This is a genomic window from Clostridium sulfidigenes (assembly GCF_000732635.1).
Lineage (GTDB): Bacteria > Bacillota > Clostridia > Clostridiales > Clostridiaceae > Clostridium_J > Clostridium_J sulfidigenes.
On record NZ_JPMD01000018.1, the window covers coordinates 1 to 42,408 of the forward strand.

Annotated in this window: 39 protein-coding genes and 1 riboswitch; of the genes, 29 read left to right on the forward strand and 10 right to left on the reverse strand. The window is 29.5% G+C overall.

Annotated elements, in window-relative coordinates; translation table 11 throughout:
* Positions 1 to 161 precede the first annotated feature (161 nt).
* Positions 162 to 620 (forward strand): hypothetical protein, encoded by a 459-nt coding sequence (locus tag IO99_RS08035; RefSeq protein ID WP_035132239.1) that lies wholly within the window; start codon positions 162 to 164, stop codon positions 618 to 620.
* Positions 621 to 720: 100 nt separating this feature from the next.
* Here IO99_RS08035 and IO99_RS08040 read toward each other — a convergent pair whose 3' ends face one another.
* The 4 genes from IO99_RS08040 to hemA form a co-directional block, all read right to left on the reverse strand.
* Positions 721 to 1,164, reverse strand: a complete 444-nt coding sequence (locus IO99_RS08040; RefSeq protein WP_035132240.1) for a ferritin family protein — start codon at positions 1,162 to 1,164, stop codon at positions 721 to 723.
* A gap of 124 nt (positions 1,165 to 1,288) precedes the next feature.
* Positions 1,289 to 2,734 (reverse strand): Na+/H+ antiporter NhaC, encoded by a 1,446-nt coding sequence (nhaC, locus tag IO99_RS08045; protein ID WP_051824004.1) that lies wholly within the window; start codon positions 2,732 to 2,734, stop codon positions 1,289 to 1,291.
* A gap of 269 nt (positions 2,735 to 3,003) precedes the next feature.
* Positions 3,004 to 4,278: a glutamate-1-semialdehyde 2,1-aminomutase gene (gene hemL / locus IO99_RS08050; protein ID WP_035132241.1), complete on the reverse strand. Its 1,275-nt coding sequence runs from the start codon at positions 4,276 to 4,278 to the stop codon at positions 3,004 to 3,006.
* A gap of 13 nt (positions 4,279 to 4,291) precedes the next feature.
* A complete protein-coding gene (hemA, locus tag IO99_RS08055) occupies positions 4,292 to 5,533 on the reverse strand; it encodes a glutamyl-tRNA reductase (protein WP_035132242.1) in 1,242 nt (413 codons plus the stop codon).
* A gap of 199 nt (positions 5,534 to 5,732) precedes the next feature.
* On the opposite strand from hemA, the gene IO99_RS08060 reads away from it, so the two are divergent.
* Positions 5,733 to 6,380, forward strand: coding sequence for a TIGR01906 family membrane protein (locus IO99_RS08060; protein ID WP_051824005.1), 648 nt, complete (start codon positions 5,733 to 5,735; stop codon positions 6,378 to 6,380).
* Positions 6,381 to 6,403: 23 nt separating this feature from the next.
* Here IO99_RS08060 and IO99_RS08065 read toward each other — a convergent pair whose 3' ends face one another.
* Genes IO99_RS08065 through IO99_RS08075 form a run of 3 tightly spaced genes read right to left on the reverse strand, consistent with a single transcriptional unit; the run spans position 6,404 to position 9,529 of the window.
* Complete coding sequence (locus IO99_RS08065; RefSeq protein WP_035132243.1) at positions 6,404 to 7,579, reverse strand: SpoIIE family protein phosphatase; 1,176 nt, start codon at positions 7,577 to 7,579, stop codon at positions 6,404 to 6,406.
* 1 nt (position 7,580) lies between these two features.
* Positions 7,581 to 9,287 carry a [Fe-Fe] hydrogenase large subunit C-terminal domain-containing protein gene (locus IO99_RS08070; RefSeq protein WP_035132245.1) on the reverse strand — a complete coding sequence of 569 codons (1,707 nt, stop codon included), beginning with the start codon at positions 9,285 to 9,287 and terminating at the stop codon, positions 7,581 to 7,583.
* Entirely contained in the window at positions 9,278 to 9,529 is a 252-nt protein-coding gene (locus tag IO99_RS08075) for an NAD(P)H-dependent oxidoreductase subunit E (protein WP_242844112.1), read from the reverse strand. The genes IO99_RS08070 and IO99_RS08075 overlap by 10 nt, the downstream gene beginning before the upstream one ends.
* A gap of 150 nt (positions 9,530 to 9,679) precedes the next feature.
* Between IO99_RS08075 and yfcE the strand changes: the two genes are divergently transcribed.
* Positions 9,680 to 10,225 carry a phosphodiesterase gene (gene yfcE / locus IO99_RS08080; protein WP_035132249.1) on the forward strand — a complete coding sequence of 182 codons (546 nt, stop codon included), beginning with the start codon at positions 9,680 to 9,682 and terminating at the stop codon, positions 10,223 to 10,225.
* Positions 10,226 to 10,261: 36 nt separating this feature from the next.
* Here yfcE and IO99_RS08085 read toward each other — a convergent pair whose 3' ends face one another.
* Positions 10,262 to 10,444 carry a hypothetical protein gene (locus IO99_RS08085; protein WP_035132251.1) on the reverse strand — a complete coding sequence of 61 codons (183 nt, stop codon included), beginning with the start codon at positions 10,442 to 10,444 and terminating at the stop codon, positions 10,262 to 10,264.
* Between the two features lie 378 nt (positions 10,445 to 10,822).
* On the opposite strand from IO99_RS08085, the gene glyA reads away from it, so the two are divergent.
* From glyA to IO99_RS08145, 12 genes are all read left to right on the forward strand, one after another.
* A complete protein-coding gene (gene glyA / locus IO99_RS08090; protein ID WP_035132296.1) occupies positions 10,823 to 12,055 on the forward strand; it encodes a serine hydroxymethyltransferase in 1,233 nt (410 codons plus the stop codon).
* A 135-nt stretch (positions 12,056 to 12,190) separates the two neighbouring features.
* Positions 12,191 to 12,363, forward strand: a riboswitch (cobalamin riboswitch).
* A 188-nt stretch (positions 12,364 to 12,551) separates the two neighbouring features.
* Positions 12,552 to 14,048, forward strand: a complete 1,497-nt coding sequence (locus IO99_RS08095; RefSeq protein ID WP_035132253.1) for a cobyric acid synthase — start codon at positions 12,552 to 12,554, stop codon at positions 14,046 to 14,048.
* Positions 14,049 to 14,065: 17 nt separating this feature from the next.
* Positions 14,066 to 15,028, forward strand: a complete 963-nt coding sequence (cbiB, locus tag IO99_RS08100) for an adenosylcobinamide-phosphate synthase CbiB (protein ID WP_198028575.1) — start codon at positions 14,066 to 14,068, stop codon at positions 15,026 to 15,028.
* A gap of 38 nt (positions 15,029 to 15,066) precedes the next feature.
* Positions 15,067 to 16,191 carry a pyridoxal phosphate-dependent aminotransferase gene (locus IO99_RS08105; protein WP_035132257.1) on the forward strand — a complete coding sequence of 375 codons (1,125 nt, stop codon included), beginning with the start codon at positions 15,067 to 15,069 and terminating at the stop codon, positions 16,189 to 16,191.
* Positions 16,192 to 16,221: 30 nt separating this feature from the next.
* A complete protein-coding gene (locus tag IO99_RS08110) occupies positions 16,222 to 16,860 on the forward strand; it encodes an NAD(P)-dependent oxidoreductase (protein ID WP_035132258.1) in 639 nt (212 codons plus the stop codon).
* A 32-nt stretch (positions 16,861 to 16,892) separates the two neighbouring features.
* A complete protein-coding gene (gene hemC / locus IO99_RS08115; RefSeq protein ID WP_035132259.1) occupies positions 16,893 to 17,765 on the forward strand; it encodes a hydroxymethylbilane synthase in 873 nt (290 codons plus the stop codon).
* 19 nt (positions 17,766 to 17,784) lie between these two features.
* Positions 17,785 to 19,239: a uroporphyrinogen-III C-methyltransferase gene (gene cobA / locus IO99_RS08120; RefSeq protein WP_035132260.1), complete on the forward strand. Its 1,455-nt coding sequence runs from the start codon at positions 17,785 to 17,787 to the stop codon at positions 19,237 to 19,239.
* Between the two features lie 59 nt (positions 19,240 to 19,298).
* Entirely contained in the window at positions 19,299 to 20,264 is a 966-nt protein-coding gene (gene hemB / locus IO99_RS08125; RefSeq protein ID WP_035132261.1) for a porphobilinogen synthase, read from the forward strand.
* Between the two features lie 202 nt (positions 20,265 to 20,466).
* A complete protein-coding gene (locus IO99_RS08130; protein ID WP_035132263.1) occupies positions 20,467 to 22,245 on the forward strand; it encodes an aminopeptidase P family protein in 1,779 nt (592 codons plus the stop codon).
* Positions 22,246 to 22,611: 366 nt separating this feature from the next.
* Positions 22,612 to 23,043 carry an NfeD family protein gene (locus IO99_RS08135; RefSeq protein ID WP_035132265.1) on the forward strand — a complete coding sequence of 144 codons (432 nt, stop codon included), beginning with the start codon at positions 22,612 to 22,614 and terminating at the stop codon, positions 23,041 to 23,043.
* Entirely contained in the window at positions 23,044 to 23,985 is a 942-nt protein-coding gene (locus IO99_RS08140; protein WP_035132267.1) for an SPFH domain-containing protein, read from the forward strand.
* 188 nt (positions 23,986 to 24,173) lie between these two features.
* Positions 24,174 to 24,647 carry a hypothetical protein gene (locus IO99_RS08145; RefSeq protein ID WP_035132269.1) on the forward strand — a complete coding sequence of 158 codons (474 nt, stop codon included), beginning with the start codon at positions 24,174 to 24,176 and terminating at the stop codon, positions 24,645 to 24,647.
* A 57-nt stretch (positions 24,648 to 24,704) separates the two neighbouring features.
* On the opposite strand, the gene asnB is transcribed toward IO99_RS08145, so the two are convergent.
* A complete protein-coding gene (gene asnB / locus IO99_RS08150) occupies positions 24,705 to 26,570 on the reverse strand; it encodes an asparagine synthase (glutamine-hydrolyzing) (RefSeq protein WP_035132270.1) in 1,866 nt (621 codons plus the stop codon).
* 307 nt (positions 26,571 to 26,877) lie between these two features.
* Between asnB and IO99_RS08155 the strand changes: the two genes are divergently transcribed.
* From IO99_RS08155 to IO99_RS08185, 10 genes are all read left to right on the forward strand, one after another.
* Positions 26,878 to 27,444 carry a DEAD/DEAH box helicase family protein gene (locus tag IO99_RS08155; protein ID WP_035132272.1) on the forward strand — a complete coding sequence of 189 codons (567 nt, stop codon included), beginning with the start codon at positions 26,878 to 26,880 and terminating at the stop codon, positions 27,442 to 27,444.
* Between the two features lie 195 nt (positions 27,445 to 27,639).
* Positions 27,640 to 27,969 (forward strand): HesB-like protein, encoded by a 330-nt coding sequence (locus IO99_RS08160; RefSeq protein WP_035132274.1) that lies wholly within the window; start codon positions 27,640 to 27,642, stop codon positions 27,967 to 27,969.
* Positions 27,970 to 28,191: 222 nt separating this feature from the next.
* Complete coding sequence (locus tag IO99_RS19875) at positions 28,192 to 28,302, forward strand: iron-sulfur cluster assembly accessory protein (RefSeq protein ID WP_479723507.1); 111 nt, start codon at positions 28,192 to 28,194, stop codon at positions 28,300 to 28,302.
* A 60-nt stretch (positions 28,303 to 28,362) separates the two neighbouring features.
* Positions 28,363 to 28,521 (forward strand): iron-sulfur cluster assembly accessory protein, encoded by a 159-nt coding sequence (locus tag IO99_RS19480; protein ID WP_242844114.1) that lies wholly within the window; start codon positions 28,363 to 28,365, stop codon positions 28,519 to 28,521.
* A 168-nt stretch (positions 28,522 to 28,689) separates the two neighbouring features.
* A complete protein-coding gene (locus IO99_RS19315) occupies positions 28,690 to 28,860 on the forward strand; it encodes a hypothetical protein (protein WP_167403110.1) in 171 nt (56 codons plus the stop codon).
* A gap of 216 nt (positions 28,861 to 29,076) precedes the next feature.
* Positions 29,077 to 30,435, forward strand: coding sequence for a tRNA (N6-isopentenyl adenosine(37)-C2)-methylthiotransferase MiaB (gene miaB / locus IO99_RS08165; RefSeq protein WP_035132276.1), 1,359 nt, complete (start codon positions 29,077 to 29,079; stop codon positions 30,433 to 30,435).
* Positions 30,436 to 30,482: 47 nt separating this feature from the next.
* Positions 30,483 to 33,107, forward strand: a complete 2,625-nt coding sequence (gene mutS, locus IO99_RS08170; protein ID WP_035132278.1) for a DNA mismatch repair protein MutS — start codon at positions 30,483 to 30,485, stop codon at positions 33,105 to 33,107.
* 29 nt (positions 33,108 to 33,136) lie between these two features.
* Positions 33,137 to 34,990 (forward strand): DNA mismatch repair endonuclease MutL, encoded by a 1,854-nt coding sequence (mutL, locus tag IO99_RS08175; protein ID WP_035132280.1) that lies wholly within the window; start codon positions 33,137 to 33,139, stop codon positions 34,988 to 34,990.
* 18 nt (positions 34,991 to 35,008) lie between these two features.
* Entirely contained in the window at positions 35,009 to 35,950 is a 942-nt protein-coding gene (gene miaA / locus IO99_RS08180) for a tRNA (adenosine(37)-N6)-dimethylallyltransferase MiaA (RefSeq protein WP_035132281.1), read from the forward strand.
* A gap of 120 nt (positions 35,951 to 36,070) precedes the next feature.
* Positions 36,071 to 37,354, forward strand: coding sequence for a methionine gamma-lyase family protein (locus tag IO99_RS08185; RefSeq protein WP_035132283.1), 1,284 nt, complete (start codon positions 36,071 to 36,073; stop codon positions 37,352 to 37,354).
* A 74-nt stretch (positions 37,355 to 37,428) separates the two neighbouring features.
* Here IO99_RS08185 and lexA read toward each other — a convergent pair whose 3' ends face one another.
* Positions 37,429 to 38,037 (reverse strand): transcriptional repressor LexA, encoded by a 609-nt coding sequence (lexA, locus tag IO99_RS08190; RefSeq protein ID WP_035132284.1) that lies wholly within the window; start codon positions 38,035 to 38,037, stop codon positions 37,429 to 37,431.
* A 114-nt stretch (positions 38,038 to 38,151) separates the two neighbouring features.
* Between lexA and IO99_RS08195 the strand changes: the two genes are divergently transcribed.
* From IO99_RS08195 to IO99_RS08215, 4 genes are all read left to right on the forward strand, one after another.
* Positions 38,152 to 39,408 carry a DEAD/DEAH box helicase gene (locus IO99_RS08195; protein WP_035132285.1) on the forward strand — a complete coding sequence of 419 codons (1,257 nt, stop codon included), beginning with the start codon at positions 38,152 to 38,154 and terminating at the stop codon, positions 39,406 to 39,408.
* Between the two features lie 66 nt (positions 39,409 to 39,474).
* The gene (locus IO99_RS08200; protein WP_035132286.1) at positions 39,475 to 40,077 is read left to right on the forward strand and encodes a protein kinase; all 603 of its coding nucleotides are present in this window, start codon (positions 39,475 to 39,477) and stop codon (positions 40,075 to 40,077) included.
* Positions 40,078 to 40,214: 137 nt separating this feature from the next.
* Entirely contained in the window at positions 40,215 to 40,901 is a 687-nt protein-coding gene (locus IO99_RS08205; protein ID WP_084178126.1) for a peptidylprolyl isomerase, read from the forward strand.
* Between the two features lie 455 nt (positions 40,902 to 41,356).
* Entirely contained in the window at positions 41,357 to 42,220 is an 864-nt protein-coding gene (locus IO99_RS08215; RefSeq protein ID WP_035132288.1) for a hypothetical protein, read from the forward strand.
* Positions 42,221 to 42,408: the final 188 nt, after the last annotated feature.

Below are 42,408 nucleotides of genomic sequence, written 5' to 3' on the forward strand. Positions count from 1 at the left end.
TATACTAATAATTACTATTTATACGTTGAACTTTTATGTAAAAAACTATATAATTAGTATATACTAACAATAGAATTATAGTATAGTAAACTATTTTAAATGATATAATTTAAAAATGTCGGAAGATTTCAATAATAACCAAGATGAGAAGGAGATTAGTTATGGAAATAAGTTTAAATTTAATAGAAGAAGCAGTTAAATCCAATAGTATTGAGGAAGTAAGAAAAGCATTAATTGAATACATAAGAGTTGAACCGGAAAATTCAGAAAAAATTATAAATGCATTAAATTATGCTAAAGAAAACATTAAGGGATTATTTGAAATTCATGATGGAGCAAAACTAGAAGAGGATAATAAGTGGACTAAAGAATATTTTTTGAAAACCCTTCAAGATTTATCAAACAACTTTTCAGAAGAAAGATTTAACCATTTGTGCTTAGTAGGAGCTTTTATATATCCAAATGAAGATATTATAGAACAGGATACAGTTATAATTAACAATGTGAAACCTATTTCAGATGCTGAAATTAAATTTGAAAAAGTAAAGTCTGCTCTTGCATTAGGAACTGGACTTTTAATAGGATACATCATTGGTAAAAAGATTAATAAAAAAAGATAATATATATTAAAATGCCCTATTAGTATTTTATTGAATTAATACTAATAGGGCATTTTAATGTTTTTAGGAATTATAATGTATTGAAATTATTTTACAACTTTTATTTAAAACTACTACTATATAATTCATATCTTTCAATATGATTAATATGTTTTTGATAATCTTTATTCATTAAATTTATAGTAGTATAGCTTTCACGATTAATAAAATTAGGATCTGATATTAATTTACAACCTAAATTTAATACATTATTTGCAGCTTCACAAGTTTTTTTTAAAAGCTCTTTTTCAATAACTGTAGCATCAATATTAATATATGAATTTATATCAACACAATTATCAATTTCTATAGGATTACCACCTAAATCAGTTATTATATTACATATTCTATATGCATGTTTTTGGTAGTCATTTCGAACTTTAGATATTTGAGAAATAACATCTTCGTTTTTAGAGTGCTTTATATAATCTTCAAAAATGTTTATATCAATATATATGCCCTGTAATAATTCATTTAAACTATTAACTATATATTTTTTATCCAAGAAAATCAACTCCTTGCAATAATATTCATTATATTATTGCCTAAGTAGTATTGACATTATTTATATTAGAAAATATTATAAAAGGATAAAAAGGCCATTTAATATATGACCTTTTCAAAGCATACTAGGATTTGATAACTGGTTTGTCTAGTTTTTCTGGGTCTTCTAGTTTTTCCATTGAGAATCCTGTGTATCCATAAACTATTGATATTATAGGATTTATATAGTTCAAGAAGCAGAATGGTGCATATAAGAAACAAGAAACACCAAGAGTAGTAGACATAAATGCTCCACAGGTGTTCCATGGAATAAATGGTGATGTTAATGTTCCAGAATCTTCTAGAGCTCTAGATAAATTCTTAGGTGCTAAGCCACGTTTAGCATATTCATCTTTATACATTCTACCTGGAATAACTATAGATAAATATTGATCTCCAGCAAGTATATTAACAACAATGCAAGAAATTATAGTGATTAGTACAAGAGAACCTGTATTAACGGCAAGTCTAAGTAATTTTTCAGCAAGTACATTTAAGAATCCAGCTTTCTCCATTATACCACCAAAGGTCATCGCACATATAATTAAAGAAACGGTATACATCATACCTTGAAGGCCGCCTCGAGTTAATAGTTCATCTACAATTTCAACTCCAGTTTCACTTACATATCCATCATTTAAAATATTAACTATATCACCATAATTAGAACCTTGTACTAAAACAGCTAAAAGAACTCCTGCAGCAACACCAATTAGTAGCCCTGGAATTGCAGGCATTTTTTTTATGACAAGTATTATTACTATTATTGGAGGTAGCAATAGAATAGGGTTAATAACACCAGAGGCTTTTAGACCATCAAATATTACATTCAATTTTGATACATCCAATTCTTGGCCTGCATATTTCATCCCAAGTATAGCGAATAGTATAAGAGATATTATTAAACTTGGTGTTGTAGTATAAAACATATGCTTAATGTGATCAAATAAAGTAGAACCAGCCATAGCAGGAGCTAAGTTAGTTGTATCAGAAAGCGGTGACATTTTATCTCCAAAATATGCACCAGATATTATAGCACCAGCTATCATTGGAGTTGGAATTCCTAAACCAATACCTACGCCTATAAGTGCTATACCTACAGTACCAGCAGTTGTCCACGAACTTCCAGTGGCTAATGAAACTATAGAACATATTATACATGTAGCAACTAAGAATATACCAGGAGATAAAATTTTAAGTCCGTAATAAATCATTGTTGGTACAGTACCACTTAATATCCAAGCACCAATTAAAACTCCAATTATCATAAGTATTATAATTGCTTGCATTGACATTTGAATAGTGTCGATAAATCCTTTTTCGAGATCTTCCCATTTAAATCCAATACATAAAGCTGTAATAGTTGCAGCTGCAGCTGCAATTATTAAAGGAATATGTGGACTTGATTCATAGAATATAATTGCAATAGATAAAGAAACAATGAGAACTAAAATAGGTATAAGAGCTTGCCAAACTTTTGGCTTTCTAGGTGGGGGAGCTATCTTACTAGATTTTTGTTTTTTTTCTTTCATTAACAACACACTCCTATATTAAATTCCAATTTAAGTAATTAAATAAATTATATATCAGTATAATTATAATTGCAATACTATTCAGAAAATTTACGAATTAAAAAGTCGTATTTAATATTATGCATTTTTATGAAAAATAACTGATATAAACAGCTATTATAATTGGTTTATGAAACTTGATAAATTATTATATTCATTTTATTATGATAAAAAAAAGAGTACAAAAAAACTTTGTACCCTAAGTGATTATAAATGTTATAATTATACATTTATATATTAAATGATTTATAGGCTGTAAGAAATTTATTTATATCATCTTCGCTATGAGAAATTGATAGGAACATTGCTTCAAATTGTGATGGTGGTAAATTAATTCCTTTGTCTAACATATGCATAAAATATTTTCTAAATATGTTTGTATTACAACTTTTAGCATCTTCGTAATTATTAATTTCATTTAAATCTGTAAAAAATACAGTCATCATCCCACCAACTCTATTAATTACTACATTTATATTTTTTTCTTTTGAAATTTCTTTAATACCATTTTCTAATCTTGTTCCTATGGTTTCTATATGGGTATATATATCTTGTTTTTCATGTAATTCTTTAACTGTTGCTATTCCAGCAGCCATAACAAGAGGATTACCTGACATGGTTCCTGCCTGATACACAGGGCCTAATGGAGCAAGTAGTTCCATAATTTCACGTCTTCCGCCATAAGCCCCACAAGGTAAGCCGCCTCCAATAATTTTACCATAGGTAATAAGATCAGGTTTAACATTTGGGAATAGCTCTCTTGCACCTTTATATGCAATTCTGAAACCACACATTACTTCATCAAATATTAATAAAGTACCATTATTTTTACAAAGTTTATCTAAGTTCTCCATGAACTCCATAGAAGGTTTAACAACCCCCATATTTCCAGCAATAGGTTCAATAATAACACAAGCTATATCATTACTATACGCAGTAAATATTTCTTTTAAATTATCTATATCGTTATAATTAGCAACAATTGTATGCTCTATGTGTTCTTTAGGTATACCAGCACTTCCAGGTATGCCACAAGTCATAACACCAGAACCTGCACTTACTAAAAATCCATCATAATGACCGTGATAACAACCAGCAAATTTAACAATTTTATTTCTCTTAGTATAGCCTCTTGCTAATTTAATTGCACTCATAGTAGCTTCAGTACCAGAGTTAACCATCCTAATCATATCAATTGAGGCAGTTTCACATAAAAGTTTTGCTAAGTCTAATTCTAATTTTGTTGGTGCACCAAAGGCTATAGCTGTTTCTGAAGTATTTTTTATAGCATCAACAACTCTGGAGTTACAATGCCCTAAAATCATAGGTCCCCAAGCTCCAACAAAATCTATGTATTCTTTATTTTCTTCGTCATATATTTTAGAACCCATACCAGATTTTATAATAGGAGGGGTAATACCCATATCCTTAAGTGCTCTTACTGGACTATTAACTCCTCCGGGAATATACTTTTTGCTTTCTTCAAATATAGTTTTATTGTTCATTAAGCTCTTCCTCCTAATTAATTTTATTTAGAAAAATACGTTCAATTAACTCATAGGCGTCCTTATTATTTCCTTTTAAAGTTTCTTCTTTTAAAACTTCAATGGCACGATTTATATATGTGTTAGCACTACTTTTTAAAAGGGTAGCTACAAGCTTGTCATTATCTTTAGTGTACTTTTTATTTTTAAAGGTTTTAAGATTATTTTCCACAAGTAATTTACCTTCTTCTTTTACATCTTTAATTATACCACTTAAGGACATTAACTTTAAAAAATTATTATATTCATCATAGTATTTCTTTATTATATATTTATTTGAATTCATAATATTTCTTCGCTGAATCTTATTTTCTTTATCTACATTTTGAAGATTATCTAAATTAAATAAACATATATTTTTTAATTCATTACAAGAATCTTCAACATTAATTGGTAAGGAAAGATCAAAAATTAAAATTGGTTGTGAAGGGAGATCTTTCTTTAGTACAATTGGAGTAGGGGAAGAAGTACAGCATATTAAAGCATCTATATATTTATAAGTATCTACCATATTATCAATGGGTATAATTTCAATCTTTTTATTTTCCATTAGTTCTATATTTTTTATTATAATACTATGATTAATAACCTTATCTGTATTTCTTACTACAATATATATTTTATCTAAGATATCTTGTTTTCCTATAAGATAATTTAAAGTTAATTGAGCCATTTTACCAAAACCTAATATTAATATATTTTTACAACCTTGGTCTATAGCTTTTTTAGCAGCAATAGATGAATAGGACACAGGTGTCTTATATAGTTTACTTTCGGTTTTAAACTCTTTACCACAACTAATAGCCATTGTAAATAGCTTATCAAAAGAAGCTTTTATCACTTTTAACTCTTTACTTTTTAAGTAGGCATCTTTTACTTGACCTAAGATTTGATCTTCACCTAAAATTTTTGAATGAAACCCACAACTAACTTCCAGTAAGTGAGTTATAGCCTTGCTATCATTAGAGTAAAATATATATTTAATAAATTCTTCATCCCAATTAAGTGTATTGAATACTTCTTGTATTATGATATTTTGAGATAGGGAAGATTTTAAGTATATTTCTGTTCTATTACAGGTATTAATTATAACAACTTCTTCGCATAGAGTTTCTTTCATTTTTAGTAATATTCCATCTATATTATCTTGGGATATTGCTAGTTTAGCTCTTAAAATTAAATCAAGTTCTTTCTTTATTCCAATTAAATGAATCATTTTTACCCCCAAATCTATGAAATTACTAAATTTTATTTAATCAAATTTAAAACCCACTACAAGTGGGCACATTATAACTCATATATTGTAACATGAAAATTATACTATATGAAAATTTTTTTGACAATGATAAAATAAGATAATAAAATTGTATTGTATAGATTACTAATTTCTAACAAATAAAAGGTGAGGTAATACTATGAAAAAGTTTATTCTAAATGTCCTTATTTCTATTACAGGTTGTGTTTTAATTATTCTTATTTCTACTTTAATAGTAACAAGCATAAAACCTATTTATACATACAGTATTAATAAATTTAATATGGAGGAGAGAACAAGCTTATCTATTGCGGAGATGAAAAAAAATTATTCGTATGTAATAGACTATTTGTTATATAATAACAACGACAAATTTGAACTACCATCTTTAGAATCATCAGAGGCTGGTGCTTTTCATTTTAAAGAAGTAAAGGAATTATTTAAACTAGCTAAGATTACTATATTAAGTTTAATAATTACGTTAGCCATATTGTCTGTACTGTATACTAGCAGTTATAAGAGCTATATTTATATAAAATATATTTCCATTATATCAATTATAACTCCGGTTACAATCTCAATAGTTGTAAGTATTAACTTTAATTTTTTCTTTACAATATTCCATAAAATTTTTTTTAATAATGATAAATGGATTTTTGATCCAAACACAGATCCTATTATAAACATACTACCTGAAGAGTTTTTTGCATTATGTGCTGGTACTATTGGAATTCTTTGCATAGTCATTGGAATAGTATTATATGTGTCGTATTACAATTATAATAAAAAGAATTTAAAAAGATATTAGAAAAAATCTAATATCTTTTTAAATTAAAGATAATTTACATTAACTTTTTTACCTAATGCAGTTAGTAATCTGGCTATGTCTTTAACAATTTTAATTTTTAAATTAAATTCATCTGGAAAAGATGGATTTTGATGAGCTGGATTAACTGCTTGCCCTATATATATATCTATGGATGTACCTTCATTAATTAACATATTAGTAATTCTAGAGGCACCATCAGAACCATTTATAGCACAGGGTATAGCATTCTTTTTAATGGAATTTAGATAATTTTTTAATAATTCCTTTACTTTATTTAAAGTCAGTATACCTTCTGTAACCAAGTCTATCCCTTTCATAAATCCCATAGGCGGTACTTCCGAAGTATAATGCTTTAAGTCTATCTCTATCGGGGTGTGTAATGCATTAGATATTATATTAGCAGTAGTGCCACCACATACAATTTTTTTACCTGTAGCATTTTTCACAAGATTTATAAGAATATCATCATCATCCTTATTTTTAGGCGGCCCTGTAAAGAGAGAGATGTTTTGTTCCTTTCTTATCTTAATAGTTACTACTGTTGTATCATCCCCAGGTTTATTATCATATAAGTCTTTACAAACTTCTAATAGTTGTCTACATATGTTTTGAGCAATCACCTCTTTATGGAGTACATTAGTTAGATATCTATTTATATGAGGCCATTCCCAACCTAAATTTAAGAGTCCACCTACACCAGCATGTACAACTCCGTCACTTATAATAACTAGAGCATCAGATTCATTCATATAAAATCTACTTTCAAAAATAACTTTACCATTCACTATACGTCGATTCTTCTTGATGTCACAACTACGATTATTTCTAAAAAGAAAAACAGGTGGATTATCGTACTCTACCATATATACCTCGCCACTGTTTTTAATTTTCACAATTGTAAAAGTGGAGTAGGCTAACTTTCTAACTTGACATTCAGGTAATGTATTAATTATAGTATCTATAGTCTCATCTATAGTAGCTCCTTCTTTTAACATAGTAACTGCAATTTTAGATGTTAAAGTTCCTAGTATATTAGCTTTAACACCACTGCCAAGACCATCTGACATCACTACAATAATTCCATCTTCTGTATTAGCAATTTCAACGTTGTCACCACAAAGTTCTTCACCGTGTTTATTCATACTCATATTAGCTACATCTAAGTAATATTTTCTCATATTAGTCTTCCTCTTCTAATACTTTTTTTAACTCTAGGATAGCAACTTTAGTTTCTGCAGTAGTTTCACCAAGTAAGCTAGCAATTTCTTGAGCAACCATCATTTGCTTGTTTATAATTGTTTGGGTAACATCAATAGATTTACGCTTCAATTCAGTCAATTCTAATTTCCTATTTTCTTCCTCAGTTATGTCTGTAAATGTTATCAATAAAGATGAGTGATTTTTAATATAAATTACACTTTTATACCCATGAAAATCTAACTTACTGTAGAAAACTTTTTTACCTAAAATATTCTTTTTTGTGTTGGCTACTTTTTTAAAGTCTAAGTCGTGTATAATTTCTGTTATAGGAACTCCTATTATACTTTCTTTTTCACAATTTAAAAACATTCTTCTTCCAGAGGGATTAATGTCCTTAATCAATAAGTTATCATCAATTATAATTAAAGCATTAGGTGAATTTTTAAATATTTCACTATTCATATTTTCTGCTAATGATCTCATATAAGGTACACACATCTCAACCTCAGACATTCCATTGTAAACAGCAATGGCCTTTTCAACACAAGTGTTGTATCCACAAGCGCCACAGTTTAATTCATCTTCTTTAGTGTATTTTCCCATTTGTTTAAGAAGAACTTTAATTTCATCGTCTTTAGGTGTTAGCATATGGATTTTTTTATTTTCAAAGTTTCTTGTAAGATTAAGATTATCCTTATTTATATTAATAACTTTTGAATTATTATTTTTGGTTTTTAAGTAATCTTGAATTCTTTGGAGTCTAGTGTATACAGATTCATTATCAGATAATGTGCCTGGACCGCCAAGACAACTTTCATTACAGGCACTTAATTCTATACACACATTCTTTAAAGTGCTATTTTTAAGTTCCTCTAAAATAACTTTACAATTTTCCAGACCGTGAACCCTAATTACATTTAAATCTTTTTTATCAATAGTAGGTCTTATGGCATTTAATATTCCACCAACTACAGGATAGCGATCACCTCTTGTAGTACCGCTAAAATCTACTTCTCCATCTTCTAGTTCAGAATATTCAATACCATTTTCTTTTATATAGTCGATGATTTCGTCAAAGGTTAACACAGAATCAACAAATCCTAAATTAGATTCAGATAAAGCTTCATATTTTTTAGATACACATGGACCTATAAAAACAGTATAAGGTTCCTCATATCTATTTTTTATGCTTTTTCCATGGGCGACCATAGGAGAGGATACTGGTAAAACTAATGGAATTAATTCAGGATAATATTTTTCTATTAACATTACTATGGAAGGACAGCAACTTGTGATAAATTCACTACTTGAACTACAATCAATCCTACATTCATATTCTTGAGTTACTAGTTCTGCACCTATGGAAACCTCTTCAATATAAGAAAAACCTAATTTTCTTAGAGCAGTTATCAATTTAGAAGGATGAGAGAATACTCCTCTAAAAGCAGGTGCTAATTGAGCAACAACTGTTTTATTGCTATTTAATGCTGCTTTGACATCATCAATATCTGAAAGCACATGGCGGGCGTTTTGAGGACATACGACTAAACAATGACCACAAAAAATACATCTATCTTCTTGGATTTTAGCTTGATCATTTAAGACTTCTATAGCTTTAACTGTACAAGTACGTACACATTTGTAGCAATTTTTACAGTTAGCGGAGGAAAAATTCATTACTTGCATAGATTCACCTTCTTAATTATATATTCTTCAAAGAATTTATCTACTTCATCTTCATTTACAGTATAAATGTTATCATCGACAGTAACACATACCGAATCAGTGCAATGACCAAGACAAAATGAAGCTTTTAATTCTATTTTATCTGTTAAATTATTTAATTCTATTAAGCTCTTAATTCGGTTTATAACATTGTGAGAACCTCTTACATAACAAGCACTTCCAACACAAACTTTAACAATCAAAATAAAACCCCTCCTTAATCTGTATATATGTTATATAATAAATTATAGAACTTTGGTAAAACACCGTCAATCACATGTTGTTATACATTTGACAATGTTACAAAAGTAATGTAAATAATAAGTATAAAATTTATTATGGGAGGATATAAAATGAGATTAGTAGTTATTTCTGATATTCATGGTTCTTCAAAATACACAAAAAAAGCTATAGAAGTATTTAATAGAGAACAGGGTGATTATTTATTAATTCTTGGAGATATACTTTATCACGGGCCAAGAAATCCATTGCCGGAAGAGTATGATCCTAAAGAGGTAGCAAAGATACTAAATGAATATAGGTATAAGATAATTGCAGTACGTGGAAATTGTGATTCTGAAGTTGATCAAATGTTATTGGATTTTCCATGCATGGGAGATTATTCTGTAGTTTTATATGATAACAAAAGATTTTTTTTAACTCATGGACACATATATAATGAGAATAATATGCCTAATATATCTACAGAAGATATAATGCTACATGGTCATACACATGTATTAGGTATTAATAAAAAAGATGGTATTTCTATAATTAATCCAGGTTCTATTTCTTATCCAAAGGAAAATAATCCTCATAGCTATGGAGTTGTAGATGGAGATGTATTCTATATAAAAACATTAGAGGGAACTATAATTCAAGAAATAGTATTGAACTAAATAATGTTATATATTAAAAAGTAGAGGGTATTTCCTCTACTTTTTAATTATTTTATCAATTATATTAGATTCAATTAATTCACTTTTACTAAATCCGTTTCTAAAGTATCTCACTTGTTTATACTTAACTCCACCCATTTCAAAATCAAGGATATCAATTCTATCTCCCTTAAAAACTTCAGCTTCTTTCTTGCCTTTTAGAAATATATGAATTTCCATATCATTCCTCCTTATAGTTATTAATTAAATAGATTATATAACAACATAGATGATTTATTCAATAATATAGCTAAAGGAATTATTAAATTAAGTTAAATAGTATTTTAAAAAGTTAAATATATAGAAACTATTTAAGGGTGTTTTTGTACACATAAAGTCACATAATTAAAAAATTTCAAGAATAATTAAAAAATTGAGTAGGTTAACATGAAAATAAATGTTATAATAATATGTAAAGGTTCTGGTGGTTATATTGTTGCTATCTGTGCTGCAAAACTAAGTACTAAAGCTTTACTAACGCAAAAGAAAAAACTTGTTAAAAAGCTATTCACATGGTTCCACCAAAAACAACTAATTTTAATTGCAGGAGGAGTATGTATGAACTTAGAACATGTTAAAAACATTGATACGGAAATTTATGAAGCAATTTGTCTTGAGACTGCTAGACAGGAAAGTAAAATCGAACTTATCGCTTCAGAAAACTTTACAAGTGAGGCCGTGAGAGAGGCTATGGGGTCCACTCTTACAAATAAATATGCAGAAGGATATCCAGGAAAAAGATATTATGGTGGTTGCGAATGTGTAGACGTTGCTGAAAACATTGCTAGAGATAGAATGTGTAAACTATTTGGCGCAGACCATGCCAATGTTCAACCTCACTCAGGTTCTCAAGCTAATATGGCAGTTTATATGAGTGTATTAGAACCAGGAGATAAAGTATTAGGAATGAATTTATCTGATGGTGGACACTTAACCCATGGAAGTCCAGTTAACTTTTCAGGAAAGTTATATAAATTTATATCTTATGGAGTAGGTGAAAATGGATTTATAGATTATGATGCATTAAGAACTGTAGCTTTAGAGGAAAAACCTAAAATGATAGTTGCGGGGGCTAGTGCTTACCCAAGAATAATAGAATTTGATAAAATAAGATCAATATGTGATGAGATAGGTGCATATATGATGGTAGATATGGCTCATATAGCTGGACTTATTGCCGCAGGTGTACATCCTAGCCCAGCTCCATATGCAGACTTTATTACAACAACAACTCATAAAACTTTAAGAGGACCAAGGGGTGGGGCAATACTTTGTAAAGAAAAGTATGCAAAACTAGTAGATAAAACTATATTCCCTGGAATACAGGGTGGTCCATTAATGCATACTATTGCAGCTAAAGCTATCTGCTTTAAAGAAGCTCTAGACCCATCTTTCAAAGAGTATCAGCAAAAAGTTTTAGAAAATGCTAAAGCTCTTGCAAGTGCATTAAAAGAAAGAGGATTTAAATTAGTGTCTGATGGTACCGATAATCATTTAATTCTTGTGGATTTAAGAAATAAAGATATTACAGGAAAAGCAGCGGAGCATCTATTAGACGAAGTTGGAATCACTGTAAATAAAAATACAATACCTTTTGAATCCCAAAGCCCATTTGTAACTAGTGGTATTAGAATAGGTACTCCTGCTACTACTACTAGAGGTTTTGGAAAAGAAGAAATGATTGAAATTGCTGATATAATGAATTGGGCAATTGATAATAGGGATGCTGATTTATCACCTGCTAAGGAAAGAGTTAAAGCTCTTTGCAATAAAATTCCATTATATAAGTAAAATATTTGTCATAACTAAGGACCTAGCATTTTTGCTGCTAGGTCTTTACATTTTTTATAGAATATAAAAGTGAATGCAAAGTAAAATTTACATTATATTGACTTATGTGTTTAAACCTCTTATAATTATGGGTGAAAATTAAATAGTATTTTAGGTGCTTTTTAAAAGTGAAAAGGGAATATGGTTAAAATCCATAGCAGCCCCCGCTACTGTAAATGATGACGACCCTCAAATACCACTCTTAATAGGGGAAGGTGAGGTTAGAGTGATTCATAAGCCAGGAGACCTGCCTAAATATAAGCTTTCGGAGGGAAATGAGCTATTTTAGTGACTAAGTTAATATGTATAAGTAAAATTAAAGATTTTGGTAAGTTTATCTTACTTAGATTTAAACTTATATTTTTTATTTTACTAAGATGGAAATTTTAATTATTTGGCAAGGGAGCTTTTCTTCCTTGCTTTTTTATTTTATTTAAATAGAAAGAAGGTATTGTAAATGGCTAAAATAATGATTCAAGGTACAGCTTCTTCTGTAGGAAAAAGTATACTAGTTACTGCATTATGTAGAATATTTAAACAAGATGGGTATTCGGTATGTCCATATAAGTCACAAAATATGTCTCTTAATTCATATATAACTTTGGATGGAAAAGAGATGGGGCGTGCTCAAGTTTTGCAAGCTTACGCTGCGGGACTTGAACCAGAGGTATATATGAATCCTATTCTACTAAAACCTACTACAGATAAAAATTGTCAAATTATTTTTAATGGAGAAGTTTATGGTTATTCCAATGCAAAGGAATACCACAATTTAAAAGTTAAATTTAAGGATGATTTAAAGTCTGCTTTTGAAAAATTAGAAAATCAATTTGATATTATTGTTATGGAAGGGGCAGGAAGTCCAGCAGAAATAAACTTAAGAGACAACGATATTGTTAACATGGGGATGGCTGAACTAATAGATGCACCTGTTTTACTTGTAGGTGATATCGATAAGGGAGGCGTATTTGCTTCTTTACTAGGTACTATTATGCTCCTTAGTGATAGTGAGAAGGATAGAGTTAAGGGAACTATTATAAATAAGTTTAGAGGAGATATATCCTTACTTAAACCTGGAGTAGATAGTTTAGAGGAGTTAACTCATAGGGATTGCTTAGGGGTTGTTCCATATTTTAAATTAGACTTAGAGGATGAAGATGGAGCTGTTGACCTTAATAAAAATATCACAGATAAAATTGATATAGCCATTATAAGGTTACCGCATATATCAAACTTTACTGATTTTGATGCGTTATCTATAGAACCAGATGTTTCTGTAAGATATGTGGAAGCTGTAACTGAATTTAAAACTCCTGATTTAGTTATAATTCCTGGAACTAAAAATACCCTAGGGGATTTAGAATATTTAAAAAAATCAGGTTTATATAACAAAATTAGAGAATATGAAGTTAATGGGAAAATCATAGGTATTTGTGGAGGATATCAAATGCTGGGGAAGGTATTAGAGGATCCTTATGGAGTTGAAACTACACTAGAGTCTATGGAAGGATTAGATATTTTACCTATAAAAACAGTTTTTGAAGAGAAAAAGATTACAACTAGAGTTAATGGTATCATAGCAAAGGATTTAATAAACAATGATACACCTTTAAGTATTTATGGATATGAAATACACATGGGAAAAACTACGCTTTTAGATGAAGGTAAAAGCCTTATTAACATAAATAAGAGCAATAATGAAGAAGCTAATCATTTAGATGGAGTAGTAAATAATAAAGGAAATGTTATGGGAACGTATATTCATGGTGTTTTTGATGGGGTTGAGTTTAGACAACACATTATTAATGAATTAAGAAGAGACAAGGGAATTGAAGAGAAGGTTTCTATGGCTTATGAGCACTTAAGAGAAAAGGAATTAGATAAACTAGCTGACCTTGTAAGAGCCTCTATAGATATGAATAAAATATATAAAATAATGGGCTTAAATAGATAGTGGGAGAAGTTATCATGATTAATTTTCATATATCCTTAAATATACTTTGTGTATCTTTAGCAGTTATTTTAGACTTTATTTTAGGTGATCCTAATTGGCTACCACATCCGATTATATATATAGGAAAACTTATTGGAGCTATAGAAAAGTGGCTAAGAAAACATTTCCCTAATAATATTAAATTGAAGTGGGCTTCTTTATTTATGGTGTTTATGGTTTGTATAATTACATACACTATTCCATATTTATTACTTAAGCTATCTATAATAAATAATATTGTTTTTATAGTAGTTAATACTTTAATAATATGGACAACGCTTGCTGCTAAGAGTCTTCATACAGCCGGAATTCAGGTCTATAATGCTCTTGTTCAGGATGATATAAAAGAAGCTAGAGTTAAGCTTTCATATATTGTAGGTCGAGATACAACTTCTTTAAGTAAGGATGAAATAATTCGAGGTGATGTAGAAACTATAGCGGAAAATACTTCCGATGGTATAATCGCACCTATAATTTATGCCATCATAGGAGGGGCGCCACTTGCTATGATGTATAAAGGAATTAACACTATGGATTCTATGGTAGGGTACTTAAATGAAAAATATAAGAATATAGGTTTTTTCCCAGCAAATGTTGATGATATATTTAATTTTATTCCTGCTAGACTAACTGGAGTATTAATGTGTCTTACAGCATGGGTAGTTAAGGGAAGGATAATTGAATCCGTTAAGATTATGATTAGAGACAGAAAGAATCATAAAAGTCCTAATTGTGCCTATCCTGAGGGAGCTACTGCTGGAGCCTTATCTATTCAATTAGGTGGTGCTAATACCTACTTTGGAGAAATAGTAGAAAAACCAACTATTGGAGATGCTACAGAAGCTTTAGGTCATCAACACATTAAGAAATCTATAATACTAATGTATAGTAGTGAAATTTTACTAATAATATTAAGTTTAGCATCTGTAATTATACTTTAGTTAAAGGTGAGTGTTTTTATATACTTGCACATATTAAGATGAAAGGTGGTATATATATTTTGAAACATGGAGGAGATATATATACTGAAGGTACTTTAATTGGAAGAAAACTTTTAGACTTTAGCTCAAATGTAAATCCTATATCCATATCTAAGGATTTCAAGGAAAATATAGGAGAAGCTTTAGAAAAGGTACCTCTGTATCCAGATATAAAATATAGAGAATTAAAAAATAACATATTAAATTATTTATTTAAAAGTAATGAGTATTTTAATGGAAATGCCTATGGTAAAGAGCATTTTAATAGCATAGGTATCGAAAATATTATAGTAGGAAATGGAGCAGCTGAAATTTTAGATTTAGTTATAAGCTACTTGAATTCTATAACCATAGTTGTTCCTTCCTTTGTAGAATACGAAGATTTTAGTAAAAAACATAAATTGAATATCAATTATTCTTTTTTAAATGAGTTTATGGAATATGATTATGAAGATATTTTCACACAGATACAAAATACTGAGGGGTTAATAATGGCTAATCCCAATAATCCAAATGGTTGTATTATTGATCATTGTAAATTTAAAAACATATTAGATTATTGTGAAGCTCATAATAAATTAGTGATTATTGATGAAGCCTTTATAGAGTTTGTATTAGATAATAATAAGAGTATAATTAACTATATACATAATTATAGTTGTATTGTAATTGTTAGAGCTATAACAAAATTTTTCTCCATGGCAGGAGTTCGTTTGGGCTATGCTATAAGTAGAAATAATAAATTACTAGATTTCATTATTAGTAATCAAAATCCTTGGACAGTGAATTGTTTTGCAGAAGTTGCTGCTAAGTATGCATTATTTGATGAAAAGTTTATAGATGAAAGTAAAAACTGGTTGATATCCGAAAGAACATTTATGAAAAAATCTTTGAATCATATAAAGATTATACAAAAGGTGTATGAAAGCAAGGCTAATTATTTTCTTTGTAAGATAAAAGGAATTACAAGCTCAGAACTTTTAAAACAGCTTATGGAAAAGGGTATTTTAATTAGAAATTGTAATAACTATACTGGTCTTAATGATAGTTTTGTAAGGATAGCTATAAAAACTAGAGATATGAATGAAACTATTATAAAAGCTTTAAGTGAAATTAGTAGCTAAATAAATATTAAAATAAAGGATAGGGTTCTCATGGATAGTTTTAATGATTCCGTATTTATTTCATTGAATGGTATGAATACTAAAGTTTTAATATTAGGAGGAGGAAAAAGTGCTTTAATAAAAGCTAAAACTCTTTTAAATAGTAGGTTTGTGGTTCATTGCATCTCGGAACAGTTTACAGATGAATTTAAATTGTTAGATGGTGCTTATGATAATTTGAAACTTCTGGATATAACTTTTACTAATGAGTTATTGGAGGATTATCATTTAATTATAATTTGCACAAATGATTCTAAATTCAACGAAAATATTAGGAATATATGCAACAGTAAAAATAAAATTTTTATTGATACTACCTTTCCGGAGAATTCTAAAGCTGTTCTTTGTGCTACAGGAAGAAGTGAAAATATTGCTTTGGGGCTTCGAATTAAAGGAAAAAATCCTAAAGCATCGGTATTTTTATGCAATAAGGCAAAGGAGTATCTTCAGAGCTTTGACAATTATATAGAATTTATAACTCATATTAGAAATAATGTAACAACTTTAAATAATAAAAGTGAAATTCTAAATTTTATATGTTCTGAAGATTTTCTTTTCTTCTTTAACCATGGATACCATATTGAGATTTTGCAATTATTTTATTCAGATTTAATAAATGAATGGGTATAGATTTAAATTATACAATGAATGGAGGAGTAGAATTGAATTTAAAATTAGCTACACGAAAAAGTAAGCTTGCTCAAGTTCAAACTGATTATGTAATGGATTTGGTTGAAGAGCTACATAATATAAAATGTGAAAAGGTTCTTACAGATACTTTAGGAGATAAAAGACTTGATGTAACGTTAGATAAAATAGGTGGAAAGGGAGTCTTTATAAAAGAGTTAGAAAAATTAATGATTGATGGAAAAGCACATGGAGGAGTCCATAGTATGAAGGATGTGCCATATGAGCTACCAGATGGTTTCTCTATTGCTGCTACGCCAATAAGGGAAGATGTAAGGGATGCCTTTGTTTCTATGAATGGTGTTTCATTTTTTAATTTACCTAAGGGGGCTAGAGTTGGTACTAGTAGTAAAAGAAGAAGTGAGCAAATTCTCCTTTTAAGACCAGACATTGAAATAGTTCCTGTAAGAGGTAATGTTCAAACAAGAATTGACAAGATTGAAAATGAAAACTTAGACGGAATAGTATTAGCAGCTGCTGGATTAAAGAGATTGGGATTAGAAGGAATTATTACCAATTATTTTGAAACAAATGAAATAATTCCTGCTATTGCACAAGGAGCTTTAGGTATAGAAATTCATGAGAGTTGTGAGTATGCAGATGAATTAAGGGCTCTAGATAATGAGGAAGTTAGAATTTGCGTAGAAGCTGAAAGAAGTTTTATGAGAGAGTTAAAAGGTGATTGTCATTCTACTATTGGTGCATATGCTTCTATAGAAGATGATGTAATGACTATTATGGGTATATATGAAGTCAATGGTAATTTAGTAAAAGACACTATAATAGGAAATAAAGAAGAATATTTAAACTTAGGAAAAAAATTATCACAAGTTATCTTAAATAAGTAGATATTTAATAGGAGGATTTATGGGAAAGGTTTATTTAATTGGAGGTGGTCCAGGATCACCAGACTTAATAACATTAAGAGCTATAAAGGTTTTAAGAGAATGTACAGCTATACTTTATGACAGATTATCTGGTTCTGAAATATTAAAATATGTAAATAGAGATGCAAAACTTTATTATTGTGGAAAAGAGCCAGGATGTCACTATAAAACTCAGGAAGAGATTAATGATACCTTAGTTAAATTAGCAAAAGAAGGGCATATTGTAGGAAGAATTAAAGGTGGAGATCCATATATATTTGGTCGTGGTGGTGAAGAAGCTTTGGCTCTAATAGATGAAAATATTGATTTTGAAGTAGTACCAGGTATAACTTCACCTATTGCAGCACTCAATTATGGTGGCATACCTGTAACTCATAGGAAGATTGCCCAGAGTTTTCATGTCTTTACAGCTAAAAGTGCAGCTGGTTTAAACTTAGATTTTGAAACTATAGCTAAATTAAAGGGTACTTTAATTTTTATGATGGGTTATGAACAATTAGGAGGCATTTGCGACGGCCTTATTACTGCTGGATTAAGAGAAGAAACTCCAGTAGCTCTCGTAATGAGTGGAACTACCTCTAATCAAAAGAAAGCAGTAGGAACTTTAAAAGATATAACTGAAATAGCAAAGGAAAAGGGCATATCAAATCCATCTATCATTGTAGTGGGAGAAGTAGTTAAATTCAATGATAAGTTGAATTGGTTTGAGAAGTTACCTCTATTTGGAAGAAATATTTGCATAACTAGGAGTAAAGCTCAAAGCAGGGAAATTGGCGATGAACTATCTAAATTAGGAGCTTCAGTTACAGAAATAAATTCTATTGCAATAGAACCTAATCCTGAAAGTATTAAAGCTATTGAAAATAAATTAGAAGACTATAAGTATATATTATTAACTAGTATTAATGGAGTTGAAATGCTATTTAATGCATTATACCATAACAGTATAGATATAAGAAAAATTAAAGGTGAGTTTGTTTCTATAGGAGATGCTACTACTAAAGCTTTAAAAGCTAAGGGAATAATTCCAACTTTAACAGCAGAGGAGTTTACTGGTGAAGGTTTATTTAAAGCTATAGAACTAAAGGTTTCCTTAGGAGATAAGATATTAATTCCACGCTCAAAAAAGGGGAGAGACTATATTGTAAATGAACTTCGAAATATTGGAGCTGAGGTAGATGATATACCAGTATATGACACAGTTATTGGTGAAAACCCTAATATAGTTTCTTTTGATAATTGTGATACAGTTGTATTTACTAGTCCTAGCACCGTAGAAAATATGATTACTTTAGTTGGAATAGATAAGGTAAAAGAAAAATCAATTATATCAATAGGACCTATTACTTCAAAGGCATTAAACATTCATCAATTATCCTATACACAATGTGATAAAATTGGAACTCAAGGTATTATAGATACCTTAATAAAATAAATTTTTTAAAGACTGAAAGGTAGGTGTATCATGCCTTGCATTAATAGGCCATGTTTATTATGTTCAAAAGATATAGAAGATTAAGAGAAACTAGTGCAATAAGAGATATGGTACGTGAAACTATTTTAAATAGTAATGATTTTATATACCCAATTTTTGTGGTTGAAGGAGAAAATATTAAAGAAGAGATTCCATCTCTGGTAGGGAATTACCACTGGTCTTTAGATAGATTACCAGAAGTTATAGATGAAGTTATTGCTGCAGGAGTAAAAGGTATAATCTTATTTGGACTTCCGGATGAGAAGGATGAAATTGCTTCTTCAGCTTTCTGTGAAGAGGGTATAGTTCAAAGAGCAATAAGAAAAGTCAAAGAAATCTCTAAGGAATTATTTGTTATTACCGATGTATGCATGTGTCAATACACTTCTCACGGTCATTGTGGAGTTATTAAAAATGAGAGAGTAGATAATGATGAAACCTTAAAGTACTTAGCTAAGATTGCACTTTCGCATGCTAAAGCTGGAGCTGACATGATTGCACCTTCAGATATGATGGATGGTAGAGTTAAAGCCATAAGAGATATCTTAGATGAAAACGGATTTAAGCATATATCTATAATGAGTTATAGTGCAAAATATAGTTCTGCTATGTATGGTCCTTTTAGAGCAGCTGCAAATTCAGCTCCTCAATTTGGAGATAGAAGCAGCTATCAAATGGATCCTGCTAATGGTAAGGAAGCTATGAGAGAAATCGCAGCTGATATTGAAGAAGGTGCTGATATAGTAATGGTTAAACCAGCTATATTATATTTAGACATAATAAAAGAGGCCAGTATGACTTTTAATATGCCTATAGCTGCCTACAATGTCAGTGGAGAATATGCTATGATAAAAAATGCAGGAGAAAATGGATTAATTGATGAAAAAAGAGCTGCTCTTGAAATGTTAATTTCAATAAAAAGAGCTGGTGCTAAATTAATTATCACTTACTATGCATTAGAAGCAAGTAAATGGATTAAAGAATAAATAGATTTAACATAAAAACTCATTGTAATAAAGCAATGAGTTTTTTTATACCACAATAATTAGAAATCAGAATTTAGAGATTTGGTATAATGAATAATTTTAAAACAAAATTCATATTTATAAATTATATCATTGATTGTATAAAATTTTAGCAGTATAATAGGTTTAGATGTTTATTAGTAGAAAATAGGGGTGAATATGGATGAATGTTAAAGAAAAAATTGAAAGCCTAAGAAGGGCTATGAAGGAAAATCAATTATCAGCTTACATTATTCCTAGTTTTGATTCTCATCAAAGTGAATATGTAGCTGAATACTTCAAAGCTAGAGCATGGATTTCAGGCTTTACAGGTTCAGCAGGAACTGTAGTGGTAACTCTTAATAGAGCAATACTATGGGCAGATGGTCGTTATTATATTCAAGCTGAAAAGCAACTATCTGGTACAGGAATAGAGCTTTTTAAAATGGGACAACCTAAGGTTCCTACTTTCACAGAATTTCTAAAAAAAGAACTTAATCCAGGAGATATAGTTGGTTTTGATGGTTCTGTAATGCCTATTGGAATATATAAAACTATGACAGAAACATTTAAAAGCAGAAAAATAAAAATAAATCCAGAAAAGGATTTAATATCTCCAATTTGGAGTGATAGGCCAGCTATGCCTAATACAAAGGTGTTTCTTCATGATGTTAAATTTGCAGGTAAATCAGCATCAGAAAAACTTGCTATTATTCGTGAAAAGATGAAGGAAATAGGGGCTGAATATTACGTATTAAGTTCCTTAGATGATATCGCTTGGACATTAAATATTAGGGGAAATGATGTAGAAAGCAGTCCTGTAACAATATCTTATTTATTAATTAGCATGGATTCTGTTAAGTTTTTCATAGATAATAATAAATTAACTGATGAAGTTATATCCAATCTAAAGGCTTCTTCTGTAGATATATTAAAGTATAATGAGATATTCAATAACTTAAAAGAACTTAAAGATACATCTATATTATTTGATCCAAATAAAACTAATGTGAAAATTCTTACCTCATTAAATGAATCTATTTCTAAAATCGAAAAAAGAAATATAACTACAGATTTAAAAGCTATAAAGAATGAAGTTGAAAGAAGTAACTTTAGAAACTGTACTATAAAAGATGGAGTTGCTATGGTTAAGTTTATAAAGTACTTAAAAGAAAATGTAGGTAAAGAAGAAATATCTGAGATGTCAGCCACAGATACTCTAATTAAATTGAGAAGTGAACAAGAGTATTTTGTTGAACCAAGTTTTTCAACTATAGCTGCCTATAAAGAGCATGCTGCCATGATGCATTATTCTGCTACGCCAGAAAGTAATTATATTTTAAAGCCAGAAGGGTTATTCTTAGTGGATTCAGGTGGACAATATTATGATGGAACTACAGATATAACAAGAACCATAGTTCTGGGTGAATTGACCGAAGAAGAAAGAAGAGACTTTACTCTTGTAGTTAAGAGTAATTTAGCTTTAACTATGGCTAAGTTCTTATATGGGGCTACTGGATCTAATTTAGATATTATTGCAAGAACACCACTTTGGGAAGCAGGAATTGACTATAAATGTGGAACTGGTCATGGCGTTGGATTCTTTCTTAATGTTCATGAAGGACCACAAAACTTCTCACAAGCTCCTAATACAGTAGTATTTGAAGAAGGAATGAATGTTACAAATGAACCTGGTGTATATAAAGAAGGTAAGCATGGTATTAGAATAGAGAATTTACTATTTGTTACTAAAGACAATGAAACAGAATATGGGGGACAATTTATGAAGTTTGATGTAGCTACCTATTGTCCTATAGATTTAGATGGTATAAAAATAGATATGCTTACAGAAAAGGAAAAATTATTCTTAAATAATTATCATAAAGAAGTATATAAATTGCTATCACCTTATCTAAATACAGAAGAAAAAGAATTTTTGAAGAAAGAAACTAGAGAAGTTTAAACTTGTATTACAAATTATTGTTTCATAACAAAACAAAAATCATCTCTACATAATAGGGATGATTTTTATTATAGCATTTTAATATTATAGCATTTTAACTATTCCGGATATTATAATTAGTAACATACCTATAAACAAATAACTGAACATATTAGAATCACGGTTCATGGCAATACCTCCAAACTTACTGGTGTTTATATGTACACTTATAATATATACGCTATATAGGTGGAAAAAATACCTAATTAAATAATATAAAAAAATATAATATTTTACTATAATGTGATATAATTATACTTAATACACAAGCATATAATAATTTATATATGCTTGTTAATATTATTTAAATTTGAGAGGTGATATTTAATGGATTTAAACTGGATTTGGTTTGGATTACTTATTTTTGTAATAGTTGTAGATATAACTACAAGTAGTTTTACCTTTTCATGGTTAGGGTTAGGATTTATTCCTGCTTTTATTGCAGGATATTTTGTAGACTTTACTACACAAATATGGATTGCTTTAATACTAGGAACTATTGCAATTATATTTGGATTAAAGGTGTCTAAAAAATATATTAACGTAAATCTACCAACTGAAAAACCATTGGTTGGCAAGTATGAAGATAGAGAGTTTGTATCTGAAGTTAAATTAGAAAGTAATAGGGAATGTAGAATAAAAGTTAACGAAGTTTATTGGACAGCTAGAAATATAGGTGAAGATATAAATATTGGTGATACTTTTAAGGTGTTAAAAATTGAAAATAATAAATTGATAATTAAAAAAGGAGTGATTTAAATGGAATTAGTAATTGGTGTTTTAGTCATACTATTTGTAGTTCTAGTCATCATAATTTCATCAGTTAAAGTAGTTAACACTGGTTCTAACTATGTTATGGAGAGGTTTGGTCAATTTTATAAGGTGTTAGAACCTGGCTGGCACTTAACAATACCTTTTGTGGACTTTATTAGGAAGAAAGTATCTGTTAAACAACAAATACTTGATATACCACCACAAAACGTAATAACTAAAGATAATGTTAATATTTCTGTAGATAACGTTATATTTTATCAAGTTTTAAGTGCAAAGGATGCAGTTTATAACATAGAAAACTATGTTCAAGGTATAATGTATTCCACTATAACTAATATGAGAAATATTTTAGGTGATATGACTCTAGATGAAGTATTAGCAGGAAGGGACCTTATAAACTCAAAATTATTACAAATCGTTGATAATGTTACTGATGCTTATGGAATTAAGTTATTGTCTGTAGAAATTAAAAATATTGTACCTCCATCAGAAATTCAACAGGCTATGGAAAAACAAATGAGAGCTGAAAGAGATAAGAGGGCTATGATTCTCCAAGCAGAAGGATCAAGACAATCAGAAATTGAAAAAGCTGAAGGAGAAAAGAGAAGTAAAATACTTGCTGCTGAAGCGGAAAAAGAAGCAAATATTAGAAGAGCAGAAGGATTAAAAGAATCTCAATTACTAGAGGCAGAAGGTAAAGCAAAAGCTATTGAAAAAATTTCAGAAGCAGAAGCAGAAGCGATAAGAAGAGTAAATGAAGCGATAATTCAATCAGGAACTAATGAAACTGTTATAGCTTTAAAACAAGTTGAAGCTCTTAAAGAAATGGCTAATAATCCTGCTAACAAGCTTATATTACCAAATGAAACACTATCTTCTCTTGGAAGTATCGCAGCTATTGGTGAAATGTTAAAAAATAATAAATAGTAATAAAACAAAGCATTAGGATACACCCTAATGCTTTGTTTTATATATAAATAATCACAATATCTATATTAAAATGTTGAAATTATTAAATAAATATTGTAAAAAATTCTATATTAGCATATACTCTTAATACAGTGAAATGAGAAAGTTTATATAAATATATAATTTAAAAGGTAGGTGAAAATTTTATGAATAATTTAAACATTGATTTAGACTTAATGTTAGAGCTTAGCTTATCAGAAACAAGAGGTGAAGGGGAATGTTATTTAAACTTAAATGATGGTGAATTTTCTTACATTCCTCAAAGTATTATAGAAGCATTAAAGGATGAATCCAAATTTGATAAACTTGAAAGTTGGGAAAAGGAATTAGCTACGGAAGCAGAAGATGTTACTATGAACTATAGTGATAATTATCTTTATATTCCACTAATAGATGAAAGTATATTAGTGAATTCCATGAAAAGCTACTTAGATACTTTAAGTCCTAATGACAAAAATGAAATTTATAGTAAGGTTGATTGGTCAAATCCTCTATTAACTTTTAATAGAGTTTTAATTAATAAAGACAAATTAGATGAATTTTATACCTTTAGAGATGAATTTTTAATTAATCATTTAATTGATTGGTTAAAAGAGAATAACATAAGTGTAGTTAAATAGTTTTATAATACAAATAAAAAGACGTAGAATTCTTATTAGAGTTCTACGTCTTTAATCTTAATCTAGAAAAGGAGTTTCTCTTTCTATATATACTTTATGCCAAATTAAGAATATAAGTATTGTCCAAATCTTTCTACTTAAGTCAAATGGACCCTTTCTATGATCTTCTACTAATTTAATAGCAGCAGCTTTATTTACAAATTCATCAGCGTTACTATTTTTTATTATGTCCATAGCCCATTGATAAAGTTCATCCTTAAGCCATAATCTTATTGGAACTGGGTATCCTAGTTTTTTTCTATCTAGAGCAGTTAAGAATGGTAATTCTGATTTAAAAGACTCTCTTAATAAGTATTTTGTTACATGACCATTGATTTTTTCATCTGCAGTGAGCTTTGAAGCAACTTTAAACACTTCTTTATCTAGGAATGGTACCCTAAGCTCTAAAGAATGAGCCATAGTCATTCTATCGGCTTTAACAAGGATATCTCCTGTAAGCCATGTATTAAAATCTACAAACTGCATTTGAGTAATAGGGTCATACTGAGCAGCTCTATCATAGATATCATTCATAGATCGCTTAATTGTATATTTTGACTCATACTTATTAAGTATTCCTTCTTTTTCATCATCTAAGAAGATTTTTGCATTACCCACATAACGCTCTCTCATAGGAGTACAGCCTCTATCAATAAAGCTTTTTCCTCTTGTTCCTTCTGGTATAAGGGATGCACCAGATTTTAAGGCTTTCTTTAAGAAGCCAGGTACATAATCAAACATTTTTAACGAATTAGGTTCATGGTAAATAGTATATCCACCAAATACCTCGTCAGCGCCTTCTCCAGATAAAATAACTGTAACATGCTTAGCTGCTTCTTTTGCTATAAAATAAAGTGGTATAGCTGCAGGGTCTGCTACGGGTTCATCCATATGCCAAATTATTTTAGGTAATTCATTGGCAAATTCTTCATAAGAAACTATTTTACTTATGTTTTCTAGCCCTAGTTTATCAGCTGATTCTCTAGCTAAATCAATTTCACTATATCCATTTCGGTCAAAACCTATGGTAAAGGTCTTTAAGTCCGGCATGTGTTTTTTTGCTAAAGCAGTTACTACAGTAGAATCAATCCCACCTGATAAGAAAGATGCAACAGGAACCTCAGATTGCATATGCAGTTCAACGGAATCTTCTATGGCCTTACGAATTTCTTCCATCTTTTCATCTTTAGGTCCTGGAGTAGGGTTAAACTTGATCGAATAATAGCAACTTATTTCATGAGCTTTACCTAATTCTTTCTTTATAATATGACCTGGTTTTAAAACCTTTATATCCTTTAGTAGAGTTTTAGGTTCAGGTACAAATTGGAATGTAAGATAGTCATGAAGTGCTCCATTATCAATATCAACACAGTCGCTATCTGGATTAGCATGAAAACTCTTAAGCTCAGAAGCTACATAAAGTCCAGTTTCATTTTCTGTATAATAAAATGGCTTTATTCCAAATGGATCTCTTCCACCTAAGAATACTTTTTTCTTTCTATCCCAAATAATAAATGAGAACATTCCTCTAAGTTTCTCAACAAACTTATCTCCTAAATGAGTATATAATGTAGCTATTACTTCTACCTCTGAGTTAGTAGTAAAACTATAGCCTTCTTTTATTAATTCATCTCTTAAAGATATATAATTATATATTTCTCCATTAAAAACTATTTCTAATTCATCCTTATAAGAGTAGGGTTGAATTCCGTTTGCCAAATCAAGAATACTTAGTCTTTTAAAACCTAAATAAACATTTTCGTCCATATACTCTCCATCTTGAGTTGGGCCTCTATGTTTAATAACTTCTCTCATATCACGAAGAGTTTCTTTCTTTTCTTCTAGTATTTTAGAATTGCTAAAAAACGTTACAAATCCGCACATCGATAATCCTCCTTAGTGTTTATACACATAAAAATATTTTACAATATATATCTATCTTAATCAATATATTCATTATTATATAATTAGTAGTACCTAACTATTATTTCTATCACATAGTATACCATATTTCTACATGAAAAGTTATATAAGTTGGATAACTTTTCAACCAGGATAAGAACTTTAAAATGGTTGTAATAAAATGTAAAAATAATCAGATAATTATTTTATGGAAAAAAAAGGTAATTAAATATTGTAATAGAATAATAATAATAGAATCAATATGGTATTAATTAAGGGGAGAGAGATTATGAGTAATTGTTGCGGTAAAAATATCTGTTTTTATTATTATGGAGAGGATCATTTGGTGATTAATCTATATAAATACATAAAACAGCAAATAGAAAATAATAACTATGTTTATCTTTATGTAGATGAAGATATATATAAATTACTTACTAATAATTTAGATTCAAATGAAAGATTAATGATAGAAAATATTAAGATGAGTAGTATATTAATGTCATCCTATAATGAAAATATAAACTCTACCATGATTTCAAAGTTTTTTAGAGATCTTAAAGCCAAAGCTTCAAATTCAGGATTTTGGGGAGGTTGCTTTATAATAGATGGTGCTAAGATATTAAATAATACATGCAATACAATATTTCAAGAATTTATTAAAGCTTTATCTAATATATGCGAAGAGGAACGTATAGATATATTGACATCCTATGACTTTTTAGATTATGTAAATAGAGGAAAAACTATTACTGAAGACATTATGAGAGGCTCCTATAAATACCATGATTATAGGATGTTTGGAAATGAAATTTTACCAATAGAATCCTTTCAAGTAGAGAGTAATATAGTATAGAAAAATTTGGCTATTACATTCTCTTATAGGTAATAAAGTTCTATAGAAAAGAGTGATAAATAAGTCTATTGACACACATAACGGCTATGATATTATATAAATATAAATGACATTGAAATTATTTATATTTAATGTCATAAAGATTTAATTATATCGAGATAATAGTTAGTATATATAGAAAAGAGGAAGAAAAATATGTCAATAGTTAATATAAGTGATAAAGCTACTACTGAATTCTTACAATTTTTAAAGGATAATGAAGTTACCACAGATACAGTAAGAATTCATTTTGCAGGTATGGGTTGTGGTGGTGCTGTATTTAATCTAGTTTTAGATGAGAAAAAAGATACTGATAACATAGAAGTAGTAGAAGGACTTACATTTTTAGTAGATAAGGGAGTTACTGAGCAATTTGGTGAATTAACAATTCTTTCTGCAGACGAAAATGGTAGAGGTGGGTTCTCAATAGAACCAGAAAAAAAACCAGAAGGTGGCGGTTGTGCTGGTTGCACAAGTTGCGGTTAAATTTAATAAATAATAATTATATTACTGAAAGTGCAGTGTTAAACTTGTTTAATATTGCACTTTTTTTAGTATGTATATTTATTTCAAATAAAATCTATTAATAAATCCAATGATAAATACAATTGACATTCATAGTAATATTTATTAGTGTAATAAATATGTAGATTCATTGACATAATAGTAATGTATCTATAAAACTGAAAAGGAAAAGAGGTAAAAATTATGTCAACAGTTAAAATAAGTGATAAAGCTACCGTTGAGTTCTTACAATTTTTAAAAGATAATGAAGTTACAGCAGATACAGTAAGAATTCATTTTGCAGGTATGGGATGAGGCGGCCCAACATTTAATCTAGTTTTAGATGAAAAAAAAGATACTGATAACACAGAGGTTGTGGAAGGACTTACATTTTTAGTAGATAAATCTGTAAATGAACAATTTGGAGCTCTTACTATTCTTTCAGGTGAAGAGAATGGTAGAGGTGGATTCTCTATAGAGCCTGAAAAGCAAGCTGAAGGTGGCGGATGTTCAAGTTGTAGCAGCTGCGGCTAGTGCATAAACAAAATCTAATTTAAAGGTAAAAGTGCAATGTTAACTTTATTTAGCATTGTACTTTTCATTTTTTAATATACTTATTTCCATCTATAGAAAACATAACTGAGTATAAAACTTTTTATATTGTTTAAACTAATGGTAACAAATAAGTAGGAGGGAAATATTATGGCAAAAGCAGGAATGAGAAGACCAGATCCAAAAGATTCACATGGTACAGAAAGTAATAAGCATAATCACTTTCCTAAAAATGAAGTTCATCCAGTACCAGAGCTTCAAGGAAGAGCTAAAACTTCTGATAAGAAATCTAAACCAATTAGCTATGATGGAAAATGGTAAAATAATGTGAGAATAAAAATAAAGTACAAATTATGGTAGCAATTTAAACTAAAAGAAGTAATAAGCAGCACTTACTTAAATAAAGAGTAGGTGCTTTTATTATGGTTAGATTACATAGTTTAAAGGATTAATCATTACTTACTAGACTTTCTTTTTATATCTTTTATATGCTATAATACTATAGAAATTCAAAAGGAAAAATGGAGGAAATAGTAAATGAATGAAAATAATAAGATTGATATATATGGTCTAAATAAAAAATTAAAATACTTTATAGAAACATGGGGTTGTCAAATGAATGAAGAGGACTCCGAAAAATTATCTGGTGGATTAAAACCATTAGGATATGTAAGAACTGACTCTAAAGAAGAGGCGGATATAATAATCTTTAATACATGTTGTGTTAGGGAAAATGCTGAGCAAAAGGTAGATGGAAACCTAGGGGCTTTAAAAAAACTAAAAAAAGAGAACCCTAATAAGGTTATTGCTGTTACAGGTTGCATGATGCAACAAGAGGGAATGGCAGACAAAATAATAGGCAAGTTTCCTTTTGTAGACATAATTATAGGAACTCATAATGCTTATAAGTTTACAGAATATCTTGGAAGAGCTTTAGGTGGCGAAAGACCTATAGTAGAAATTTGGGATAAAGAAGCAGATATAATAGAAGGAGCTCCTATTGATAGAGCAAGTACTATAAAAGGCTTTGTTACAATAATGTATGGTTGTAACAACTTCTGTACTTATTGTATAGTTCCCCATGTAAGAGGACGTGAAAGAAGTAGAAACTCTGCTGAAATAATAAAAGAGATAGAGAGTATGGTTAAAGAGGGATATAAAGAAATCACCCTTCTTGGACAAAATGTTAACTCCTATGGTAAGGGATTAGACGAAAATATTAACTTTGCAGAACTTTTAAGAAGAATAAATGAAGTAGATGGTATTGAGAGAGTGAAATTTATGACTTCTCATCCAAAGGACTTAAGTGATGAAGTAATTGATGTAATTGCAGCTGGAGATAAGTTATGTGAATCTATTCATCTTCCAGTACAATCTGGATCATCAAGAATATTAAAAAAGATGAATAGACACTATACTAGAGAGCAGTATTTAGAATCAATTAGAAAAATTAAAGAAAGAATTCCTAATGTAGCATTAACTACAGATATAATTGTAGGATTCCCAGGAGAAACTGAAGAGGATTTTGAAGATACTTTAAGTCTAGTTAAAGAAGTTGAGTATGATTCTGCCTTTACCTTCTTATATTCTAGAAGGGGTGGTACTCCTGCAGACTTAATGTTTGACCAAGTAGATGAAAAAGTTAAAAAAGATAGATTCAATAGATTAGTTGAAGTCGTTAATGAAATTTCTGCTAAGAAAAATAAGCTTTATGATGGGAAAATTGTTGAAGTTCTTGTAGAAGGTGAAAGTAAAAGTGATGATACAAAATTAACCGGAAGGACAAGAACAAGTAAACTAGTTAATTTTACTGGTAATAAAGAAAATATAGGTAAGTTAGTTAATGTTAAAATCACTAAAGCAAATTCTTTTTCATTAATAGGAGAAGAAGTATAAAAGCGACTTTGTCGCTTTTTTTAAATAATTATGAAGGAGAGATATATATGGCATTAACTCCAATGATGCAACAATATTTTCAAATTAAAGATAAATATAAAGAATGTATCTTATTTTTCAGACTAGGCGATTTCTATGAAATGTTCTTTGATGATGCTAAAGTTGCATCAAAGGAGTTAGAGTTAACACTAACGGGAAGAGATTGCGGTCTTGAAGAAAGAGCTCCTATGTGTGGGATTCCTTTTCATGCAGCTAAGAATTATATTGGAGCCTTAATATCAAAAGGGTTTAAGGTAGCTATTTGTGAGCAGGTAGAAGATCCAGCAGTGGCTAAGGGAATTGTAAAGCGTGATGTAGTAAAAATTTATACCCCAGGAACTTACACAGAAGCTTCCTATTTAGATGAGAGTAAAAATAGCTATACAGCTAGTTTATATGTGAAGGAAAATCACATTGCATTGGCCTTTTGTGATGTGTCTACAGGGGATTTCTATACTACTGAATTTAAATATAATATTAATGTACTTATAGATGAGCTATGTAAATTTAATCCTCGAGAGATAATTATTACAGAAAACTTTAACCAAGAGATTATGGATGAAATTATAAGTAGAACATCCTTTTATATATCCCACTTCCAAGATGATAATTTTAATATGGAAGAAGAAGATCTTAAAGAACAATTCTTGAACATAGAAATAGATAAATTATCAGAAATAGTAACTAAAACTTGTAATGGATTAATTAGATATATAAAAGAAACTCAAAAGGTTTCCTTGACTCATATAAACCATATAGAGATATATGATATCTGCACCTATATGACCATAGATGTTAACTCAAGAAGAAACCTTGAACTGGTGGAGAATATCAGAGATAAAGGAAAAACAGGAACTCTTTTATGGGTTATAGATAAAACCAATACATCTATGGGTGGAAGAAGAATTAGGAAGTGGTTAGAAGAGCCTCTAATTATTAAGGAAGATATTTTAAATAGACAAGATGCCATTGAAGAGTTTACCAAGAATATAATCTTAATGGAAGATTTAAAGGAAGCTTTAAATAGCATTTATGATATTGAGAGATTAGTTGGTAAAATAAGCTCTACTGCAATAAATGCAAAGGAACTTATATCATTAAAGCATTCCATTGCTAAAGTTCCAAGGATTAAAGAACTTATTTCTAATCTTACAAGTCCTTTAATGAAGGATGTTTATTCTAACTTAGATGAGCTAAGAGATATTTGGACTTTTCTCGAAAGCTCTATTATGGATGAACCTTCTTTGTCTGTTAAGGAAGGTAATATTATTAAAACTGGTTATAATTCATTAGTAGATGAATTAAGAGAAAGTAAAACTAACGGAAAGCTTTGGCTTGCAAATTTAGAAAATGAAGAGAGAATAGCTACAGGTATAAAATCCCTTAAGATTTCTTATAATAAGGTTTTTGGATATTATATAGAAGTTACAAAATCTAATCTTTCCTCAGTGCCAGAAGGAAGATATATTAGAAAACAAACTTTGTCTAATGCTGAAAGATATATAACTCCTGAGCTTAAGGAGATGGAAGATAAAATCTTAGGAGCAGAAGAGAAATTAATTGCTCTTGAATATTCTATATTTACAGAGATTAGAGAGAAATTAGAAGAAAATATAGAGAGAATGAAAAATACAGCTAAGCTTATATCTGAAATTGACTGTATATGGGCTTTGGCTATGGTTGCTAGAGAACATAACTATGTGAAGCCTGTAATTAATACTGAGGGAATCATAGAAATTCAAGATGGTAGGCACCCAGTTGTAGAAGTCATTACAAAGGCAAATAGCTTTATATCTAATGATACTACCTTAGATCTTGAAGATAATAGACTTATGTTAATTACTGGTCCTAATATGGCTGGTAAGTCTACATATATGAGACAGGTAGCTTTAATTACATTATTAGCTCAAATGGGAAGTTTTGTTCCTGCCAAAGAAGCAAATGTTTCTATTTGTGATAAAATATTTACTAGGATAGGAGCTTCTGATGACTTAGCTGGTGGTAAGAGTACCTTCATGGTAGAAATGTGGGAAGTATCAAATATTCTTAATAATGCTACCAATAAGAGTTTGGTTCTTCTTGATGAAGTTGGTAGAGGTACTAGTACCTACGATGGACTTAGCATTGCATGGGCAGTTATAGAGTATATATGTAAAAATTCAAATATTAAATGCAAAACCCTATTTGCCACTCATTATCATGAATTAACTAAGCTAGAAGGAGAAATTCCAGGCGTGAAGAATTATTCTATTTCAGCAAAAAAAGTAGATAATAATATTATATTCTTACGTAAAATTATAAAGGGTGGAGCAGATGAATCTTATGGTATAGAGGTTGCTAAGCTTGCTGGATTACCTTCAGCAGTAATTACTAGAGCAAGAGAAATTTTAGAAACTTTAGAAGATGGCACTTCAAAAGATATAATCAAAGAAGAAGCGAAAACTGTAATTCCAACTACAGAGAAATTAGAAAAAATAGAAAAAGAAATTTGTTTAACTCAGCAAATAGCTTTTGAAGATGTAGCTATGCAAAACCTAATTGACGAAATTAAATCTATAGATGTACTTAATCTTACACCTATGGATGGATTTAATAAATTATACGATATTATAAAAAAAGCTAAGAATATATAGATAAAATAATTATTTAAGGTGGGTGTATTATGAGAAGAATCAATTTATTATCTGAAAACACTGCCAATAAAATTGCAGCAGGAGAGGTTGTTGAAAGAGCTAGTTCTGTTGTTAAGGAATTAGTGGAAAACAGCCTTGATGCTGACAGTAAAAACATAACTATTGAAATAGAAGATAGTGGCAATAAGCTTATAAGAATCACAGATGATGGACGTGGTATTCATCCTGAAGATATAAAAATAGCTTTTTTGCCTCATGGTACAAGTAAGATAAGTTCCGTAGAGGATATTTACGATATTCAATCCTTTGGATTTCGTGGAGAAGCTCTTGCTAGTATAGCTGCTGTTTCAAAGGTAAGACTAAAATCAAGGATGGAAGCTTTTGATTATGGTAGAGAGATCTATATTGAAGGTGGAAAAGTAATCTATGAGAAAGATGTAGGTTGTAATTTAGGAACGGAAATTGAAGTTAAAGATTTATTCTTCAATACTCCAGGGAGGCAAAAGTTTCTAAAATCACCTCAAAGAGAAAAATCTATAATAAATGACTTGGTATTAAAGCTAGCTCTAGGAAATTATAAGACTTCTATAACCTTAATTAATGATGGAAAACAAACCCTTAGAACCTTTAGTGAAGATGAACTAGATAAAACCCTTAGAATTTTATATGGAAAAGAAGTATATGAAAATGTAATACCAATAGAAAACCATAGCGATATTTTATCTGTATATGGATATATTGGAAAAGAGAGTATTAGTAGAGGGAGTAGAAATAGACAAAGCATTTTTGTAAATAAGAGACTTATTAAAAGTTCTTTAATAACTGCTGCAGTAGAGAATGCATTTAAATCCTTTATTATGGTAAATAAATTTCCCTTCTTCGTTATACACATTGATATATTTCCAGAATTTATAGATCCCAATGTACATCCAACTAAAAATGAAGTTAAGTTTTTAGAGGAAAGAGTTTTATTTAAAACTATATTTGATGGAGTTCATAGTGCATTAAAAGAAAGCTTAAAGAAGAGTTTTATTATACCAGAAGAAATAGAGGATTTAGCTATAGTTCAAGAGGATAAACTACATAAAAGCTATACTTCTTCAGAACCTAGTCAAATTGGATATTTAAATGATAATCACTATACTAGTGAGGATAATAATTTAGGTTATAATAAGGATTTGGGATTTAATAAAGAAGTAAATTATAATGACAAACCTTCTTATATAAGAGAAATTCCTATTGAAAATCAAGTTGAACCTAAAGGAGATAATATATATTATAATAAGGAAATATCAAGGATTCCTAAAATTCCACCAATTAAACTTATTGGACAGTGCTTTAATAGTTATATAATTGGTGAATATTTAGATGAATTGTATTTAATTGATCAGCATGCTGCTCATGAGAAGATATTATTTGAAAAGTATAGAAAAAATATAGGTAATTTCAATGTGGTAAGTCAGATTTTAGCTGTACCTACAATCATTCCATTAACCTTTGATGAATATGCAATTTATAAAGATAATGAAGAAATTTTCTTAAATGCAGGATTTATGGTTGAAAGTTTTGGCGAAAATGACGTGTTAGTTAGAGAGGTTCCAGTGTTTTTGGGGAAACCTCATATAAACAATTTATTTCATGATATGATAGAAAATATAAAATCCATGGGCAGTGGTTTAACCATAGATATAAAATATGATAAAATAGCTTCTCTTGCTTGTAAGGCAGCTGTAAAAGCTAATGATAAATTATCAGATGTAGAGATTTTATCCCTCCTTGAAGAGTTAAGGTATATAGATGAACCATTTACATGTCCACATGGTAGACCTACTATAATTAAATATTCATTAAAGGAAATAGAAAAAAGTTTTAAAAGAATTTAGTATGAAGGGATTAAAGCAATGAAAGATTTATTTATATTAGCAGGACCTACTGGTATTGGCAAAACAAAGATTTCAATTCATATTGCCAAAGAACTTAATGGGGAAATAATATCTGCTGATTCTATGCAGATATATAAGAAGATGGATATTGGATCTGCTAAGATATCCTCAGAAGAGATGAATGGTGTGAAGCATCATCTCATTGATTTTTTAGATCCTAGTGAAAACTTCAGTGTGGCAGAATTTAGTTCTTTGGCAAAGGAAAGCATTGAAGAAATAAGTAGTGAAAATAAGCTTCCCATGCTGGTAGGCGGCACTGGGCTTTATATTAATTCTCTTATTTATAACTATAGTTTTGCTGAAACTAATAAAGATGAAGCTTATCGCAAAGAACTAGAACAGTTAGCCTTAGAAAATGGAGTAGAATATGTTCATGAGCTGTTAAAAGCCGTTGATGAAGTGAGTTATAACAAGTTATATCCAAATGATCTTAAAAGGGTAATTAGAGCTTTAGAGGTTTATAAGGTAACGGGAATTCCTATATCTGAAGCAGCTAAAAATGATGAGATTTTTGATATACCGTACAAAGTTTATTATTATGTATTAAATATGAATAGAGATAAGCTTTATGAAAGAATTAATCATCGTGTTGACTTAATGCTAGACGCTGGTCTTCTAGAAGAAGTAATAAGGTTAGAAAAAGAAGGATATACCACAGATATGCAATCTATGAAGGGAATAGGTTATAAAGAGCTATTACAACATCTTCATGGTGAAGTTTCTAAAGAGAAGGCTATAGAAAATATAAAGCAATTTAGTAGAAATTATGCAAAACGTCAGCTTACTTGGTTTAGAAAAGATCCAAGGGTTAAGTGGATAGACAAGGATGATTTTTCTAATGATGAGGATGTAGCAAAATTTATTATTAATGATTATAAAGAGAAAAAATATAAAGACTAAGTTAATTTTAAATATTGTATAAGATATATAGATAGCTATAAATATTAAGGAATTATTTGCTTAATATTTATAGCTATGTTAGTATTAGAATGTTATTTTATGTTTAAGGAGCGATTTTTTATGATAGAAAAAACTAAAGAGTTTTTAATAAATAACTTTAAAATAAATGAAGAAGTTTTTAATGTATCAGAAGAAGCTTTAAAGGATATTCAAGAGCAATTTTCTATGATGGATGATATTCGAGAATATAATCAATTAAAAGTTCTTAGTGCCTTGCAAGCTGAAAGAGTTAGTGATATGCATTTTACTAATTCTAGTGGATATGGTTATGGTGATGTTGGTAGAGATACTTTAGATAAGGTTTTCGCTAGAGTATTTAATACAGAAGCAGCCCTAGTTAGGCCACACTTTGTAAATGGAACTCATGCTATTGGATGTGCTTTATTTGGCAACCTACGACCAGGAGATACAATGCTGAGTATATGTGGTTCACCTTATGATACCTTACATAACATTATAGGAATAACTAAGGATATAAATATAGGCTCTTTAAAGGAATATGGGGTAAACTATAAGCAATTAGAGTTGACAAGTGCAGGTAAAGTTAATATTGAAGAGGTTGAAAAGACTTTAAAAGAAGACCATAGCATAAAACTTGTACATATTCAAAGATCTACAGGATATGGGTGGAGAAATGCACTGTTAGTAGAGGAAATCGGTAAAATAATAAAGTCAATTAAAGGGATCAAGCCAGAAGTAATTTGCTTTGTTGATAACTGTTATGGAGAATTTATAGATACTATAGAGCCAACAGATGTAGGAGCTGATCTTATAGCTGGTTCCTTAATAAAAAATATTGGTGGAGGAATTGCTCCAACAGGTGGTTACATAGCAGGTAAAGAAGCCTATGTAACTCAAGCAGCATATAGATTGACCATTCCAGGTATAGGCGGAGAGTGTGGTTCTACCTTTGGTGTAATGAGAAGTTTATATCAAGGATTATTTTTAGCTCCTCACGTGGCTATGGAAGCTGTAAAGACAGCTATATTCTGTTCAAGGGTAATGGAACTTTTAGGCTTTGAGGTACTCCCCAAATATGATACTAAGAGAAGTGATATCATACAAGCTGTTAAATTTAATGATAAAGATAAATTAATTCAGTTTTGTAAGGGTATTCAAGCTGGTTCTCCAATAGATTCCTTTGTAGAATGTGAACCTTGGGCTATGCCTGGTTATGAAGATGAAGTAATTATGGCTGCGGGTGCATTTATACAAGGTTCTTCCATTGAACTTTCTGCTGATGCTCCAATAAGAGAGCCATATATAGCATATCTTCAAGGTGGATTGACCTTTGATCATGGAAAAGTTGGAGTTTTAATGGCTATATCTAGAATATTATCTTAATTAGGAGTTAAATTAATAGATATATAATAAATTTATTTTATTATATAAAAATATTAAGAAGCTATTATAGCTTCTTAATATTTTCTATAGATTCCTGATAGTTTACCTAAGATTTTGCAATCGTCAACAATTATTGGCTCCATGGTGGAGTTTTCTGGTTGTAGTCTAATATGCCCATCTTCTTTAAAAAAAGTTTTTATAGTGGCTTCATTTTCTATTAGAGCAACTACAATATCTCCATTAGATGCAATAGAAGTTTTTTCTATTATAGCTAAGTCTTTATCATGGATTCCAGCTTCTATCATACTGTCACCTTGAACTTTAAGTATAAATAATTCATTTGTACTGTTTACAAAGTCAAGGGGGATAGTTAGATAATCTTCTATACTTTCTTGGGCAAGTATAGGAATTCCAGCTGTAACTTTACCTATAATAGGAATATTAATCATTTCTTTTTTATTATGAGGTTCTTGCAGTAATTCTATTGCCCTTGGTTTAGTTGGGTCACGTCTTATTAAGCCTTTTTTCTCAAGTCTAGTAAGATGACCATGAACCGTAGATGTTGAACTTAAATTTACAGCTTCACAAATTTCTCTTACTGAAGGGGGATACCCTTTAGTATTAACTTGATTTTTAATAAACTCATAAATTTCTGATTGTTTACCACTTTTAATTTCAATCATGAAAACACCTCTCAATCTAGATAATTATACCATAAGAAATAAAGAATATCAAACCTTTGTTCTCATATAGGAAAATTATTGTAGTAAATTTAAATAAAAACTGGAGATGAAAAAATGGAAAATTTTTTAGAATTAAATATAAATGCGGAAATAATAAAGGTATTGGAGGAATTAAAGATAACAAAGCCAACTCTAATACAAGAATTATCAATTCCTAAAATATCAGAAAACATGAATGTGATAATGCAAAGTGAAACAGGCAGTGGTAAAACCTTGGCTTATTTGCTACCACTAATTGAGAGAATTGATTATGAAAAAAGAGAAAATCAATTTATAGTCTTAGTTCCTACCCATGAATTAGCCCTTCAAGTAAATGAAGTTTTAAGTACTTTGGGAGATAAATCTTCTTTGAATATAAAGTCTACGGTTATCATGGGGGATGTAAATATAAAAAGACAGGTTGAAAAACTAAAGGAAAAACCTCAATTTGTAATAGGTTCTCCAGGAAGAATACTAGAGCTAATAAAAATGAAAAAAATAAGTGCTCATACAGTTAAAACTATAGTAATTGATGAGTGTGATAAACTTTTAGACAAAAATAATTTAAATATAGTTAAGGATGTTATAAAAACTACACTTAGAGATAGACAATTAGTAATGACTTCTGCCACTTTAACAGAGGAAGCTTTAAGTATTGGGGAAAGCTTAATGAAATCCCCTAAAATCATAAAGTGTAATGATGATTCAACTATAAACCCTAACATAAACAATTTATATATAGTTTGTGATAGGAGGGATAAGATACTTATTCTTAGAAAATTAATGGCAAGTATAAATCCTAGAAAAGCTATTGCCTTTATTAATAAAAGTGATGAAATAGAAATATTAACTACTAAGCTAAAATACCATGGACTAAAGGTGGATGGAATACATGGTAGTTTTGTTAAAAATCAAAGACAAAAAACCATGTTAGACTTTAAATCGGAGCGTATAAACCTTTTGGTATCTTCAGACTTATCTGCAAGGGGATTGGATATAGAGGACGTTACTCATATATTCAATGTAGACTTACCAGAAGATATAAATACTTATGTGCATAGAAGTGGTAGAACAGCTCGTGGAGATAAAAGTGGTACTGTTATATCTATTATTTCACCTAAGGAGATAGCGCAATTAAAAGCTTATAGTAAAAAACTGAATTTTAATCTTACTGAGAAGACTATATCTCACGGAAATATTGAAGATGTAGCTGTTGTGGTTAAAAACTATAAGAAGAGTAATGCACCTTCAGATAAAAGGTCAAAACCATCTGAGAAATCATCAAAACCTAGGAAGAATACTGCTAAAAAGGACAAAAGAGATAAAAGATAGGTATAAGGATAATATAAAGTATATCTTATGCATATAATCTAATAGAGTTCTATCTAGGGAGGAATTATGTCTAGACATTTTACAAATGCAATTTACTTAAGTGATGAAGTGGAGAACATTATAAGGAGTTCTAAATTTCTAGGAAAGGGCAATAATGGAGTGGTATATAGAATTGATAATGAGAGAATTATAAAAATATTTAATGATAAAAAAGTTTGCGAAACAGAGTATGTAATTCTTAAATCATCTATGCATCATCCATCCTTTCCTAAGGTTTTTGACTATGGAGATTTTTTTATTGTAAGAGAGTTTGTAGATGGGATAAGACTTGATAAGTATCTAAATCATAACCCTCTAAATCAGAAACTAGTAAGAAGCCTAGTAGATTTAATAAATGATTTTAAAGAACTTGGTTATAAAAAGTTAGATATACGTTGCAAGGATCTTTATGTACAAGAGGACTTTTCTATCAAAGTTATAGATCCAAAGGATAACTTTGATAGGGAGATGCCTTTTCCACGGCATCTGATGAGAGGTATACTAAAGAGAGATAGTATAGGTGAATTTTTCTATTATCTACAAAGAATAGATAGGAATCTATACGAATCTTGGAGAGGTCAATTTAAAGAATATCTAAAAAGATTAGCTGAGAAAGATAAAAAGCTCTAAGAATGACAGTCTTAGAGCTTTTGTGTTTAATTGGATAATTTTAATCAAAAATTAACTAATTATAGGTTTTATTTTAAAAGATACAATGGTAAACTTATCTAGTAAAACATATAAACCTATGAAAGGAGACGTTTTAAATGAAAAAAAGTACATTAGGAACTTTGATTATTACAGCAATACTTTCCCTTGCATTAATAGGATGCAGTACCTCTAATAAGACTAGTAAAGAGGAAACTAATACTGGAAGTAATGATAATAAAGAAATATATCTTTCAAAGGAAACGGAGAAGAAGGAGGGGGATAAAAATCCAGTAGCTACCATAGAAATGGAAGACGGAAAAATTATAAAGCTGGAGCTTTATCCCGAAATAGCACCAAATACCGTTAGAAACTTTATAAGTCTTGCTAATAGTAAATTTTATGATGGTCTAATATTTCACAGAGTAATTTCAGGCTTTATGATTCAAGGTGGAGATCCTGAAGGAACTGGAATGGGTGGACCTGACTACTCCATATATGGTGAATTTACAAATAATCAGTTTGAAAATACTCTTTTACATACTAAGGGTGTTATATCTATGGCTAGATCAAATGATAAGAATTCTGCTGGATCTCAATTTTTTATAATGCATGGTGATACACCTAGTTTAGATGGAGACTATGCAGCCTTTGGTAAGGTTATAGAAGGTATGGATGTAGTAGACTCTATAGCTCAAGTAGAAACTGGCAGTGATGATAGACCTAAGAAGGATATAAAAATTAAATCCATTTCGGTAGATACCTTTGGAGTTACTTATAATGAACCTGTAAAATATACAAAATAATTTTAAATAAACCTAGCTGTGTTATAGCTAGGTTTATTTTTTTATAAACTCGAGTTCTTGGCTTCAGAGAGATTTTCGAATTGAAGCTTACTAGCAGACTTTTTAGTATCAGTATTTTTAATACTAAGAAGTCGTTATCTTTTAGGAGAAAACGTAGCCCTTTGTTGTTCTCATCGGATAAATACACTGCTACCTCTTTTTGAAGTGTTTAATTTTCCTACGTATACATATTTTTTTATCTACTTCCTCTTTTATTATTACTTAATTATTTCAATATAACTACCATTCAATATAATGTTAGTTATATTGAATGGTTGCTATAATAATTTGCGATAAAAATATGTTTACATAATGTATACGTAGTGTAAACGTGGATAAAATGCTTGTTTACAATGGTAAAATAATGTATACTTAAATCAAGGCGTAATTTTATAAATTTTAAGGATGTGTAATTAATGGATTCAATTTTAAGTGTAAGGATAAGCGAGGAACTAAAAGAGAAATTTCAAAGTTTAGCTGAGGTAGAGGGGATAAATAATAAAGATTTCATGGATCTTATAATAAGGAACTACGAATTAAACAAAGCTTCAACGGGTACAGACTTTATTAAAAGCGATGTAGAAGAGTTACAGAGCATAACAAAAAGAATTTTAGATATATACATAAATATGATAGAAAAGAGCAAGGTTAAGAACTCTGAAGTTATTAATAGTTTTAAAGGAACTTTAGAGGAAGAGACTAATAGAAGTGAAAAATTAAAGGGGAATATAGAAAGTTTAAAAAAAGAACTAGAAGATTTAAAGTTTCATAATAAAGAACTGAAGGATTCGTTAAAGGAATATAAAGAACTTTTAGAAAAAGAGAGAGAAGATATCAAGGGATATAAAGAGTTAAACCTCATGTTAAAGGATAAGGTAAATGAGTTAAATGCCTATAAAAATGAAGCAGAAAGTTTAAGAGCAATAAACCGAAACATGGAAGAGAACTTAAAAAACCTAGAGAGAGAAAAGGAAAGCCTTACTAATAAATTAAATGAGGAATTAAATCATAGTATTGCATTAGAAGATGAAATTCAGGATATGAAGAGTTCTTATGAAAATAAGATTAAGCAGATCTCAGAGGAGTTTAGCAGAGAATTAAGATTAAAAGATGATGAAATAAGGATTTCTATGCAAAAGGAAGTGTTGCAAAAAGAGGAAGAGTACAGAAAAGAAATTTGGTCTATGAAATCTCATTATGATGATAAAATCTCTAAATTGATGGACGATAAAGAACAATTACTACTGAAAATAAGAGATGATATAAACAACAATAAATAATATAAAAAAGAGAGTGTGAAATTATTTCTGTAAATAGCTTTCTATGATAATTATTTTAAAGGCATGGAGGTCATGATGTAGCTACCATGCCTTAATTTTAATATAATAGTAAATAAATTACATGTCAAGAACACCCTTAAACCGGGTGTATTTTTTTATATATTAGCCGTAGGCTTTAAGGAAGWCTT

Coding starts and splice junctions, on each gene's coding strand:
- IO99_RS08035 (WP_035132239.1), top strand. CDS start 162: ATGGAAATAAGTTTAAATTTAATAGAAGAAGCAGTTAAATCCAATAGT.
- nhaC (WP_051824004.1), bottom strand. CDS start 2,734: ATGAAAGAAAAAAAACAAAAATCTAGTAAGATAGCTCCCCCACCTAGA.
- hemL (WP_035132241.1), bottom strand. CDS start 4,278: ATGAACAATAAAACTATATTTGAAGAAAGCAAAAAGTATATTCCCGGA.
- hemA (WP_035132242.1), bottom strand. CDS start 5,533: ATGATTCATTTAATTGGAATAAAGAAAGAACTTGATTTAATTTTAAGA.
- IO99_RS08060 (WP_051824005.1), top strand. CDS start 5,733: ATGAAAAAGTTTATTCTAAATGTCCTTATTTCTATTACAGGTTGTGTT.
- IO99_RS08065 (WP_035132243.1), bottom strand. CDS start 7,579: ATGAGAAAATATTACTTAGATGTAGCTAATATGAGTATGAATAAACAC.
- IO99_RS08070 (WP_035132245.1), bottom strand. CDS start 9,287: ATGCAAGTAATGAATTTTTCCTCCGCTAACTGTAAAAATTGCTACAAA.
- yfcE (WP_035132249.1), top strand. CDS start 9,680: ATGAGATTAGTAGTTATTTCTGATATTCATGGTTCTTCAAAATACACA.
- IO99_RS08085 (WP_035132251.1), bottom strand. CDS start 10,444: ATGGAAATTCATATATTTCTAAAAGGCAAGAAAGAAGCTGAAGTTTTT.
- glyA (WP_035132296.1), top strand. CDS start 10,823: ATGAACTTAGAACATGTTAAAAACATTGATACGGAAATTTATGAAGCA.
- IO99_RS08095 (WP_035132253.1), top strand. CDS start 12,552: ATGGCTAAAATAATGATTCAAGGTACAGCTTCTTCTGTAGGAAAAAGT.
- IO99_RS08105 (WP_035132257.1), top strand. CDS start 15,067: ATGAAAGGTGGTATATATATTTTGAAACATGGAGGAGATATATATACT.
- IO99_RS08110 (WP_035132258.1), top strand. CDS start 16,222: ATGGATAGTTTTAATGATTCCGTATTTATTTCATTGAATGGTATGAAT.
- cobA (WP_035132260.1), top strand. CDS start 17,785: ATGGGAAAGGTTTATTTAATTGGAGGTGGTCCAGGATCACCAGACTTA.
- hemB (WP_035132261.1), top strand. CDS start 19,299: ATGTTCAAAAGATATAGAAGATTAAGAGAAACTAGTGCAATAAGAGAT.
- IO99_RS08130 (WP_035132263.1), top strand. CDS start 20,467: ATGAATGTTAAAGAAAAAATTGAAAGCCTAAGAAGGGCTATGAAGGAA.
- IO99_RS08135 (WP_035132265.1), top strand. CDS start 22,612: ATGGATTTAAACTGGATTTGGTTTGGATTACTTATTTTTGTAATAGTT.
- IO99_RS08140 (WP_035132267.1), top strand. CDS start 23,044: ATGGAATTAGTAATTGGTGTTTTAGTCATACTATTTGTAGTTCTAGTC.
- IO99_RS08145 (WP_035132269.1), top strand. CDS start 24,174: ATGAATAATTTAAACATTGATTTAGACTTAATGTTAGAGCTTAGCTTA.
- asnB (WP_035132270.1), bottom strand. CDS start 26,570: ATGTGCGGATTTGTAACGTTTTTTAGCAATTCTAAAATACTAGAAGAA.
- IO99_RS08155 (WP_035132272.1), top strand. CDS start 26,878: ATGAGTAATTGTTGCGGTAAAAATATCTGTTTTTATTATTATGGAGAG.
- IO99_RS08160 (WP_035132274.1), top strand. CDS start 27,640: ATGTCAATAGTTAATATAAGTGATAAAGCTACTACTGAATTCTTACAA.
- IO99_RS19875 (WP_479723507.1), top strand. CDS start 28,192: ATGTCAACAGTTAAAATAAGTGATAAAGCTACCGTTGAGTTCTTACAA.
- IO99_RS19315 (WP_167403110.1), top strand. CDS start 28,690: ATGGCAAAAGCAGGAATGAGAAGACCAGATCCAAAAGATTCACATGGT.
- miaB (WP_035132276.1), top strand. CDS start 29,077: ATGAATGAAAATAATAAGATTGATATATATGGTCTAAATAAAAAATTA.
- mutS (WP_035132278.1), top strand. CDS start 30,483: ATGGCATTAACTCCAATGATGCAACAATATTTTCAAATTAAAGATAAA.
- mutL (WP_035132280.1), top strand. CDS start 33,137: ATGAGAAGAATCAATTTATTATCTGAAAACACTGCCAATAAAATTGCA.
- miaA (WP_035132281.1), top strand. CDS start 35,009: ATGAAAGATTTATTTATATTAGCAGGACCTACTGGTATTGGCAAAACA.
- IO99_RS08185 (WP_035132283.1), top strand. CDS start 36,071: ATGATAGAAAAAACTAAAGAGTTTTTAATAAATAACTTTAAAATAAAT.
- lexA (WP_035132284.1), bottom strand. CDS start 38,037: ATGATTGAAATTAAAAGTGGTAAACAATCAGAAATTTATGAGTTTATT.
- IO99_RS08195 (WP_035132285.1), top strand. CDS start 38,152: ATGGAAAATTTTTTAGAATTAAATATAAATGCGGAAATAATAAAGGTA.
- IO99_RS08200 (WP_035132286.1), top strand. CDS start 39,475: ATGTCTAGACATTTTACAAATGCAATTTACTTAAGTGATGAAGTGGAG.
- IO99_RS08205 (WP_084178126.1), top strand. CDS start 40,215: ATGAAAAAAAGTACATTAGGAACTTTGATTATTACAGCAATACTTTCC.
- IO99_RS08215 (WP_035132288.1), top strand. CDS start 41,357: ATGGATTCAATTTTAAGTGTAAGGATAAGCGAGGAACTAAAAGAGAAA.